The sequence below is a fragment of the Marinomonas sp. SBI8L genome, from assembly GCF_001624705.1.
Taxonomy (GTDB): domain Bacteria; phylum Pseudomonadota; class Gammaproteobacteria; order Pseudomonadales; family Marinomonadaceae; genus Marinomonas.
The window spans coordinates 57,672-115,342 of the sequence record NZ_JSEO01000017.1 but is presented as its reverse complement, the minus strand read 5'-3'; the positions used below and the strand labels follow the sequence as shown (position 1 = coordinate 115,342).

48 protein-coding genes and 13 tRNA genes (1 of these 61 only partly in view) are annotated in these 57,671 nt (G+C 39.7%); 25 read left to right on the top strand and 36 right to left on the bottom strand.

The annotated features are described in order from the left end of the window. The first annotated feature begins 384 nt into the window (after positions 1 to 384). Positions 385 to 972: an RNA polymerase sigma factor gene (locus tag OA91_RS24110; protein WP_082828060.1), complete on the top strand. Its 588-nt coding sequence runs from the start codon at positions 385 to 387 to the stop codon at positions 970 to 972. A 239-nt stretch (positions 973 to 1,211) separates the two neighbouring features. On the opposite strand, the gene OA91_RS21220 is transcribed toward OA91_RS24110, so the two are convergent. The 12 genes from OA91_RS21220 to OA91_RS21160 form a co-directional block, all read right to left on the bottom strand. After that, complete coding sequence (locus OA91_RS21220; protein ID WP_063339752.1) at positions 1,212 to 2,339, bottom strand: hypothetical protein; 1,128 nt, start codon at positions 2,337 to 2,339, stop codon at positions 1,212 to 1,214. A gap of 229 nt (positions 2,340 to 2,568) precedes the next feature. After that, positions 2,569 to 4,554, bottom strand: coding sequence for a type III secretion system outer membrane ring subunit SctC (sctC, locus tag OA91_RS21210; RefSeq protein WP_063339750.1), 1,986 nt, complete (start codon positions 4,552 to 4,554; stop codon positions 2,569 to 2,571). A 38-nt stretch (positions 4,555 to 4,592) separates the two neighbouring features. After that, positions 4,593 to 4,820 (bottom strand): hypothetical protein, encoded by a 228-nt coding sequence (locus OA91_RS21205; protein WP_063339749.1) that lies wholly within the window; start codon positions 4,818 to 4,820, stop codon positions 4,593 to 4,595. A gap of 131 nt (positions 4,821 to 4,951) precedes the next feature. Next, entirely contained in the window at positions 4,952 to 6,055 is a 1,104-nt protein-coding gene (gene sctU / locus OA91_RS21200; protein ID WP_063339748.1) for a type III secretion system export apparatus subunit SctU, read from the bottom strand. Continuing rightward, positions 6,052 to 6,870, bottom strand: a complete 819-nt coding sequence (gene sctT / locus OA91_RS21195; protein WP_063339747.1) for a type III secretion system export apparatus subunit SctT — start codon at positions 6,868 to 6,870, stop codon at positions 6,052 to 6,054. The genes sctU and sctT overlap by 4 nt, the downstream gene beginning before the upstream one ends. A gap of 2 nt (positions 6,871 to 6,872) precedes the next feature. Beyond that, positions 6,873 to 7,127 (bottom strand): type III secretion system export apparatus subunit SctS, encoded by a 255-nt coding sequence (gene sctS / locus OA91_RS21190; protein ID WP_063339746.1) that lies wholly within the window; start codon positions 7,125 to 7,127, stop codon positions 6,873 to 6,875. Between the two features lie 2 nt (positions 7,128 to 7,129). Continuing rightward, positions 7,130 to 7,783, bottom strand: a complete 654-nt coding sequence (sctR, locus tag OA91_RS21185; RefSeq protein ID WP_063339745.1) for a type III secretion system export apparatus subunit SctR — start codon at positions 7,781 to 7,783, stop codon at positions 7,130 to 7,132. A gap of 2 nt (positions 7,784 to 7,785) precedes the next feature. After that, on the bottom strand, positions 7,786 to 9,207 hold the full coding sequence (locus OA91_RS21180) for a FliM/FliN family flagellar motor C-terminal domain-containing protein (protein ID WP_063339744.1): 1,422 nt from the start codon (positions 9,205 to 9,207) through the stop codon (positions 7,786 to 7,788). Further along, positions 9,197 to 9,604: a hypothetical protein gene (locus tag OA91_RS21175; RefSeq protein ID WP_063339743.1), complete on the bottom strand. Its 408-nt coding sequence runs from the start codon at positions 9,602 to 9,604 to the stop codon at positions 9,197 to 9,199. The genes OA91_RS21180 and OA91_RS21175 overlap by 11 nt, the downstream gene beginning before the upstream one ends. Positions 9,605 to 9,611: 7 nt before the next feature. Continuing rightward, entirely contained in the window at positions 9,612 to 10,052 is a 441-nt protein-coding gene (locus OA91_RS21170; protein WP_063339742.1) for a hypothetical protein, read from the bottom strand. Then, positions 10,036 to 11,385, bottom strand: coding sequence for a FliI/YscN family ATPase (locus OA91_RS21165; RefSeq protein ID WP_063339741.1), 1,350 nt, complete (start codon positions 11,383 to 11,385; stop codon positions 10,036 to 10,038). Before OA91_RS21165 ends, OA91_RS21170 begins: the two co-directional genes overlap by 17 nt. Further along, positions 11,385 to 12,347, bottom strand: a complete 963-nt coding sequence (locus OA91_RS21160) for a hypothetical protein (RefSeq protein ID WP_063339740.1) — start codon at positions 12,345 to 12,347, stop codon at positions 11,385 to 11,387. The genes OA91_RS21165 and OA91_RS21160 overlap by 1 nt, the downstream gene beginning before the upstream one ends. A 224-nt stretch (positions 12,348 to 12,571) precedes the next feature. On the opposite strand from OA91_RS21160, the gene OA91_RS21155 reads away from it, so the two are divergent. From OA91_RS21155 to OA91_RS21130, 6 genes are all read left to right on the top strand, one after another. Beyond that, complete coding sequence (locus OA91_RS21155) at positions 12,572 to 12,775, top strand: hypothetical protein (protein WP_063339739.1); 204 nt, start codon at positions 12,572 to 12,574, stop codon at positions 12,773 to 12,775. Between the two features lie 79 nt (positions 12,776 to 12,854). Continuing rightward, positions 12,855 to 13,217, top strand: a complete 363-nt coding sequence (locus tag OA91_RS21150) for a hypothetical protein (RefSeq protein WP_063339738.1) — start codon at positions 12,855 to 12,857, stop codon at positions 13,215 to 13,217. Between the two features lie 68 nt (positions 13,218 to 13,285). Further along, a complete protein-coding gene (gene sctI, locus OA91_RS21145) occupies positions 13,286 to 13,654 on the top strand; it encodes a type III secretion system inner rod subunit SctI (protein ID WP_063339737.1) in 369 nt (122 codons plus the stop codon). A 74-nt stretch (positions 13,655 to 13,728) separates the two neighbouring features. Beyond that, on the top strand, positions 13,729 to 14,574 hold the full coding sequence (gene sctJ / locus OA91_RS21140) for a type III secretion system inner membrane ring lipoprotein SctJ (protein ID WP_063339736.1): 846 nt from the start codon (positions 13,729 to 13,731) through the stop codon (positions 14,572 to 14,574). Continuing rightward, complete coding sequence (locus tag OA91_RS21135) at positions 14,571 to 15,284, top strand: hypothetical protein (RefSeq protein ID WP_063339735.1); 714 nt, start codon at positions 14,571 to 14,573, stop codon at positions 15,282 to 15,284. The genes sctJ and OA91_RS21135 overlap by 4 nt, the downstream gene beginning before the upstream one ends. Beyond that, on the top strand, positions 15,277 to 15,867 hold the full coding sequence (locus OA91_RS21130) for a hypothetical protein (RefSeq protein WP_063339734.1): 591 nt from the start codon (positions 15,277 to 15,279) through the stop codon (positions 15,865 to 15,867). Before OA91_RS21135 ends, OA91_RS21130 begins: the two co-directional genes overlap by 8 nt. Positions 15,868 to 15,906: 39 nt before the next feature. On the opposite strand, the gene sctV is transcribed toward OA91_RS21130, so the two are convergent. Continuing rightward, complete coding sequence (gene sctV / locus OA91_RS21125; protein WP_231870428.1) at positions 15,907 to 18,012, bottom strand: type III secretion system export apparatus subunit SctV; 2,106 nt, start codon at positions 18,010 to 18,012, stop codon at positions 15,907 to 15,909. Between the two features lie 261 nt (positions 18,013 to 18,273). Here sctV and OA91_RS21120 point away from each other — a divergent pair, with 261 nt between their 5' ends. Next, positions 18,274 to 18,897 carry a hypothetical protein gene (locus OA91_RS21120; protein ID WP_063339733.1) on the top strand — a complete coding sequence of 208 codons (624 nt, stop codon included), beginning with the start codon at positions 18,274 to 18,276 and terminating at the stop codon, positions 18,895 to 18,897. Positions 18,898 to 19,228: 331 nt separating this feature from the next. Further along, the gene (locus OA91_RS21115; protein WP_063339732.1) at positions 19,229 to 24,169 is read left to right on the top strand and encodes a hypothetical protein; all 4,941 of its coding nucleotides are present in this window, start codon (positions 19,229 to 19,231) and stop codon (positions 24,167 to 24,169) included. Between the two features lie 354 nt (positions 24,170 to 24,523). Here OA91_RS21115 and OA91_RS21110 read toward each other — a convergent pair whose 3' ends face one another. Both OA91_RS21110 and OA91_RS21105 read right to left on the bottom strand, forming a co-directional pair. Next, entirely contained in the window at positions 24,524 to 24,760 is a 237-nt protein-coding gene (locus OA91_RS21110) for a hypothetical protein (protein ID WP_063339731.1), read from the bottom strand. A gap of 129 nt (positions 24,761 to 24,889) precedes the next feature. Then, positions 24,890 to 26,020, bottom strand: a complete 1,131-nt coding sequence (locus OA91_RS21105; RefSeq protein ID WP_063339760.1) for an NAD(P)/FAD-dependent oxidoreductase — start codon at positions 26,018 to 26,020, stop codon at positions 24,890 to 24,892. A gap of 666 nt (positions 26,021 to 26,686) precedes the next feature. On the opposite strand from OA91_RS21105, the gene OA91_RS21100 reads away from it, so the two are divergent. From OA91_RS21100 to OA91_RS21035, 14 genes are all read left to right on the top strand, one after another. Beyond that, a complete protein-coding gene (locus OA91_RS21100) occupies positions 26,687 to 27,274 on the top strand; it encodes a hypothetical protein (protein ID WP_046019179.1) in 588 nt (195 codons plus the stop codon). Positions 27,275 to 27,389: 115 nt separating this feature from the next. Further along, entirely contained in the window at positions 27,390 to 28,673 is a 1,284-nt protein-coding gene (locus tag OA91_RS21095; RefSeq protein WP_046019180.1) for an imelysin family protein, read from the top strand. Between the two features lie 85 nt (positions 28,674 to 28,758). Continuing rightward, on the top strand, positions 28,759 to 30,168 hold the full coding sequence (locus OA91_RS21090; RefSeq protein ID WP_063339730.1) for a di-heme oxidoreductase family protein: 1,410 nt from the start codon (positions 28,759 to 28,761) through the stop codon (positions 30,166 to 30,168). After that, the gene (locus tag OA91_RS21085) at positions 30,169 to 31,242 is read left to right on the top strand and encodes an imelysin family protein (protein ID WP_063339729.1); all 1,074 of its coding nucleotides are present in this window, start codon (positions 30,169 to 30,171) and stop codon (positions 31,240 to 31,242) included. Between the two features lies 1 nt (position 31,243). Then, on the top strand, positions 31,244 to 32,353 hold the full coding sequence (locus OA91_RS21080) for a DUF1513 domain-containing protein (RefSeq protein ID WP_063339728.1): 1,110 nt from the start codon (positions 31,244 to 31,246) through the stop codon (positions 32,351 to 32,353). A gap of 194 nt (positions 32,354 to 32,547) precedes the next feature. Continuing rightward, entirely contained in the window at positions 32,548 to 34,833 is a 2,286-nt protein-coding gene (locus tag OA91_RS21075) for a bifunctional diguanylate cyclase/phosphodiesterase (protein ID WP_063339727.1), read from the top strand. 736 nt (positions 34,834 to 35,569) lie between these two features. Beyond that, positions 35,570 to 37,951, top strand: coding sequence for a hypothetical protein (locus tag OA91_RS21070; protein ID WP_063339726.1), 2,382 nt, complete (start codon positions 35,570 to 35,572; stop codon positions 37,949 to 37,951). Between the two features lie 32 nt (positions 37,952 to 37,983). Then, positions 37,984 to 39,300, top strand: a complete 1,317-nt coding sequence (locus OA91_RS21065; RefSeq protein WP_063339725.1) for an OmpP1/FadL family transporter — start codon at positions 37,984 to 37,986, stop codon at positions 39,298 to 39,300. 447 nt (positions 39,301 to 39,747) lie between these two features. Continuing rightward, positions 39,748 to 41,031: an OmpP1/FadL family transporter gene (locus OA91_RS21060; protein WP_063339724.1), complete on the top strand. Its 1,284-nt coding sequence runs from the start codon at positions 39,748 to 39,750 to the stop codon at positions 41,029 to 41,031. Between the two features lie 266 nt (positions 41,032 to 41,297). Next, the gene (locus OA91_RS21055) at positions 41,298 to 42,383 is read left to right on the top strand and encodes a TRAP transporter substrate-binding protein (RefSeq protein WP_063339723.1); all 1,086 of its coding nucleotides are present in this window, start codon (positions 41,298 to 41,300) and stop codon (positions 42,381 to 42,383) included. A gap of 84 nt (positions 42,384 to 42,467) precedes the next feature. Beyond that, positions 42,468 to 43,007, top strand: a complete 540-nt coding sequence (locus OA91_RS21050; protein ID WP_063339722.1) for a TRAP transporter small permease subunit — start codon at positions 42,468 to 42,470, stop codon at positions 43,005 to 43,007. 80 nt (positions 43,008 to 43,087) lie between these two features. Next, on the top strand, positions 43,088 to 44,377 hold the full coding sequence (locus OA91_RS21045) for a TRAP transporter large permease (RefSeq protein ID WP_063339721.1): 1,290 nt from the start codon (positions 43,088 to 43,090) through the stop codon (positions 44,375 to 44,377). Positions 44,378 to 44,474: 97 nt separating this feature from the next. Further along, positions 44,475 to 45,848 (top strand): cache domain-containing protein, encoded by a 1,374-nt coding sequence (locus tag OA91_RS21040; RefSeq protein ID WP_063339720.1) that lies wholly within the window; start codon positions 44,475 to 44,477, stop codon positions 45,846 to 45,848. Between the two features lie 33 nt (positions 45,849 to 45,881). After that, the gene (locus OA91_RS21035) at positions 45,882 to 46,502 is read left to right on the top strand and encodes a response regulator transcription factor (protein ID WP_046019190.1); all 621 of its coding nucleotides are present in this window, start codon (positions 45,882 to 45,884) and stop codon (positions 46,500 to 46,502) included. A 195-nt stretch (positions 46,503 to 46,697) separates the two neighbouring features. Here OA91_RS21035 and OA91_RS21030 read toward each other — a convergent pair. From OA91_RS21030 to thrS, 20 genes are all read right to left on the bottom strand, one after another. Beyond that, positions 46,698 to 46,774: transfer RNA gene (locus OA91_RS21030), tRNA-Asp, on the bottom strand. Positions 46,775 to 46,817: 43 nt separating this feature from the next. Further along, positions 46,818 to 46,893, bottom strand: a tRNA-Val gene (locus OA91_RS21025). A gap of 61 nt (positions 46,894 to 46,954) precedes the next feature. Beyond that, a tRNA-Asp gene (locus tag OA91_RS21020) sits at positions 46,955 to 47,031 on the bottom strand. 32 nt (positions 47,032 to 47,063) lie between these two features. Continuing rightward, positions 47,064 to 47,139 (bottom strand) — tRNA-Val (locus tag OA91_RS21015). A 61-nt stretch (positions 47,140 to 47,200) separates the two neighbouring features. Beyond that, positions 47,201 to 47,277 (bottom strand) — tRNA-Asp (locus tag OA91_RS21010). A 32-nt stretch (positions 47,278 to 47,309) separates the two neighbouring features. Then, positions 47,310 to 47,385 (bottom strand) — tRNA-Val (locus tag OA91_RS21005). A 61-nt stretch (positions 47,386 to 47,446) separates the two neighbouring features. Continuing rightward, positions 47,447 to 47,523: transfer RNA gene (locus OA91_RS21000), tRNA-Asp, on the bottom strand. A gap of 32 nt (positions 47,524 to 47,555) precedes the next feature. After that, positions 47,556 to 47,631: transfer RNA gene (locus tag OA91_RS20995), tRNA-Val, on the bottom strand. A gap of 26 nt (positions 47,632 to 47,657) precedes the next feature. Then, positions 47,658 to 47,733 (bottom strand) — tRNA-Thr (locus OA91_RS20990). 27 nt (positions 47,734 to 47,760) lie between these two features. Beyond that, positions 47,761 to 47,836 (bottom strand) — tRNA-Thr (locus OA91_RS20985). 33 nt (positions 47,837 to 47,869) lie between these two features. Continuing rightward, positions 47,870 to 47,945: transfer RNA gene (locus OA91_RS20980), tRNA-Thr, on the bottom strand. 52 nt (positions 47,946 to 47,997) lie between these two features. Next, positions 47,998 to 48,073, bottom strand: a tRNA-Thr gene (locus tag OA91_RS20975). 12 nt (positions 48,074 to 48,085) lie between these two features. Beyond that, positions 48,086 to 48,162 (bottom strand) — tRNA-Pro (locus OA91_RS20970). Between the two features lie 176 nt (positions 48,163 to 48,338). Next, positions 48,339 to 48,635 (bottom strand): integration host factor subunit alpha, encoded by a 297-nt coding sequence (locus tag OA91_RS20965; RefSeq protein WP_046019823.1) that lies wholly within the window; start codon positions 48,633 to 48,635, stop codon positions 48,339 to 48,341. 4 nt (positions 48,636 to 48,639) lie between these two features. Then, entirely contained in the window at positions 48,640 to 51,024 is a 2,385-nt protein-coding gene (gene pheT / locus OA91_RS20960) for a phenylalanine--tRNA ligase subunit beta (protein WP_063339719.1), read from the bottom strand. 22 nt (positions 51,025 to 51,046) lie between these two features. Next, complete coding sequence (pheS, locus tag OA91_RS20955) at positions 51,047 to 52,042, bottom strand: phenylalanine--tRNA ligase subunit alpha (RefSeq protein ID WP_046019825.1); 996 nt, start codon at positions 52,040 to 52,042, stop codon at positions 51,047 to 51,049. Positions 52,043 to 52,199: 157 nt separating this feature from the next. Then, on the bottom strand, positions 52,200 to 52,556 hold the full coding sequence (gene rplT, locus OA91_RS20950; protein ID WP_009836158.1) for a 50S ribosomal protein L20: 357 nt from the start codon (positions 52,554 to 52,556) through the stop codon (positions 52,200 to 52,202). Between the two features lie 42 nt (positions 52,557 to 52,598). Beyond that, the gene (rpmI, locus tag OA91_RS20945) at positions 52,599 to 52,793 is read right to left on the bottom strand and encodes a 50S ribosomal protein L35 (protein ID WP_009836159.1); all 195 of its coding nucleotides are present in this window, start codon (positions 52,791 to 52,793) and stop codon (positions 52,599 to 52,601) included. A gap of 69 nt (positions 52,794 to 52,862) precedes the next feature. Further along, positions 52,863 to 53,396: a translation initiation factor IF-3 gene (gene infC / locus OA91_RS20940; protein WP_009836160.1), complete on the bottom strand. Its 534-nt coding sequence runs from the start codon at positions 53,394 to 53,396 to the stop codon at positions 52,863 to 52,865. A 26-nt stretch (positions 53,397 to 53,422) separates the two neighbouring features. Beyond that, on the bottom strand, positions 53,423 to 55,342 hold the full coding sequence (thrS, locus tag OA91_RS20935) for a threonine--tRNA ligase (RefSeq protein ID WP_063339718.1): 1,920 nt from the start codon (positions 55,340 to 55,342) through the stop codon (positions 53,423 to 53,425). 247 nt (positions 55,343 to 55,589) lie between these two features. Between thrS and OA91_RS20930 the strand changes: the two genes are divergently transcribed. Next, positions 55,590 to 56,222: an O-methyltransferase gene (locus tag OA91_RS20930; RefSeq protein WP_063339759.1), complete on the top strand. Its 633-nt coding sequence runs from the start codon at positions 55,590 to 55,592 to the stop codon at positions 56,220 to 56,222. A 103-nt stretch (positions 56,223 to 56,325) separates the two neighbouring features. Beyond that, on the top strand, positions 56,326 to 57,048 hold the full coding sequence (locus OA91_RS20925; protein ID WP_063339717.1) for a GIY-YIG nuclease family protein: 723 nt from the start codon (positions 56,326 to 56,328) through the stop codon (positions 57,046 to 57,048). Positions 57,049 to 57,147: 99 nt separating this feature from the next. Here OA91_RS20925 and OA91_RS20920 read toward each other — a convergent pair whose 3' ends face one another. Further along, a protein-coding gene (locus tag OA91_RS20920; RefSeq protein ID WP_063339716.1) for a class II 3-deoxy-7-phosphoheptulonate synthase crosses the window boundary here: on the bottom strand, positions 57,148 to 57,671 show its final stretch. Its footprint extends 823 nt past the window's final position; the window shows 524 of its 1,347 coding nt (coding positions 824–1,347); its start codon lies beyond the right edge, outside the window; the stop codon is at positions 57,148 to 57,150.

The window sequence follows — 57,671 nt, the reverse complement described above, 5'->3', positions numbered from 1 at the left end:
TTAACAACAAAACGAATAAATATGTATTTTATAATCGCTTCGAAATTTGATTTACACCATAGATACATCCCCCCAAATATATTTTATTTCACATCACACAGGGCAACTAAGAGTCTCTGACAGTACTTTATTTAAAAACAATTCATTTACTATTCATATTTAATGAAAATATATTAAATTTATTTAAATTTATTTTAAAGAATTATTTAATAAATCTTATATTTTATATTTTATACGTCTAATATATTAAAATTCTTAATAGAAAAAATTTAATTGATTAAATAAATCCTGTTTTTATAATTTTATTAGCGTTTATAAAAACGCTAGGCCGTAGGAATTTAATTCTTACGATTTTATAAATTAAAGGAGTATTTATGTTTCTATATACTGAGAAACCAAAAAAAAAATCTATTACAGAAAAAATCAATTACCGAAAATTCCATTGATAAACCGACTTTTCAAGAACTCATTTTTCAGCATGGAAAACTGTTAAAAGCGTTTGTTAATAAAAATGTCTGGGATGAAAATGATGTTGAGGATATTTATCAAATTACATTATTTGAAGCCTTCAAATCTTATAAAAACTTTCGCTATGAATCACAGCCAAAGACTTGGCTATGTGGCGTTGCTTCCAAAGTAATTAGCAACTATGTGAGGAAAAAGCTAAAGAGCAGGCTTGAGTTTACCGCGGATATGATTCCTTTATTAGAGTCAGAAATCACCGTCAATTTAGATGGCGAGTCTATCTCTTACCGTGACCCTGAGGCTTCCTATGAATATATGCAACTGGCTAAAAGTTTGAATCGCTCATATGAAAAACTACCAAAAGAAATAAGAGATGTATTCAATTCAGCAATAGAAATTGGTAACAGTTATCAAAAAACATCTGAGCTGTATAACATCCCTATTGGAACCGTTCGATCAAGGATTTCAAGAGCAAGAGAGATAATGAGAGATTCGTATTTCAAATAAAAATAACTAACACAATAAAAATTAAAATAAAATACACATAAATCTTCAAAAACATATAATTTAAAGCTTCACATTAAATTTTAAGACTATATAAAATAAAGGATGAGAATTGATGGCTTTAAAGCTGTCAATTCTCTATTATGAATTTTTTATTACAATTGAAAGCCGCACTCACCCTATCGATAAAATGTCAATACTGTAATATTAATATTTTATTACAGAAAACAAATCAAACTTCATTAAATTATATTTTCAAGTGTTTTGTTTAATCGAGAAAAACCACCTAAAATAGCGGATGAATTGTGCGATGAGTACTTAACTAACTCATCGATTGATTTATTACGAAGTTCATTATCACCTTCCCATATTTGTATTGGAAGCTGGTTCACCATATCCAATACTCTGTTAACAAAAAACACCTTTTTGTCCTGACCAACTCCCATAAACTCTGTTGCTATTTTATTAATACTCTCTTGATTCGAGTTTTGAACATAATCTAAAACAGCGCTTCCTAATCTAGCAGGTGAGTCAATTAGAGAGTCATGCTTAGCGATAGTTCTATCCATTGTTTGGCGAGACATTGTTAATACACTCATGGTGGCAGAAACTTCACTAAGGCGACTGAATTTATCAATGAGATAATCAACATTGGTAGAAGGTATAGGCAGGTCTTGGCTAAAGTCTTTTGCTAATGAATCGACATACGCATTTAAAAACTTATCATAATTTTGCTCTTCGCCCGATTCCATTAATGTTGCTAAAATCTGAGCCGTATTTAACTTTTCATAATTACTCCGACCAACTAAGACTCGAAACTGTGAGGCTAGCTCTTCTTCTGGAAAATAATGGGACGTAACCTCAGCAATATTGAAAGATGCTTTGATTGAAGTAACGTATTGCTCTTCACTGGTAAACTCGTCGGTTAGTCTATTAATTAGATCATGTTGTTCTTCCGAGAGGTTGCTGTCTTGATTGAGCTTTTGTAACGATAAGAAAATGATGGCTGGCTCTTCACCCTTTGATAATGAGTTAGCAACAAGCATTGGCAAAGCTTGTTCAGCGTTGTTTTTAAGCGCGTTCCTTAAGTGTTGAGACAAGACTTTTTCTTTGTCTTGAGCGTTGAGCTTGTCTAACCATTCATTGACTTGCTCGACTGTTTCAACGCGTTTAGTCAAACTCGCAGAGCTAGCAGGCATCTTATTGTCTTGTGATTTTTTTTCATCACCCATTTTTGTTGCTACCGCCATTAGCAGCTCTTCTTTCGAATCACTTGCGATCTGCTCTTTAGCAATAGGTTTTGCAGGTTGCGTCTGGGTTGGTTGGTTATGTGAGGTTTGAATGTTGGAGTTTACGGAGCCGATATTCATGATACTGCCTCCTACTCTTTTTGTTTCGCTATTGGGCTCAAAAGCTCTAATGTGGTACTAGAGATATAAACAAGTCTGCCAGAAAATTTATTATCAGGAGCGTAATCAGGTGTCACCCAAACCCGGTAATCATGGCCATTAATTTCCTGCTTTATGCTCGCTTTACTACAAGCACTGAGTAAAACGAAAGAAAGCAGACATACAAAAAACTTAGAAAGATACACTATGATTACCTCACACCGAGTTTTGAGATTGGATTAAGTTTCGCCGTTTCGATGGCAACTAATACGCGGCTCTGATCCCCTTCTTGATGAAGAACTCTATCGCCATCCATAAATGATACTCCGATGAGCCCACGACCAAAGCAGGCTTTCTCATGAACTGTTTGTGGACGCTTGCTGGTTTTAGTCACTTTACCAACAAAAATATCAATGCCTTCACCAGAAAACTGTTCTAGGCCTTCGAATTCAAACTCCACACCTTGTGCTTTACATTCGAAAGGCACCTTAGAGATCGTCGAAGCGGCGAAGTCATTAATGGTTTGATACTTAAGGTATTGCTGCACTTGCTCTACAAACAGATCAACGTAATTTTGATTCGCTCTATACCAAAGCTGTTTTATTTTCTGTACATTTTCGGCAATCAATTTACTTTGGCCAAAATACGAGTAACTTTCTGCTCGATGTTGGGCTCTCGATTCTCTCGGCGTTAAAATAAAAATGCGTTCACGCTGTACATGTTTTTCACTACGTAAAGAAAATAAATGGCCTAGTAATGGAATATCGCCGAAGAAAGGAATTTTATTCAGGTTCTCAGCTCTTTCCTCCACATGATAGCCGCCAATGACTAAAGCTTGATTCTGGCTAATTACTGCTGTTGTGTTGATATTCGATTTCACAATTCTAGGTAATGTACTGCCCCCTTCGAATTTGCCATCCTCTATCTCGACCACTAATTTAATTCGGTCACCCTGAGCTGTTGAAATATGCTGTGGCACAACATTGAGCAAGGTTCCTGTGGTGAGCTGTTCGAGGTTAGCCACTCGCTCTCCAACTGTTTGAATAAATTGCGTTTCACTCAAATCAATAACCGCTGTCAGGTTTTCCATTGTCAGGATTGACGTATTGGCAATGATAGATGCGTCCCCATGCCCTTCCAGTAACTTTAAATTGGCAATAAATTCTGCGGGATTAGTTAATAAGAATGTCGATTCACTCCCGCTGATAGATTGGGCTTGCGGTAATTCAAAACTAAAGTCGAGCTCTGAATTATTCGTTTTAAAACTTTTAACTCCAATTTCGGATAATTTCTCTTTATTAACATCGACGATGATAGCGTCAATTTCTATCATTTTTTGTTCACGATCTAGCTGTTTTACCAACTTTTCAAAAAACTCCCTGTTAAATTTTTTACCCGTAGATTTAATAACCAATGAATTAGTACGGATATCTGCCTGAACTGAAATGGCTTTATTTTTCGAGTCTTTGAGCAGCTTTGACGCTTTTTTGTTTACCAGAGGCGTGTCTTTAGAGATAGAGTCATCTGATGTATCTAGGTCTTCCAGAACCTTGCTTAAGATAGTTGCAATTCCTGGTACAGTGACATCGTTTCCTCTTACCTTAGTGGTGTGGTCATACACAGAAGAATGGATAACAGGAATTACATAAATATTCTCGATTGTTTCTTTTGCTTCATCTTGCTCATCTTTGGTTTTATTCAGCAACTGCTTAATTAACTTGAGGTAAGATGGTGGACCTGAAATCAGAGCGACATCCAGCAGCTCAATGTCACCCCAACCAAATTTTTCCTGGTATAAGCCCAAATCACGTAAGGCAATTTTTAAATTCGGGTCCACTTTTAAACGAAGCGTCTCATTATCAGAAATAGAGCTGATGTAGAGCGTCTGACGAAAGACGAACCACTCAAACTGATACTTATAAGATAAAGAGTCCAAAAAGAAGACGGCATTTTCAGCTCTTACCCAACCTTGACATAAACCACCTACGTTTTTATCCATTTTTAGTAATAAGCCAAAGCTGGTAGCAAAGTCCTGCATTACTTCAGCCAAACTGTCATTTTTGCATTCGTTCGCATAGGCGCTTCTATCCCAGTAATCAGGGTAATTAGCGACAGCGCTGCCACTAAAGATTACCCCCTTAAATAAAGCAACCAAAAACCATGCACGAAAACGGTGTAATATCACTGCGTTTGCCATAATTTGCTTAGTCTAACTTGAGTAGAAAAACGATCGATTTACAGACTATCAATAATTTTTTTCTGGGCTTCGTGATTGGCACTGAGTTCTTGCGATACAGCCCAGTTTCGGGTGGATTTCATAGTAGTAAGCTGGAGGAATTCTTGTGCATCGGAAAATGAGAAGTCACCTGCCATATTTAAATTAGTCAGGCTCTGATTCCATTTGTCTTGAGTACGTTCGTAGTTCTTATCAAGTTGCGATTGTAATTCACTAATTTTTGCCATAACACCTTTCCCCATAAATAAGTTTTAATGACGCTGACCTGCCAATTCAGTGTCATTAACTCTGTGGTTAGCAAATAAGAAAAGTTCGTTAAGAAAAGCGATTATTTATATGCCAATCAGTTTTACACATGCTATTCATCCGTTAAATCATGGAAATCTTCAAGTTCAACACCTTGCTCCTTCGCTTCCATGATGACTCTAAATACCATAGCCATAGCTTGTAAGCTGGGACGAGGAATGTATTTATGCTCTTGCCCCACCCGAAATAAATAGCGGGCTAAGGTGATATAACGAATCACTGGCGTGTTAGTTTCCTGGGCATAGGCAATGATATCTTTGGCGCGATCATCCACACCTTTAACACGTATAATGGGCAAAGGTGTTTCACCAGGTTTGTATTCAATTGCGACTGCAAAATGAGTAGGATTTACTACGACAACATCGGATTTTTCAACTTCTTTTTTGACGGTACCGCCACCTGAACTGGCTAGCTCCCGGCCAAGTGCTCTACGCATCCCTTTGGTCATAGGGTCCCCTTCAGATTGCTTGTACTCACGGAAAACCTCATCCTTTGTCATCATCATAGACTTAATAAAAATGCTTTTTTGCAGTTTGTAATCGATCACCGAGACAATAAAGAAAAATCCGAGAGACAAGCGTGCTGCTTGAGAAAAGATATCGATGCTAAATTGAATAGAAGACTCCAACCCAGTATTCGGCAAAAGCAAAACATAAGGTAATGCTGAGCGAATCACATGAGAGAAAATCAGCGTCAGGATGATAGCTTTCATGATGTTACTGGCCAATTCAACCAGCTTTTTTTTACTGAATAAGTTTTTCGCATTACTCACGGGAGAAAACTTTTTTACATCCATTTTTAATGATTCTGGCGCGATCAAAAAACCGAACTGTACAAACCCAGCACAAAATCGTGCGAGCACAATGGCCAACAGCAAAACAATGATAAAGCCAAGCCAAACGTCCAAACACTCAGCCACGAGAATACTAAGTGCATCTGTAAAGTTTTCATGTTGCAGTAGCTTAAAAGCTAAATCGAACAAACGCTTTATATCGGCCAATAAGTTCGCATGCATTGAAATAAAAAGCTCGATACCGACCAAGGTAACAAACAGTTTATTCACATCTTGGCTTTGAGCCACCTGGCCCTTCTGACGTGAATCCTGAATTTTTTTGGGTGTAGGTTGTTCCGTTTTTTCGCCTGATGACTCGCTCATAACGGCCTATAAATATCGGTAGAAGGTTGAAATATTCGTTCGAAAAGGGCAACCAAATCAAAGTAATAGCCGGCTTCTATCTCCATTGCCTGTAACAAGTAAGGCAGATACAAGACGACTATAAATAACGCCATCAGACTTTTAGCTGGCATCGCCATAAAGTACACCTGTAGTTGAGGGCTATAGGCTCCGAGAATGGCAAAAGCAGCTTCTACAAGTAATAGAATAAGTACAACTGGCCCTGCGTAGAGAACAAATTGTTTTATGAGTAAATTAAATAAACTCACGATTTCATACCAAGCCATATTTTGAAACGCTGGCATCTTGTCTAACGCTGGCCATAGCTCGTGACTTAAATAAATAAAGGTAAACAACTCTGGCAAGATACCCGCATACAGCATGGCTAATACCACCAGCTTTTGAAACAAGTCCCCTAGCATGGAAGCATCTGGTCCAGAAGCAGGGTTATGGTAACCTGCTGACAAAGCCCCTCTTTGGTTATCTATTAAGGCTCCTGTGGAACGAAAAATCCAAAACGGAATAGCAACCACATAACCAATCACTAAACCGATTGCGACTTCTTTTAAAATCATTAATGACAAAAAGGTTGAGGGCAGCTCTCTGTTATACAACTGCTCTATGATAGATGCATAAACAGGTAAACCTATCCCAAAGGAAATGGCGACTTTAATCAAAACGGCTTTGACTTGTTTAAACTCAAACAAAGGCACAAATAAGAGTATGACTAATATGCGCACAACACTGAGTACGAAACCAACGATCCAATCACCTATCTCATTAATAAAGAAGTTCATGCTTACAAATTAGGAATGCCATTGAAAATTAGCTCGGTAAGCTCAAGCATGGAAGACACCATCCAACCGCCTGATGCCATCATCATGCTGGCTACCGCTAAAAGCTTTACCGTAAAAGGTAAAGTCTGATCTTGGATAGAGAAAAGGGTTTGTATTAGAGACACGAGCACACCAGCGACAATCGCGGCGATTAAAGGAAGTGCAGATAACTGCACAACCATAAACAAACTGGTTTTAGTAAGATGAAACAGATCCATAATTATAAATACCCCATAACAAGACTACTCAGCAGCTTTTCCCAGCCATCGACCACAATGAACAACAAGATCTTAAGCGGGAGCGAAATGGTCATTGGCGATACCATTTGCATCCCCAGAGCCAACAGTAAATTGGACACTAATAGGTCTATGACAATGAGTGGAAGGTAGATAAGAAAGCCAATAATAAAACCAGATTTCACCTCCGAAACAATAAAACTTGGGGCAATTACTAGCATATTGTCTCGACTGACTTCCCCTTCGTATTTATCGGGCCAAACCTGTCGAGCAGAATCCACAAAACTGGTAATCACATTTGGGTCTGAATGCTTGATCATGAAAGCTTTAAGGGGTTCAGATGCGTCTTTAACATTCTGAATCAAGACACTACGATCCGCATAAGACTCACTAGAAAAGTCGGCTATTTGTGCCATTTCATCAAACACTGGGTACATGATAAAAACACTTAATACCAGCGCGGTAGCATGCATGGCCATTGTTGGCGGGACTTGTTGCACACCTAACGCATTTCGTACCATAAGCATTACGACTGCAATTTTTAGGAAGCTTGTCGTTACCATTAATAAAAGTGGCAGCAAAGCAAAGCCAACAAACACCATGATCATAGTGACTGGATCAAAGCCGATCGTTTGCATGCCTATCTCCAGAGCTTACGAATTTGTAATGCTAACTGACCATTAACGGCGACTATGTTTGCAGTGCCAATTTCGACCCCTTGGTTCCGTAATGAGATAGTGCCGTCATAATTTGGGTCTAAAGCAATAATATCTTCCACCTGCAAGCCACTGACCTGAGTAAAGTCGATTGAGAAAGAACCTATGCAGGCATCAATAGCCACTTTGGCACAGCTGATATGCTCAGTATGAGAACTTTGCTCTGCCTCTTGTGGCATATTTTTAGGATGACTTTCACCATATTCATTTTCAAAAGACATATCTTGTTCAGTATTTTCTTCCATATCTTTCTCCAAAGAATTGATGCGATGAGAGAGTACTCCGGCATAATGCAAGGTGTGTGATGACGGTTCTGGTATAGCGATCTCTGTGATTTCTTGTATTTGCAGTGAATAAGGAGATGTTTCGGATAGAAGCTGTATCTTGAGTTGTTTGTCGAAGAGTAATAGCTGACCTTCACCAGAGAATGAAATAAACAAATGCTCTGCCAAAAGTACGTCATTAATTTGTAGCTGCTGAAAATCACGGAAACTCAGCCGAGTTTGAAACAAATTAATATTTACTTTAAATAATTGCGGTGACGCATTTTGTGCTTGTGGCCAATAATCAAGGATCGGACAAGCAAACAGTTTTTCCCATGTTTCAACTTGCGCAAAAACCGTTACTGAAACACCTGATAAGCAACTCATACATTCAAGCTGTACTGGCATAGAGTTGTCAGTAAACTCATTCATCAAAGTTGATGACGCCTCTTGATAGGTTATATAGCCCCAAGGTTCGATGAAAGACTGGGGACATTGCAATAAACAAATGCAAAACCACTTATCCAGCCCTAAAGGGAATGTGTCATCAAAGGCAAGCCCTGACAGCCGCTCAAAAAAGGGAATAGGATTAAGGATACAAATAGAACCAAGCCCTGTCTGGAAGTGATACATGGATGCTTTTTCGATTAGCACATTCGCTGTTGTGGACAGTTTTAGTTGATCGCTCTCTGTGACATCTATAGTAAAAGCGCCATTCGCCAGCTTCTTTCTTAAAGCATGTTCATTGGTTTTGATTGGCGTGATCCATGTGGCAGGTAAAACATTGAAGGTTGAATCATTCAGTGCCTCTTCACTTTGGCTGTTAAATTGTAATAGGCTTTCTGGCTCATTGAGCGTATTTATCAAACTCTCGCTGATTAATATGGAAGGACCCTCGTGCACTTGTGTCTCTGCGCTAAAAGCGCTCTGTCTCTCTTCCAACTTATGTGTATTTGCGATAGACAGCGAAGGCTTTTGCTCAATGTTATTAGGCGAAACATTTTCAGTTTGATATTGCGTGATCACTTGCTCGGCAAAAACATCGTCTAAATCTTCAAGGTCTTCCTCTAATTTAAACGACATTAATAAGCACCTGCTTGCCAAAATAAGCGTCTAAGTCACCCTGTGTTTTACGCTTACAATTATTGAGCTGTTTCGATAGTTTCTGAGAGTTACTTTTCATCGTTAACTCTAATCGTTGTGGTGTGTTTTTCGATAAAACTGACACCTTAACGCCATCAGGAAAAAACACATCAAAACGCATATTCTCATTATTGTTAAACGGAGGAATCTGATTGATTAATCGGTTGGTCAGTAGATCACTATTGATTTTTGAAATCGCGCCAATACCTGAAGCAGACTTCCCCATCAAAGCTAAAAAAGACGCCTCTTCTCCCAGAGCGGGCGTTGTAGATACGCCAACTTTATTACGACTGTCTTGCTCTTGAGTCGGTATTACTCTTTCCTGGAATGCAAACATACTAACTTCACCCTAACGTCGAACTGATCAATTGATATTTTTCTAGTTTTCTTAGTGCCTTAGACACATCTTGTCGGCTAGCTTCATAATCCTGCTGGGCTCTATCCCAGGCTTGTTTGTATTGCTTGATTTCTTGTTTATTTGTGGCAATGTGCTGTCGTATTTTGTTTTCCTCAGCAAAGCATCTTGTTAACTCTTCCATGAGAAAACTTCTTTCTTGAATTCTGTCGGAGAGTATTTGTAGCTCAACACGGCCTTCTTGTTCTGCTGCGTCTGCAACCGCTATAGATTGCTCGTAAGCATCTTGCTTACTTTCCATTTGCAGCCGTTTTTTACCCATTTCGACTTCAAATCTCTGTAAGCGGTTATTCCAAACAGAAATACAACTTTTTATTTGCTTTAACTGGTTCATTAATTGAATAGTGGTTTGTCTAACGACAAAGTTCACTCATTCCTTGAATTGTGGTGTTAATATCACTTTGTTCTCTGGTGTCTTGCTGACAAAACGTCTTGATTCCCTCCTGTGTGGTTACTGCTTTATCAGTAAATAAATCAATACCTTGTTTGTACTCACCTAAACGAATCAGTAGTTCCACTTCTTCATATCGATACATCATTGAACGTAATTGCCCAGACAAATAAAGATGTTCTTTGTCGACCACATTTCCCATAATTCGGCTGATGCTGCGTAATACATCAACAGCAGGATAGTGATTACTTTCAGCTAATTTTCTTGATAAGTAGATGTGTCCATCCAGTAAGGATTTTGCTTCTTCTGCAATAGGGTCGGAAGTTGCTTCGCCTTCTACCAAAACGGTATACACTGCGGTAATTGAGCCTCGTGTTGTAATACCCGCCCGCTCTATCAACTTAGGCAACATGGTATACACACTAGGAGGAAAGCCCCCTTTGGCTGGCGGTTCGCCATTAGCTAAGCCAATTTCCCGCTGTGCTCTGGCAAAACGGGTCAGTGAGTCAACTAATAGCAGTACTTTTTGCCCTTTGTCCCGTAAGGATTCTGCGATGGATGTTGCGGTAAAAGCCGCTCTTGAGCGCTCCATAGAACTTCGGTCTGAGGTAGCACACACCATGATAGTGCGGCTTTTTAATTCATCATCTAATTCGTGTTCGAGAAACTCTTTCAGCTCTCGACCTCGCTCACCAATTAAAGCAAAGACGATAGCATCGGCATTACAGCCGCGAGCTAAAGCCAGCAGTAATGTGGTTTTACCACAGCCTGCGCCCGCAAAAAGACCAATTCGCTGCCCTTCACCAATCGTCATGAAACTATCGATAACACGCACACCAGTATAAAGTGGTGCATTAATTCGTACTTTTTCTGTGGCGGGGACGGCTTCACAGATCACTTGACGCTGGTCTTGTGAAAAGGACTGGGCTGAGTCCGCAACAAGCAAACCTCCTTGTCCGGTTGATAAATTTCGACCGACGCCATCAAGCACTAATCCACTCAGCGCTTGATTCGTACTAATACGATGCGGTATTCCCAATGGAATCACCTTTGCCTGGAAACCAATACCATCAGGGTTGGATAAGGTAGATAACAGAGTGATCTCTTTTTCAAAGCCCACTATTTCAGCCAGAATCGAGCCCTCATGGGTTTTAATCATGCACAGTTCGCCAAGCTTAGAGTTAGGTAAAACCACACGTACCTGAATACCAATCACAGATACAACCCAACCGTACACTTGATATTCCAAGCTTTGACTAAGTATGTCGCTAGATTGCTCAACAAAACGCTGTAATCGTAATCCCAGCTCCATCACCAACGCACCGCTACTTTCTTTTCTCCTTGAAATTCGATCACATCACTACGAATAGCGACTAGTCGATAATCCATATAGGTTTGACCTTTGTATAAGCGAGTACCATCCTCAAGCAGCAAATGACCGTATGGTCCAGAAACTACGGCAGCAACCTTGATTGAGAAACTGTCACCATGTTCATTGGTATTGTCTTTCACAATGGGAGCATTGGGATGTTCAAACTCATAACGCATCAACATACGTGCAAGTACCGCTTTATCTCGTTTACTGACACTGCCTTCTAATACAATTTGGTTGTTTTGCTCTGCCAATTTCACCCCATCTAGCTCTCTCTCATCTAACATGTCTTCGATTTGCTTAAGATAATTGAGCTCAACTTGCGCCGAAGAGAGTGCTGGTTTTACTTTGATCGTGGCTTCTTTGTGCTGTATAGGTAATGAGGTTTGACTCGCACTAGATGCATAGAGAGAAGCGTTACTTATTTCGTTGGGAAGGTTGGTATTATCTTGGTTAACATCAGACTGATTGGCATAAGACAGGTTATAGATGCCAAATACTAAAGCACTACAAACACAGCCTATTATGACGGTGGGTGTTTTTTTACGAGTACGAGCCACTTTTACTTTCGGTACTGGCCTAAGAGTTGGTACATCATCAAGCCAAGGCGTTTCTTTATCGGCAATTTGTAACCAGATATCCTTATGGCAAAACAGATCTTGCGGCTCCAGCAAGCAGGTATCTCTCAGTGGTTCACCATTCTTGCTTTTAAAGTCACCACTAGTAAAAAAAACTTCTACTTTCCCATTATCTGTTTCTCTTACGGAAAAAGCTGCACCTAGAAAGCTTCGATCTAACATTAATATGTCATTTTCATCACTACTACCTATATATAGTGGCTCTTCATTTAATGAAAAAGAAATACCATTTTTCAATCCACTTAATATTCGTAGCTCATACATAATAACCACCTACTGTTTATAACAAAATATTCACTAGGATTAGGTGGCGTAGCATTTAATTAAGTTCAGCTTTTATCTCTTAATAATTTGTTTTAATTTATTTTAAAAAACTTCTTTAAAATAAATTATTTTTTCTGAACTATTTTGACTTAGGAAACCACTCTACTAACGAGTTAAATAAATTAGCTCCATAAAACTTTTCTAAATAAATTAAGGAATATAACATGCCAAATGATATTTCAGCTCAATTCAAAAAGCTTAATGATGAGTTAATGCAGTCTTCTTTGGATGCACACAAATTAACAACAGAAGCAAGTAAACAACAGCAAGCGATCCAAGCAGACAGCCAAGCGACTAAATCGCTAGCGACTGCAGTTGCTGACCAAGCAAAGAAAACCAATGATGTAGCAAACGAATTTAAGTTCTAAGTTGACATTAGACCAGATTAGCCTTCGACTTCTGGTCGAAGGCTAATTTATTTCGATCTTCAATGAAGCAGACACCATTATGATTAATGATCCTATTTCTCGATTAGCTTTATTTAATAATACTGGATTAAGTAAAGCAGATGATACAGCTAAAGCTGACGATATCAGCGCATTTAATCAGTTATTGAAAAGTTCCAAAGACGATTCAAGCTCCTCTTCTCGGTCTTTTGGGGCGGGTAATGGCTATGACAATAGCTCACAAAACAATATTGACAGCAAAAGTCTATTAAAAGCCGCACGCGCTGCTGCTGACAAAATGGTTGATGCAGATGCAGCCGCTATCGCACAAAGGGTTGAAAACCATAAGGACTCTGTACGTGCAGAATCAGCCGCCTCTGCTGTGAAAAAAGTAACTGAAGTATTTAAAGAAATTAAGTTCTAGGGACGCGATGAATTCATAGCTCTCGCTTCTACATGATAAGTAACTGTTATTTATAGGTAAGCATAATTATGGCTGTGGAAATGATAACTGATATTGAAATCACCTCTGATCTAGACAGTGATAATAGTTTGGTCAGTACAGATAAAGCCTATAGCGCAAATCAAGACGATGTAAATTTCTTTGAAAGTCAGCTGCAGACAAAACCCGACCCACTCAGTCAAGATATTATTCAAGGTGCAAATTCCCTATCCTCCAATTTAGCGGAAAAAAAGCATGCCTTTGAGAGCGCGTTAGCTAAAGCATCTAATAGTGCAGACCCTACCGATTTACTAGCCGCAGCAAGAAGTTTATCGGAATACTCTATCCAAACGTCGATCGTTGCAAAGGCTGCAGGTAAATCCAGTCAAGCCATTGATAAAATGACTAATTTAAATTGATACACCCCAATAAACGACTCAAGTATAAGTCAGAAAAACGCCTAACACAGCGAAAATAATCACAGAGAGATAGCATGCTTCACCCTCATTTTGTTCGTAATGCTTGGATAGTCGTTTGTGCCCTGCTATTAACTGCCTGTAGTGATAAAAAAATAGAACTGCTAAGTGGCCTAGATGAAAGAAATGCCAATCAGGTTGTGGCTGAATTATTATCTCAAGGATTAAAAGCCGAAAAAGTTAAAGCAGACGATGCCCTATCCGTTTTAATTCCAGAAGCGGATATGGCGGCTTCTGTCGCCTTGATTACCGCCAAAGGACTACCTAATCGTAGCCACCAAAGCCTAGGAGATATCTTTAAAAAAGAAGGCATGATATCGACACCGCTAGAAGAGCACGTTCGCTATATTTATGCTCTATCGCAGGAGCTTGAACACACACTATCAAAAATTGATTATGTCTTACTGTCACGGGTTCATATTGTCTTACCTGAGCAGATTGCCCCAGGCCAACCCATTCAACCAGCATCCGCTGCTGTGTTTATAAAACATAAAAAACAGCTTGATCCGGATACGATTGAAAAGAAAATTCGTCGGATTGTGGCGGCCAGTGTGCCATCTCTTTATAGAAATGCTGAAGACAAAATTACCGTATCCTTTATTGAAGCATCTCAGCCTGAAGTGCAGGTCAAATTACGAGCCTATAAGGACATTATTCTCACCCAAGACACCTTACCCAAATTAGAGAATTATTTTTTAATCGCTTATGGTGTTTTGGCGACGTTACTTTTCATCATGGTCTTTTTGCTTTTTCAGTTGATCAAGCTAAAAAGCTCGAATAGCGCATTAACAGCGACTCTGGCTGAACATAACAAGACAGCGGAAAAGCTCTCTGAACAAAGACAACAGGAAGACAATGAATGATGCAAAAAACATCGCTCCAGGTTATCGAGGAAGAAAAGGCATTTACTTTATTCTGGTGTCGTTTTTATCAATTTGTTGACCCTTCTTGGTATCCTAAAACAGGTTTACCAATAGGTAATCAAACTTGCTTACTAAAAGAACATACCGATAGATTAGGGGTAACCAGCTACCCTTTTTTGTGCCACTCCCTTGGTCTTGATACTGAGCTAGAAAGTTTCTCCGATTTTGTGTCCAAACATACAATTAACTTTTCGTTATTGCTTAATATTTTCACTCGCCCAGACGACTATATTAAAGGGATATCTTGCTGCCTTTTCCCTGAATATTATTTACTGAAACAGCATAAAAAAGCGTTAGAAGATCGGCTTGTATTAGATAAGAAACAGATCGAAAATTTTCATCTGGCACTCTCTCTAAACACCCGACGAGAGCGCCTAATTGAGGAGTGTTCGATTCATTTCCCTATAAATGCTTCAGTTCATTCTCAAGCAGCGACTCATGCTTTACTACTAAGCATTATGACATTACCCCAAACAATTAAGAGTCGTCTCCATTTGGCGTTTCCAAAGCCTGATATTGAGAAAAGTAACACCTTTTTTGATGCTCACCTGCCTCACTCATCTAATCAAACCGCGTCATTAGCCCGTATATTTAGACGAGTACTTACTTTCGTTGATCAACATTTGATAGTGGAAAATCGACATGTATAACACACTGATTACGACAGAATATAACCTGCCTGATGACGTAGATCTTAACCTAAGTGAGTACGGCTTTATTAAAGCTATGTCCCTGCAACAGAGTTTAACGCTTGAAGAGAAGTTACAAGACGCTCAAGTGCAGGCTTTGAATGAGGTAGAAAGGAAAGCACATCTTGCCATAGAGAGTATTACCGAAGAAAAAAATGCCATTATTGCTGCACTAGCACAGCAAATAGAGAGCATCAACGACACCCAACAAGATGCATTACGTAAAGTTGAACAGGCCTGCCACTCTATACTGGCAGAGGTATTTTCTCGCTTTCATGCCAATTTAAGCAGCATGGAAAAACTGCATTTTTCAGTAAGTGAGTTGGTTAAATCCCACCAGCATAAGGATGATGTTTGCTTAGTTGTCCGTCACCTTAAAGATTGGCAGCAATCTCACCTTACTCTGCCAGAAGGCTGGCAAGTAAAAGAAGACCCTACCCTTGAAGTGGATTGTCTACTTGCCATGAATAATGGTGAAGTAGTCTGTGACTTTGATACTGTCTTCCTAAATATCACCCAAGCAATCAGTGCCATTGAATATTAAAGAAACCAAGTCGAAGTATTAGATTGATCTATTCCTTGATCAAATCGATAACCGGTCAATAGGATGTACCACAATCGACTCTGAAATTTCAGGGTAAGACAAAACTGGCAACTCAAACAGTGGGCCTTTTACTAACTCTCTTAAATGAGGGCGTAAATCTTGAGAAACAACCAGTGCTACAGGACTTTCTTTCTGTACAAATTCGATAGTGCTATCGACAATCTTTTGCACCAACTCATTCAAGATCTCAGCATCAAGCGCAAAGTACCCCCCTGTTACTGTTTTATTGAGAGACTCACGTAATAGTTCTTCTGTTTGGCCTTCCAGTAAGCAAATATTGAGAGAATCATCCTTAGTGATATGACTGCATATTTGATCCCTTAAATAAACACGCACTATTTCGGTCAGTACATTTGGATCCCTTTCTACCGAAGCATGGGCCACAATTGTTTCAAAAATCTTATGCAATGACTTTAAGGAAATTGCTTCTGAAGCCAGTTTCTTTAGGACATCCGTTAATTTTGAAAGGGGTAACAAGCGCTCACACTCTTTGGCTAATTCCGGCACGTTATCCAACGCCCAAGACATAATTTTATGTGCCTCTTCTAGACCAATAAACATATGGCTATTTTGCATAAAAGCGCGATTGGTTTTCTCAGTAATGACATCAATTGTGCTTTGATAATCTATGTTATTTTCTTCTAATAACTCCAAATAGTCTGAGTTAACCCAAAGTAAATCCTGCTCTTCACGCTCTTTGCTTCCGAAAGTGTATTCGATAGCAAGCTCATCCAACTGTGCCTGATTAGCGCTCTTTACCCAAGCATAGCTGGATGAATATGTTGCTCTTACAACAGGCACTTCATAGAAACGTAATATGAACTCATCTTCCTCAATGTCATCACTAAAATGAAATTTAAAAACTGGCAACATGTAAGCATAATCTAAGACGATGCGATTTCGGCCTTTTCGGATTGCTCGACGAAAATGTAAAAACCAGTCTGAGTCTTTATGCTTGGTGTTTAGACTGGCTGAGATACGTTCATATACTGAAAAGCTGCGTACATCTTCTTCCTCTGGGGCTGCCACCTCCTGTGACATTTCCTCCTGTGATAGTGCCTCTATCATGGTCTCTTTTTGTTTGCGCAAAAAGATATTAATGCCACCAATACCACTAAAAATAACCGCTAAAAAAACAAACACAATTGTTGGCATACCTGGTACTAACGCAAAACCTATCATAACTAAAGCCGCAATAATCCAAGCTTTTGGTTCACTGGTAAGTTGGCTAGACATTTCATGACCCACATTACCGTCTTCTAAGGTTTCATCTTTTACTCGGGTAATCATTAGACCCGCTGTTAAAGCAATCAATATGGTAGGGATTTGCGCAACCAGACCATCGCCAATGGTTAAAATTGCATAAAGTTCTAACGCTTCTCCCATTGTCATCTGCAGCTGGGTAACACCAATAGAAACGCCACCCAGAATATTCACCAGAACTATAATAATGCCGGCAATAGCATCGCCTTTTACAAACTTCATCGCACCATCCATGGCACCAAATAATTGGCTTTCTTTAGCTAGCTCCTTACGCTTATCCTGCGCTTCTTGGGAACTAAGCAAGCCTGCCCGTAAATCTGAGTCAATCGACATCTGTTTACCTGGCATAGCGTCCAAGGTAAAGCGTGCTGCGACTTCTGCCACTCGTTCAGAACCTTTAGTAATAACCAGAAAGTTTACAATCAATAAAATAAGGAAAATCACTACACCCACAACGAAATTGCCACCAACGACAAAGTTACCAAATGCTTCAACAATGTAACCAGCATCTGCTTGTAGCAAAATCAAACGCGTCGTTGTTATCGATAAAGCCAAACGAAATAAGGTAGTGATGAGGAGAATACCGGGGAAAGTCGAGAAAGCGACTGGCCCAGGTAAATACATAACAGTTACCACTAAGAGTGATGAAATACTGATATTCAACGCAATTAACGCGTCTACAAGTCCTGTTGGTAAAGGCATGATCATCATAAAAACAATACCTATCACCACAAATGCCAAAATCACTTCTGAGCGTTTTGACAGCATATCAGTCACTGCCATTAAAGCAGATACAATTGGATTAGACGTCATCGTTTTCATGAATCACTATTTAGTATTATTGAATTAAAGTTATTTATTTGTGGTGATATAAAACATTAAGTTCAGTCTTTATCTTTAATAGTTTTTTTATATCTTTTGCATTTATCTCTATTTTTTATTTTCTATTTATTCCTCCAATAAAAATATTTTTAGTTTTAAAAATAAAATGAACTTTAATTTTTTAAATCTCACTATTACTGCGAGGGAAATAAATAAACCTCTCATTTCTTAATCAAATGTTAAATGTGATTGGAGTAATATATGAGCCTTGAAGTAAAACTAGATAAAACGATGGAGCGTCTCGAACAGCTAATGGCTGGCGGCGCAAAACAAACTGGCGGTCAAGATGGAGAACTTGGCGATTGGAAAAATATGTCGGATAAGGAAGCGGCTCAGATCATTTCTGATTACCGTAACAAACTCGATACAGCCAAGGAAGCAGGTGTAGGCGCTAATAACCATATTTCGACTGGTAAAAATAGTGATATGAGCACTATTATTGAAGACGAAAATCAACCGATGAAACTACGTCAAGCCTTGATGAAATACGAAAATGATCCTTCATTTGCTCATCAGCTCAATGGCAGCAACAGCAAAGGCGACGCGAAAGGTCTAACTTTTGATGAAATTGACCAAAACATTGGTAAATTCGATAACCAAAACCTAGGTGGAGCAGATGCTACTGGAGGCGCTGGTGCGGCAACGGGTGTAGACAAACCGAAACCTAATAATGCCTATGAGCGCATCAATGAAAACAAGGATGATCAAAGCGGTAAAGCTGAAGGAAAAGAAGGTGAGAAAGGCGGTGGCATCATGGAAAAAATGATGGAAATGTTCATGCAGATGATGCAGGTTATGATGCAAATGATGATGATGAAAAAATAACTTTTTTGTCATAGGCTTAAGGAAGGTGGCACCTAGTTGCTGCCTTCCATCCTGCTTATATCAATACTTTGAAAATGATCTCTCAATTGGTATCTATACCTTTCTAAGAAGATGCTCTCACCTCTACCCTAATCTCTAATTTCACCATGCTTCTACACCAGTTCTCGAGTAAATAGCGTAAGCAGCTTAATCACAATCTACATCGAGCTTTGAGTTTGAAACGAATTAATTATTAATTTTTTGAACTTAACGAGTTCAGGTGTCACTCATTTTTTGTTCGAAGTCGCTTTTATTCAAAAAGACAAAACTGTAATGGAATTAAGGATAATATATGGGTGTCTCTTCTGTTGAAAATCAGGCTAATACTTCTCAGCACACAAACATTGGGTTAGCTGAAACTAATCGTGCACAAGGAACACTTTCACAATCAGTTAACTCTCAAGGCCAGAGTCAAGTTCAAGCAGAAATTGAAGCAGACCCCGCCCAAGAGGCCCAGCGTCACCAACATAAGCTTGCTTCTAGTAAAGATGATTTGGACTTACCTAAAACCACTGGTGCTGCTCTACATACACAAAGTAAAGACGATTCACATATCGCCAGAAACCCAACTATCGGTGCTTTACAGAGTGCTGGTGTTGATATTAAGAATTACACAGATACTTTGTTGGACTCACCGCAACTGTTTGAAGCTTTGAAAGTCAGAGGCTTGCTTTTACTGAATGAGAGCTCAGGTTCAACACAAAAAGAAATCCATGCTAAAAAATCAGAAGTTCAAACTCTAGTCGATGACCTAAATAATAAGCTACAAGAGAATAAACCTCTTGTTCCCAGTACGAACTTAAATAACGCTGCTCAGCTAGCCGTAAAAATGGATAAACTAGGAGAAGTAATCAAAAACCAAGGGCAGCAAAGTATTGGTTCAGAACTACAAGCAGATAGCAAAAAAATTAACCAAACCGATTTAACTGACAAAGAGAAAGTGGCGCAAACTGTTGAGTTGCTCAATAAAAATATTGCACTCTTACAAGACTTACCGAATGCGACTCCCCTCATTCAAAATACGGCTAAAGTACTTGAGTTACTTGTTGGTCACTTAGAGTCAGAACAAGCGCCAATAGAGACTGAAAAAAAACAAGAAAGTGACTTTAATGAATCAACTCGTTTGGTAAGAAGCCAATCACAGGGTGCTAATACTCCCAAAGACGAGCAACCAGAGCTAAGAAAGACGGCTTCCTCCATCGAGTCTAAATACAGTCAAACCAATACCCTAGAAAATACAGGCTCAGAAAGAAATTTATCTAGAAGCCAGTCGCAAGGGGAAAATGTTCCTAAGAATGAGCAAGCTGTACTAAGAAAGACAGCCTCCTCCATAGAAACAAAATACAGTCAAACCAAAGCGACAGAGAAATCAGAACCAGAAGCAAGTTTCGTTAGAAGCCAGTCACAGGGCGCGAATACCCCTAAAAATGAACAAGCTTCTTTACGAAAAGCAGCCTCGGAAGGTGGACAAGCGCCTACTGCCAATAACAAAGAAAATATAGCATCAGAAACCGTAAGTGCTCCCCAAGCAAAAGAAACAGAAGCGGTGAGAACTAAAGCAGCCATATCACCCACCAAGAGTCTGGATGATTCAAACTTACCTAATAAAGCCGATGACGTCGTTAAACAGGTCAACACCAAAGCATTAGAAGCAGCTGGACTGGATCCCAAAAATTACAGCCAAGACTTGCTCGAGTCACCACAGCTTTTTAATGCATTAAAAACCAACGACCTTTTATTTATCGAGGAAGATAAAAAAGCACAAGATAAAGCGAAGAAGGAGCTGGAAGGTAAGCAAGAAAAAGTGGATAGCATGATTGAAAGCTTTGCACTCGCCAAACCAATGTCTTCAAAAGTTAATTTGGATGATGTCCCCAAGTTACAGAAAATGATCCAAGTTATTGGTAAAGAATTACAAAACAGAGGCGCTAATAATCTAGGTACTCAATTAGCTGAAAAAAGTGCAGCGGTTACTGCTAATAAATCGATTAATTATGAAACCAAAGTAAAGCAATTAGCTGAATTGCTGAACGAAACAGCTGAGCAACTAAAGACGCAAAATTTACCAACGGGTCTCAAGGCCAAAGGGTTAGCTGATGGCGTGAAGAATTTAGCTGAGCTCTTAAGCCTACAACAAGAATCTGATCAAGCAAAAGAAGCGATTGATACGAAGAAGCAACAAGCTAAAAACTTAGTCAACGACCTTAATAAAAAAGCCGTTCAAGGTGAAGCGCTTGTGCCCAATGCGGACATGAATAATATTTCGCAACTCAAGGAAAAAATGGGACGACTTGCTGATGTTATCGAGCAGCGAGGCGCACAAAATATTGCTGAGAACTTACGCCAGAAAACCAGTGATATTACGAATGACGCATCATTAAAAGACAAAGAAAAAACGTCGAAAATCGGAGATTTAGTAAAAGAAACTGCAACTAAACTTCAAAGCACACCTGCTCGTGATATCGCTACAACTATCCAGCAGTTTGCTGATCAGATAAAGGGTGCTGATACACAAGATACAGTGAAAGATAAAAAAAATATCGTGGATGAAGACCTCGCTTTTTTAGATCCTGCGGGCTCAAAACGGTCTCAAAAGAAAACCCTAGCGGGCATTTTCAAACAAAAGGAGACGCTTGCGGCCGTGAGAGTAACAGCAGAACGAGGCAATGAAGTGGCAAGAAAAGGTGATGGTAAAGTCGATATGGCCAGCCAGACAGGGGCTGGCATTGGCGGTTTTTTTGGTATTAAAGGCGATTCACTAACGGGGAAGAAAGATACAACCGTTGCAGGTGTTGAAGTCGGTGGTGCTTACAATAGAAAACACACCCGTAGTTATAAAAATAATGATGAAGTATTACAACAGATTGCAGAGAATCCAAAGCAAGCAAAGAAAAATATCGCATCAGGCATCGTCAATCGAGCGCAATCCATACTCTCACGTACCAAAAATGATATGGACGGTGGTATCCGCACCCACATGAATGACTTACATCAAGCTGCAAATAAGCAAAACACAGTTCGAAATAGAACGGAACAGCTTAGCAATGACTTACAAAGATTAGGTGTTTTGAATGAGGGAGAAACGCTTCGATTACCTGATGGACAAAGTGCAGATCTAACTAAAGAAAAATTTTCTCATACTGGCGCGTTAAAAGGCAGTGCGGCCATGGGACGTAATTTTATTCCTGGAATGGGAGCTAGTGGCTCTGTCGCTGGTGAAGTAAAAGTTGATATTAGTAAGTCTTATGAGCCCAAAGTAGAACATTTATTAAAGAACGATGAAGCACGAGAAAAAGCCATAGAGAAGTATAAATTAGATGACATTGCCACTTTAAACAAAGAGCTTGAGGGACTTTCCCTGAATAACGCGGATAATTTGAATCGAAAAGCGCAAATCTTAGAAGAGGTAAAAGAGAAAATTATCGCCAATCTATCTGTTATGGATGATTATGAAACTGCCATTCGTGCAAAAGATACACAAGGCAAAGGTTCTTTACAGCAGAGGTTAATGGATCGACTTTCTACCTCAGATAAACCTCAAACTGCTCATCAACAAATAGAACAGCAGCAAGGTACAAAGGGACGTTCACAAACGCTAGATAAGTTACAAGTTCAGCATGCTGCATTAGTTAAAATATACAATGACCTAACTGAGGCAGCAGAATTAACACAAGTTAATGGAAAGGATAACTCTGAAAGCAAAAACAAAGTGCGTTTACCAGGGCTAACCTCAGACACACTTGATTCAGCTGATAACAAAAGGCGCCTTGATCAACTTGGTATCGATACCAGTAAGAATAAAGAACGTTTAGAAACACGTGAAAAAGAAGCCTTTGACACCATGTTAGAGCAAGTCAATAAAGATATACATAAACCTAATATCACGCTATCCGATAAAGCTAAAAAAGCGTTACATGTAGCGAAACAAGATCATACTCAGGATTTAACAGGAAAATTCAGTGCGAGCACCAATTTTGGAGGCTCGGGCGTTTCTATTGAGGGCTCCTATACTAAGCCTATTTTTGCGAAACCAGGTGAAACCGAATCAAGTATGGCATTTACACTGGCTGGTGAAGGCGTATTTGGAGCACCTTTGGCACGAGGTGTGCGCGATCGGATCGCGGAGGACTCAGGACAAGATATTTCAGATGAGACTTGGCATGAACTGACTGATATTTTAGCAGCTTCCGACATTAAACGGGCCTCTTTGGCAAGCGGTACTGGAGCGAAAGCATCTGCCAGTGTCAATGTTGAAATTAAGGATGGCCGCATTTCAACGATTAAACTGAATACGCAAACAACCCAGTCTGCTGGTGTGAGAATCCCGATTGGTCTTCCTCGGCTTGATTTTGGTGCTGTTGAACTGGGCGCTGAACAATCACAAACTACCCCTCAAAAAGTCATCATGGGATCAAACTCATTAGCAAATGTTAAAGAGCGCTTCAGTGAAATGAACAATAATAACAAGGGACATATCGACATTGACTCAGTTAAGAAAGGTGAGACAAGTAAGAAGGACGATTGGAATGTGATGGTTGAGGAGAATAAAACTCAACTTATGAAGATTGCCCAGCGATTCGCAGACCCTGATAGTGGACCAATTAAAGATTTAAATAAAGTCATTGATGAGCTTCATTTTCCGGCTTTACATGACGTTAATGCTACCGAGACGGATAAAAAGCAAACTTACTATGATGCTTATGGTACCGATGGCCCTGATGTATCAATTGACAATGGATCTGAAATTGCTGAACAAGCAGGTATAGAGTTAGAAAATAAGCTGGATCAACGTATTAAAGAAATTATGATTGCGATAAAAGAGTTTGCTAACCTTACCCCTGAAAAAACCGTCAATATGGATAAGCAGCTTGAGAATGTAAAAACAGAATTATCGATCTTTGATAAAGTAGAAAATAAATCACCAGAACTTGAAACTGCTCTCAAAAAGGTGAATAGCAATCTTGATGATTTGAGCAAAACGTCTGATTCTGAAGAGGTAAGTAAGAAACTAGGAGAGATTCAGGACACCCTAGACTCTTTAAAAGATATCTTCAGTGCAAAAAAACAACTGACAGCCAAGCGCGATGCGTTAGTTGAGAAAAGTAAAGAGCTTAATGCCTTAACAAGTCCTCAAGAAAGAGACGCTAAATTTACAGAAATTATGGACGAACTAAAAGCTTTCTATGTCCTTGAAAAAGACAAAGTAAGTAAACCAAGTTTAGACAGTCTATAACCTTACCTTTATTAGCCTCTATAACTTGCCACGCCCTGTGTTTCGACTATTCACTGGGCGTGATAAGCACCCACTTTTATCCACTAGGCACATCATCACAATTAATTTATAGCTAAATTACACTAAAAACCTCGATAACATGCTCTATCTATAGATGTTAATTAATTTATAAATTGATAATTACGATGTGTAGTTTTTAGAGTTGAATATTTTTTGAATGGGGAAGTACTAAGTTCGTAACGTTTAAAGGGGAAAGAAACCACAGGGCTGAAGCAAGCTCCGATACCCTGCAGTTTATCATTTATGGCCGAAGTAGCCAGTGACTCATAAATTTGTAGTCAAAGTGCTATTTGCTTAGAAAGAGAGGATATTTTTATCCAGCGCCTCTAAAGTTGACTCTGTTGCTGCTTCAGTAGCACCTGTAGTTGCGCCTGCAGCAGCACCCGCAGCGGCTCCTGCTGGGCCACCAGTTAAAAGCCCAGTGACAGCACCTTCAACTGCTCCTTCTACAGCACCACCAATGGTATCTTTAGCAATACCAACACCAGTCTCTACTACATTCTTTCCTATATCAATTGGGTTTAAATTCATTTTTATTTCCTTTGGTATATTAAATGAAGCTATAAAAACTATAGCGCTCTTTAATACGTAGTAATCATGCCCAATTAGTTCAAAATTTCTCGTACTCAAAGCTGAGTTCTATATTATCTCTGTTTGTTGTTAAACATATTGCGCAGCACAATAACCACTCGCCCAAGCCCATTGGAAGTTATATCCACCTAACCAACCTGTGACATCGAGGACTTCACCAATAAAAAATAAGCCTTTAACGTCTTTTGCTTCGAAGGTTTTTGAAGATACATAGTTTGTATCTACTCCACCTAATGTCACCTCAGCTGTGCGGTAGCCTTCTGTGCCGTTGGGCTTAATGACCCAGTTATGCAGTGTTTCGGCGATTTCTTCGAATGCTTGATTACCATATTCAGCCAAAACACCTTGCCACTTATGATCTTCAATTAGCATACTGGCCAAGCGTTTTGGTAATAGCTGGGATAGCACTTTATCAATTTGGCTTTTCGGGTTCTTTTCTCTCGCTTTTACCAATAATGAGTAGATAGACTCGGCAGGGTAAAGGTCGATTTTAAGTTCATCGCCCGGTAGCCAATGGTTAGATATCTGTAAAATGGCAGGGCCACTTAAACCTCTATGGGTAAATAGCATGGGTTCTGTGAAGCTTGTTTTATTGGCTGTTACAGACACATCACAGCTTACACCTGCTAAGGGTTCGAATTTCGCTTTCAAATCTGGTTGCAAGGTGACCGGCACTAAGCCTGCTCTTGTGGGCAACACTTCAAGACCAAACTGTTCTGCAATTTGATAGCCAAACCCAGTCGCTCCTTTAGAAGGGATTGAAAGCCCTCCTGTTGCGATCACTAAGGATTCGCAAATAAAGGTACCTTGGTTTGTTTCTACTTCTTTGCATTCACCCAAGTCTGTCACTTTAACAACCTTGGTGTTTAAAGAGATATTTACGCCTGCCCATTCGCATTCAGTCAACAAAATAGACAGTAGGTCTTTTGCGCTCTTTTGACAAAATAGCTGACCAGGTGCTTTTTCAACATACTCTAAGCCATGTCTATCCATTAGCTCTACAAAATTACTTGGCACATAGCGTTTTAAAGCCGATATAACAAAGTGAGGGTTCTGAGATAAGAAATGTTTAGGAGAAGCATCCATATTCGTAAAGTTACAGCGGCCTCCTCCTGACATGATAATTTTTTTACCTGCCATATTTGCATGGTCTATCAGTGTGACTGACCTACCACGATAAGCTGCATTTGCTGCACACATTAAACCTGATGCGCCTGCACCTATTATCAAAACATCTACTTTATTCAATTGCTGATCACCTAAATACTGAGGCAGGCATTATAGAGATTCGCTCATTTCAATGCAGCCCCACGCTATAAACAAATTAAATTTTTATTACAAAAAAGTTATCCACAGGCAAATTAAAAACAGAACTCAATCTCAAAATACAGATAAAACCCGTGCTGCAAGGTAAGTAAGGAAAGATTTGCTAACTTGGCTTAGCAGGATTTAGCATGAAATTATGCTCAAAAAAATTGCTTTCAATTCATGGAGTCACTTGACAATAATTCTGTCCACAAAATCCGTGAAAAAATCTGTGGGAATTACATTTTTTTCCTTATAAAACAAAATCTTAATAATTAATCGTGGTTAAAAAGGGTTTTCTTAAATTCAACTGTCAATATTTTTTAAGAAAAAAATTTTGCTCTTTTTGTGCTGTTTTTTTTCCGAATCTGTTTATTTAAACAGTAGTTTTTTTTCTTCAAATACCCATAGGTCAAGCTGTCACCTCATTTGCAAAATTAAATTTAAAAAAATTATATTTTTATTACAGAGTGTGTGGATATCTATAAAAATTGAGTCTTGACGAATAACCTGTTTATTTATACAGTACTGTACAAATAAACAGCTATCGAGATTGCAGATATGAAAAACTCATTATTAAAGCTAGGTCTATTCAATAATATCTACCTTATTCTTGTTCTCTTTTTATTAGCCGCCTATTCCCCTGTAAAAGATATGCTTAGTTGGACAGCTAAGCAGTTTGCAAATGAGAGCATCCAACTGGTAGACATCTCTTTTGGTAATCGCTTACCTTGGCAAGCCGAGAATAATAATTACACCTATGTAAATACCTCTAATAACCAACCAAGTTATACAGCTCAAGTCATACATACACGTATCAAGTTAAGTAACCCAAGTAACGAAAGTAAGTCCTTTAAAAAGATTTGGTTAACCTTTGAGCATGCCAATGGGGCAACCGAATATACAACTGACTACAGCTTATACAATATCGAGACACGCCAAAAATTAGTTGGAAGTACGGTTAAGTTAGCACCGAATACAGAATTAGAGTTGTTAGCCTCTTATCGATTTATCCCTAGCTATCCAACAAGTAAGCCTCAAAACTTAAAAGTTTCTTGGGAAAATGAATCGCATTTAAGAGAAAAAGGCTGTCTTTTAAACTTTGATGATTTGGCAATTAATGACTTTGGTCAATCTTGTTATAGATAAGCAAGCAATTGTTCTAAAAAACGAATTTAGTTCAATAATGCACTTGATAATGATTTTCATTTTAACTACGATACCTATTAAGTTAACTAAAATATTACTTAATTGGAGTTTTTAAATGAAACGTTTTGTTACACCGATTGCGGCATGTGTTGCTGCAACTTTACTTACTGCTTGTGGATCACAGGGCGTTCAGCCTAACAAAACAATCACAGCAAATGATGTTGTAATTAATTACTCTGATATTGCGCAAGCAATTTACACTGACTCTTTAACAACAGCTCAAACACTGAAAGTTGCTATTGATCAGTTTGTTGCAAACCCAACAGAAGCTAACTTGGCGAAAGCTCGTCAAGCTTGGATTGATTCACGTGTACCTTATCAGCAAAGTGAAGTTTACCGTTTCGGTAATGCTGTTGTTGATGATTGGGAAGGTAAAGTTAACGCTTGGCCTCTTGATGAAGGTCTGATTGACTATGTTGCAACTGATTATGGTACTGATTCAGATGTAAACCCTCTTTATACTGCAAACGTTGTTGCTTCTACCTCTTTGACAATTGCCGGCAAACAAGTAGATACAAGCGACATTACACCAGCTCTTCTACAAGAACTTCACGAAGCTGATGAAGTTGAAGCCAATGTTGCAACTGGTTACCACGCAATCGAATTCCTATTATGGGGACAAGATTTGAACGGTACCAACCCTGGTGCGGGTGAGCGCCCTGCTACTGATTACGATGTAAACAACTGTACTGGTGGTAATTGTGACCGACGTGCAGCTTACCTTGTTGCGGCAACTGATTTGCTAATCACAGATCTTGAAGAAATGGCTGCTAACTGGGGTGCTAACGGTGAAGCTCGTCAAGCAATCCTAGACCAAGGTGACAAGCAAGGCTTGGCAACAATCCTAACAGGTATGGGTAGCTTGGCTTACGGTGAACTTGGTGGTGAACGTACTAAGTTAGGCCTAATGCTACACGATCCAGAAGAAGAGCATGATTGCTTCTCTGACAACACTCACTACTCACACTTCTACGATGCAAAAGGCATTCAGAATGTTTACCTAGGTGAGTACCAACGTGTTGATGGTTCTTGGGTTAAAGGTGCTTCTCTATCCGCATTAGTTAGCGCGCAAGACTCTATTCTAGATGCTGAAATGAAAGGTAAACTAGAAAACACCCAAACTGCTGGTCAGGCTATGGTTGACGCTGCACAAGTAGGTCAAACATTTGACGTTCTAATCGGCATGGGTAACCAAGCTGGTAACCAGTTGGTACAAGATTTCGTTGACTCTCTAGTTGCTGAAACAAGAACAACTGAAGAAATCATTCGTCTATTAGATCTTGAAGATATTACTCTTGAAGGATCAGACAGTTTGGATAACCCAAGCGCTGTATTCTAAAAAGACTGAAAAAGAGGCAGCAATTTTTGCTGTCTCTTTTTACATATATAAAGATACGATACGATTTTAGTTACCTCATGAATTAATGCAGAGCCTAACATTGAACGCTTTATTCCATAATGCTGGAGCAAGTTTACTTGTTGCCAGTTTTTTTGCATTTTCGACTAGCTCAAATGCTGCCACCAGCAAAATTGATGCAAACGCATTCCAACAACCTTTTACAAGCCTTTCCGCTGAAGAGAAATTTAACCATAGCATTGGTAGATCACTATTCGAAAAGTTTTGGGTTGCATCACCCTCTTCAACCACTGCAAGTGATGGTTTAGGCCCTTTATACAATGCTCGCTCTTGTCACAGCTGCCATTTAAATAATGCCAAAGGTCATGCTCCAGCAAATCTACAAAGTGCGATAACAACGCCTTCATTCTTTGTCAGGCTCAAACGTTGGCCACGCCCTACTGGATTTGATCCCAAAACCGCGGTAACAGGAGACACTCGTTACGGTACTCAACTCCAAACATTATCAACCACTGAGCTGCCACCAGAAGCTGAGCTAATTGTTGAATATGAATATTCCACCCTTAATTTTAGCGATAACACGCCCATTGAGTTAAGGAAACCAAACTACTCTCTAAATAAATTAGGGTACGGCGAGTTTAATAAAGACACATCTTTATCTGGAAGGGTTTCTCCTGCTTTAACGGGTGTAGGTTTAATTGACGCTCTTGATGAAGAAACAATACTGGCTAATGAAGATATCCATGACGAAGATGGTGATGGCATTAGTGGTAGAGCAAATCGAGTTTGGGATAAGATCAACCAGACTTGGGCTGTAGGTAAGTTTGGCTGGAAAGCCACAGTCGCCACTTTATCTGAACAAAATCAAAGTGCTTTTAATGGTGATCTTGGGTTATCTACACCACTTGTTACTTCTCCTTATGGTGATTGTACGCAAGCCCAAACAGCCTGTTTGAATCTAGCTAACGGTAATAGCGAACATTTGGATAATCTTGAAGTAAGTAACCAAATAATGCTCTTAGTAAATAAGTTTTCTGCTCTTTCTGCCCCAAGCAAAATTAGAAACCTTTCTGACAAAAAATTCATGCAAGGTAAGTTAGTCTTTGACCAACTTAATTGTGCTGGTTGCCATACACCAAAAATGACAACAAGCAGTGAGACTGAATATAAGGTGCTTGCCAGCAAGACTTTTTATCCGTTTAGCGACTTCCTCTTACATGAAATGGGGCCAGACCTTGCAGATACAGGTAATGAGTTTAATGCCAATGGACAAGAATGGCGTACACCCCCTTTATGGGGAAATGCGCTTAATAAAATAACTTCAGGTAGAGAAAGTTATTTACATGATGGTCGAGCACGAAATTTAGTCGAAGCAATTGCTTGGCATGGCGGTGAAGCAAAGCAAAGCCAATTAGGCTTTTTACAATTAAATAAAACACAAAGAAACGACTTAATTTATTTTTTGGAATCCCTATAGATGAAAACATTGTTAAAGCTTCCTATTACACTCCTCTCTTTAAGTCTTCCTTTCGCTGTGAGCGCAGCGGATATGGAAAAACAAAGCCCTTGGCTAGATACCTTTAATGGTATTAACAAAGAGCTTATTTCACCAAATTATCTTGATTTCTCTCAATCTGCTGCGAAATTAAGTCGCAGTATCGAAGCATTTTGCCAACAACCAAATGCAGAGAAACTCTCTCATACTCAAACTGCCTTTGCAGATAACTTACAAGATTGGCAACAAGTACAATGGCTTAACTTTGGGCCTGTGACATTATTTATGCGCTATTATTCATTCGAATATTGGCCAGACAAAAAAGGCTTAACGCAAAGACAACTTACAAGCTTGATCAAAAATGATGTTGATACCTCAGATGAAAAGTTTTGGCGTTCTGCCAGTATTGCTGTTCGAGGTTTAACGGCCATAGAATCATTATTGTATCGCTCTCAATTTGACCCTATGAACAAACCTGAATATTGCCAATTACTTGTTCAAGTTGGCCAACACCATGAACAAAGTACCGACAGAATTTATCAAGAATGGCAAACAGGTCAATTGGCCGATTGGACTTTCTTTGATGAAGATGAAGTAGGTGATATTGTTTCACTTAGCCTTGAAAAAATGATTCAACAATGGCTTGAACACATGTCTATGGTGAAAGAGAGTAAAATTGAAACTCCTATAGGTTGGCGTGGTAAAGCCAATCTTAAATTAGCTGAGTTTTATCGCAGTGAGCAATCTCTTAATGCGATTAAGCAAAACATCACCTTATATAATGCCTTATATCACGCAGGAGAAAACTCTCTCTACCAAAAAGCATTAGCAACTGAACCTAAGCTTGCGAAGCAACTAGATGAGTCATTTAAACAAGCTCTAGTAGAGGCCAGTAAATTACCTGATGACTTTTATTCAGACTCCTTGGCTAAAAACACTAGAGTTGAGCTAGCTAAACCCGTCGTTTCTGCACTCTCTAAAGCTCAAAATGAATTGCTAAGTCTTGTTACTAAGCTTGGATTCCAGATTGGCTTTAATAGCCGCGACGGAGATTAAGGTGTTAACTAGACGTCAAGTATTAACACGAGGAGCAGCCCTTTCTGGGCTCTCTTCATGGAAAGTATTAGCAGGTAATGACTCAAGTAAGAAAATGTTATTTGCTTCTGCTTTTAGTCTTAATCAAGATCAGCACTTTTTTTCAGTCTTCGACCAAGAAGGAAAGATAAAGTGGCAGCAAGCGCTACCAGAAAGAGCTCACGCTCCAATTGTTCATCCAAATAAATCTATCATTGCGGTTGTCGCACGACGACCTGGTTTTTATATCGATCTATACGATGTTGATAGCGGTAAACGTTTAAGTAGAATTACACCTGAGACGGATCACCATTTTTATGGGCATGGTTTATTCTCTCCAGATGGCCTGTTTCTTATTACCCAAGAAAATCACTACCCAAGTGGTCAGGGAAAAATATTTATTAGGTCAGTTGCGACGGGTGAAATCGTTAATCAGTTTTCAAGTTATGGTATTGGACCACATGAATCATGCCTGCTTGATAGTGATACGCTTGTTGTTGCTAACGGTGGATTACAAACCCACCCAGATAACGACAGAAGAATCCTCAATTTAGAGACAATGCAAGCAAGCCTATGTTTTATCTCATTGAAAACTGGAAACTTGATAAACAAGCTGACTTTAAATGAGGAGCTTCATCAACTAAGCATTCGTCACCTAGATATAAATAAAGAAGGAAGCGTTGCGGTAGGTTTCCAATATCAAGGTGATAAATGGGATGATGTCCCTTTAGTTGCAGTCGCTGATATTAACTCTGATCAGTTTCAATTCTTGCCTCTCCCTCAAGATATAAACCGCCGCCTTAAACATTATTGCGGTAGTGTAGCCTATGACGCCTCTGGTGAAACTTTGGCTATCTCCTCACCAAGGGGCGATCTAGTCGTCTATTGGCAAGCAAGCTCTTGGAAGTATCTTACATATCATAATTTTCAAGATGTGTGCGGACTTTCCCCTAGCCAGAACCCAAATGAGTTTTTAATTACCACAGGTAAAGGAAAACGCATTTTTGTGAATCCCATTACAAATGACAAGCTAGCGCTGGCTCGTATGCCGAAATGGAAATGGGATAATCACCTACATAAACTTAGGGTCTAATGATATAAGTGGTGAACAGATGTTCAAAAAACATTCAACTTTTACATAAAATTTGTTCTTCTCTCTTTTTAAGCATCTGATTTTTAGATATTTTTGCAAAATACAAGCAGACCTGTAATATTAAGGTTTGCTATATCTATGTTTCAAAGTTAAGGTTTTTATACCTGTTCCACGCTGTACCTAAAAGTTGATTGATGTTGATAAGTTTTTTAAAAGATTTTTTTTTAATTAAAGAAGAGCAGCTTGCTCTGCATGATAAGGATACTTTTCGTAAAAGTGCGTTACGTATTCTTCTCGTCGCAGCCTTGAGCTTTGCCTCTTGCATTACGCTCTTTTCGGGGATAGAAACTTGGCATAATGAGGGTCCATTACTCGTTATTTTGAATATCAGTTTTATTCTACTCACTCTCTACCTCCTCAAAGCCAGCAAACATTATTCAAGTAAACTTTCAGCTACCTTTATCATTTCTCTTCTTACCTTTTCACTACTGACTATTCCTTTTATTAAAGACGATCAAACGCTCACCTATGGCCTTATGTTTTTGTACAGCATTCCCATACTTGCTCGTTTATTTTTTGGTGTTAAAGCGTCTTTACTTGCCATGGCATTCAACTTTATTACTTATGCCTATATAGTGACTGACTTTGGAGCAAAGCTACCTTTCGCTGGAGAAAATGTTTTAGTCTTTAACTCCCATATTCATTTTCACACTGCTGTATTTATCTTTATTAATATTGCTATACCACTCGCCATCTCTCGTATTTTTTACACTTTAGAAGCGAATGCAAAGCAAATGGAAAAGCTAAATCATAAGATTTTCCGTAACAATGAACTCTACGAAGAAATTTTTGAGCATACAGGTACTGCAACCTTATTATGCAATCGAAATGGACAAATATTAAAAGCTAACCAAAAAGCAACCAGCTTGCTTGGCTTTGAAGATAGCAACCAACTCGAAGAAACCTTTATAAATCGTTGGTTATCACCAATAGGTAAGTCGAGTGAAAAATATTTTTGGCAATCAAACGCCAGCAATTGCCAGTTAAGGTCTGATGAAAGCATTCACTTCGAGCTCCATAGATCAAACCTGACAACCCATGGCTATTACGTCATGCACCTACAGAATGTGACTCATCTCAAAGCAATGCGAAAGGTTCTGAACCATACGCAAGAGAAGAACTCTCGTTTAGCTAAATATGACGCTCTAACGCAACTTCCTAATCATGCTAATTTTTGCCAACTAGTAAATGAGAAAATAACAAAAGGCCAGGAGCATAAAACAGGGGCAATGTTTATTATCCGCATTAGCCAGTTCAAGCTGTTAAATAAACAGTTTGGACAACAAAGAGCCAACCAAGTCATTGTTAGCTTTGCCCGAAAATTACAAGAAAATCTCTCAGATAAGACAATTACAGGCCGATTAAGAGGCGTGAAATTTGCCTGCTTTATCCCTATTGGGCACACCTATTTAATACAACGAAATTTATCTGCCCTTGTTCAATCTGTTTTACCAACTCAATTAAAGTTAAACGGTGAAGCTATCAATTTGGAATACCATGTTGGTATTAGCTATACACCTGCTGACGGCAAAAGTGCACAAGAGTTAATAGAGCATTGTGAGATGGCATTAGAAAATGCCACCAGTGCAGACAGGCTCGCATATTATAATCACACTCGAGAGTCTAATCTGATTGAAGAGTACCAACTTGGTACTTTATTAAGTGAAGCGATTAAACGTAACGATATACATTTGTGGCTACAGCCACAGGTTTCAGCAGACGGCACCATAGTTTCTTTTGAAGCTCTTGCAAGATGGCAATTGGAAAATGGTAAACACATATCACCTATGGTGTTTATCCGTATTGCAGAGAATTTAGGACTACTGCCTAAGCTTGCTGAAAACTTGCTGAGGGAACTTGTTTCTTTATTAGCTTCTTGGCATCAAGAACATATCAAGACTCCTGTAGCCATTAACCTTGCAGGCCAAGAGTTAATGGATGACACCTTCTTTGCCTTACTTATGTCTTTAAGTGCTGATTATGCTTGGTTAAGCGAAATGCTTGAGCTTGAGATTACAGAAACCAGTAGTGTGATGACAAACCAACTTATTCATAAGCGCCTAAGGACTTTATCTCAATATGGTTTCTCAATTGCCATAGATGACTTTGGTACAGGCCAGGCCTCTTTAGGCCAATTGATTGACATTCCTGCCAACATTTTGAAAATTGACCGTCGCTTTGTTGCCCCTCTTCCTTCTGATCAAAGACACCTTGATATTGTCAAATCAACAATAGAAATGGCCAAGTCTCTTAATATGAAAGTCGTAGCTGAAGGCATAGAAACGAAAGAGCAAGCAACCCTGCTTGGTTCACTTGGCTGTAACACTCTTCAAGGCTATTACTTTGGAAAACCGACACCAATGCAAGAATGGACTAACAATGATAACGAAAAAGCGAAGCAGCTTCGTATGGTGTTTTAAGGATTAAAGACACTTACTAAGCCCTTACTCATCTTAAAGCATCAACTAAATTTGGATAGCTAAAAAACAATTATTGATTCCTCTCATTTATCGAAGAATTCTTCCTACTGTTTCTATATAGCAAGCATAAAACAAATCCTTTTTAGATTTTTATATCTAGTAATTTATCAATTCACCAGCTTATTCAAGCAGGGCTAAATAGAAGCTTTTTTAAACAAATTTCCAGCTAATTTATCTATAGTCGCATCAAAGTTACGATGGCATTTAAACCTAAAATTGATTTTTACGTACAACTAATACATCTACCATCCTAAATATTATAAAGTCGAATATACCTTCCCTGATTGTAAAAGAAGCCATTTCACTACTTACTTACTTCATTCGGTCAAAATTTTAATGGCATTTTTCCTTTAATTAAATGTACGTTCAATTAAGTCTTGTTACACGCCTTCTAAATGTATCTTTATGTTAAAAACCTATAAAAAATTCTTATATTTCAGTAATAAAATAATTTTAGTAAATTCTAATTTAGATTAACACATTGATTACATTAGCTTTAATTTTCATAAGGCAATAAATTTTAAAATTTTGAAATATGGATTTTTCTGCATTTTTTTATTTACCAACATACCTAAAAAGACATATCTTGATCGATAACAAATAACTAAACCAAATATCAAATAGATGTTAAAACGTTATTTCACTCAGCCATAACAATAAAAATGTGAGATCAGATATGAACAAAGCCCTCTTCGCCACTCTTCTCAGCAGTAGTGTATTCATTGCTGGTTGTAATGAGTCAATCGATTCAACCGACAGCAGTGATGTTGCTAGCCCTATCGTTAGTTTTGCTCCTTTAGCAACTACCGCAGTCTTATCAACCCCAAACGACTTATTATTAGACACTAACTCAGCAAGCAGTACATTTGGTCGCTTAAACAATATAACGGGACAAAATACAGCAGATGTATACGCAGCAACTGCGCAGTTAGACGGTTGGGGGCTAGGTACACCTTTTACTATCCAGATTGAATTACCTGATAGTGCAATTCATCAAACCACACTTGATAGTGCTTCAGTCAAACAAGCTGGCGCTGTTTATATTTTTAAGTGTAAAAGTGCGACATCAGTAATTTTAGGAACCTGTGACGATAGCTTGACTGATATCACCCAGCTAACTTATGGAACTGATTATTCCTTAAGCACCAGTGATGACGGTATAGTTGTTACGCCTCTCAAACCATTTGAAGCTAATACTGGTTACTTTCTGGGAGTAAGTGCACTTGTTAAAGACAGCTTTGGGCAAACTGTTACCCGGTCATCTACATTTAACACCTATAGTGAAGGAACGGGCGCAGCTAGCGCAACAGAAATATCATTAAACACTTTACTAGCTGGTACTAATACACTCATTGCGGGGTTCACAACACTTAATGCATCTGATGTGATGTATTCGGCAACTTGGACAACACAAGATGTTGAGTCAACAGCACAAGCTGTAATGGATAAAATAGTCACAGATGCAGGGACAATTACAGGCCTAACAAATACAGGCTTTACAGTCAGAGACATTTTAGCTGCTAACTATGGCACAACCTTTGATGACGCTTCTCAAGCTGCTTTCATCACTCAAAACACCTTGTATTATAAAGGCACTTTAGATATCCCTTATTACCTGCCTTATCCTGGTTATCCGACAATAAATACATCTTTAACCTGCAGTTTCAGCACCTTATGCGGTAATTGGAAAAACGCTTCTGGTCAGTCACCTTGGAAAGGTTCAACTGCTTTTGCGACACCTGTAGAAACGGTCGACAATACAAGCGCAGCGTATGACGCAACAACTGCAGCACTATCTCCAAACAGCATTAGTGTTCAGCTCCTTGTGCCTAATACAACTTTAATGAATGCCCTCAATTTAACTGAAGTTAAAGTTGCTCAGTACATACATGGAATTACTGCCGTTAAAGAAAATGCATTTCTCTTATCACCTTCAATGGCTGCGGTTGGATTTGCACTCATATCAATAGATCACCCTTTACATGGCAGTCGCTCATTAGATACCACGGGAGATGGCGTTTATGAGTTTACCGCGACTTCAACCAGCTATGGCGCTAAATATGCAAACGGTAATTCGGCTGTTTTTGCAAACCTATCTAGTCTTTTAACTGCTCGCGATAATTTAAGACAGGCCGCAAGTGATCAGTTAGCCTTACGCTGGGCAATTAGCAATACAGATTTAACCTCTACTAATGCTGCTATCAACACCTCAGAAGTTAGCCTAGTGGGAATCTCACTTGGCTCCATGATTGGTACTGTGGCACAAGCTATGTCAGAAATTCGTGATGATGCTGATAATGCATTTAACTTCAGCGCTTCAGCGTTGACTGTTGGTGGAACTCAAGTTGGCCCTATTATGGGCTACTCTAAGTCGTTTGGCCCTATTGTAAAAGAAGCACTCGTTTCAACAACTTCATTTTCTGGTGGTGTTGCCGAAGCACTAGGTTATACAACCAACGAAGCTTTAATCCTACAAGCAGCCTCTGGCGACACCTATGGTAGTGCCGCTCAAACAGCCATTGGCATGACGGCTGCTCAAGCACAAGCGTCTTTAGGGGCAACAGAAGCACAAGCTTCTGCTGAATTTAAAGCTATGATAGATCTTGGCTACCCAGGCTTCTTAAGTGCCTTCATTAATGGAGCACAAGTGGTTGTTGATTCAGGCGATGCCCTAATCTGGTCGACAAAAACAACCACAACCCCTACGCTAGCGACCCAAGTTATTGGTAATGGGAGTACCAATTTAAGTGACCAAACAGTACCCAATGATGTTATTAGTGATGGCTTTCCAATTGCAGGAACACTGGGTTGGTTAAACACCCTTAATTTGACTAAACAATCCACCAGCACCACAGGCACTGGTTTACGCCTTTATACTAACTTCCTCGTCGGCAAACATACCTCTGCTGTAGATCCAAACCATGAAGCAGGAGTAACTGAAAGCGCAACTGCCGCAGCCGCTGCCACAACAGAAATGCAAGCAGAAATTGCAAGCTTCCTATCCAGTAAAGGTGCGACTCTCACCATATCCGATGCCACAGGCACAGTGATTGAATAATGGCCAACTATAAAAATAATAAGGATTCTACTATGTTCAAATACACCAAATTAGTTGCCAGTATGACGATTGCTAGCGCAACAATCTTAGCGCAAAACCTTCAAGCAGCAGGCTTTTCACTCAATGACCAAAGTGCGACCGCATCAGGTAACGCCCTTGCTGGAGCAGCTGCAAGTAATGCTGATATTTCATATAGTTATTGGAACCCAGCGCTTTTAACCAATGCAACTGAGACAAGTTTATATATTTCAGGTGCGTTAATCGTGCCAACTATGGATGTCACGGTTAACTCTGCCCAAGATCCAAACAATAACGACATGACTGCCACTGCAACAGATACTGGTGATGTTGTGGATACCACACTTGTCCCTTCTATTTATCTAGCGGTACCAGTAAGCGATAAAACGGTGTTAGGTGTATCGCTTAATGTGCCTTTTGGATTATCTGGTGATTACGATGATGGATGGGCTGGTCGATACCACTCTGCAGAGTCATCTATCCAAGATATTTCACTTGCTTTTAGTGCTGCACATAAATTTTCAGACTGGTTCTCTCTTGGTGCAAGCTTTCAAGTGCACAGCGCTGAAGTTCAATTAGATGCAGAAACAACGGACTTCGCAGCCGGAGGAAGCGTTAATGGTGACGGTTATGGGTCACTTAAAGGAGATGACATTGCCTATGCATACTCTGTAGGCTTTACCTTGAATCCGACTGATAGTACTCGTATTGGTGTAGGGTATCGAAGTGAAGTAGAGCTAGTAGCAGATGGAGAAGCTAAATATACTAATATAGGAAACACCTTAAAAGCACTAGGTGTTGATAATGCAGGATTACAATCCGAAAACACTTTACCTTCTGTTTTATCTTTTGGTCTAGAACAAGATTTAACAGATAAGCTTACATTCGGAGCTTCTGCAATCTTAACTGGTTGGTCCTCTATGCAAGAGCTACGCATCGAATTTGAACCGGGTGCAGATAATAATACTCAACCAGATTCAGTCTTAACTTTTGGATTTGAGGATCAATGGTTTTACTCTGTAGGCCTAACTTATGATTACTCAGATAATCTCGTTTTAAGAACAGGTTATGCCATAGACTATTCTCCAGTAACAGATCAATATCGCTCTGCAAGAACACCAGACGGAGATCGCCAGTGGCTGGCATTTGGTGGGACGTACCAATACTCTGACACAACGCAAATTATTGCTTCTTATAGCTATATCCTAATTGATGACGTCACTGTGAATAGAGATGGAAACTTAGCGGAAGATGCTTCAAGAGGCTCTTTCAATGCTGATTATGAATCAAATGCACATGTGGTTTCTATTGCCCTAAACACATCTTTTTAACAGCTTTAGTAAAATTATAACCTGCTTTTATCTAGTTGGATAAGAGATGTAGATTAAACATTATTACTTTCATCCCCGCTATGTGCGGGGATTTTTTTTAGCTTTCACATCGTGAAATCAATTGATGAATTTTAGCATGATTTATAATTAAAAACGCCGATTTCATATTTATTTTAATGCCTCAAAAGAATAAAGTATCACCCTCTGAATAGCTTACAGTAATATCTTGAACAAGTTTTGAACGTTTTTGTTGGTCTTTTTGACCTTTTATGACGTTGTTATGGGTTTCTTAATACTAAATACTGAGTCTGCCTTGATTCTTATCCATTTAGTCTTTTATGAGTAACTTCATAGTTTTCATGAGATTTATGTAAGCGTAATAAGGAAAGGATTGCTGAATTACCGCAGAGTAATCGCAAGCATAAAAATAATAATGAGGAATTTACTATGTTCAAGAAAACCAAACTTGTTGCTGGAATAACCCTTGCAACAGCGACTTTAATCTCTCAACAAATCTCTGCAGCTGGCTTTGCGGTAAACGAACAAAGTGCAACAGCATCAGGTACAGCGCTCGCTGGTAATGCTGCAAGTGATACGGATATCTCATTCAGTTATTGGAACCCTGCTTTGTTTGCCAATGCAACTGAAACGACCTTATATATTAATGGGTCTTATGTTTCGCCAAGTGCAGATATCACTAATGTATCTGGTAATGGCTTTACTGCTGCTGCTGATAACATCAACAGCTCAGAACCTGTTGATGACGCGATTATTCCATCGATATATTTAGCTATTCCAGTTAGTGAAAAGACCGTATTAGGTGTATCTCTTAACGTACCATATGCTCTTAAAAGCGAATATGATGAAGATTGGTCTGGTAGATACCACGCAACCAATACTGAACTACAAGATATATCTCTTTCCTTTAGTGCAGCACATAGAGTTAATGACTGGGTAGATATTGGTGCAAGTATTCAACTACACAGCACATCTATGACTCTTGATGCAGCTGTATCAGATTTTAATGGAACCTCAGGAGATGGACAAGGCAACTTGGAAGTGGATGATAGCTTATCTTATGGCTATTCTTTGGGCGTTGCCCTAGAACCACAAAAGGGCACAAGAGTAGGCATTGGGTATCGTAGCGAAGTCGATGTAAATCAAACAGGTAATGCTACCTATACAGATTTAAGTGCCAACGCTACTGGTGCAGGTATTGTTGATACAACTATTTCTGCGAACAACACATTACCTTCATTATTAACATTTAGTGTTGAACAAGATTTAACTGAAGACCTTACATTAGGTTTAACAGCTATGCGTACTGGCTGGAGTTCGATACAAGAACTTAGAATTGACTTTGACAGTACTCAATCTGATTCGGTATTAACTCTTAACTACGACGATGTTTGGTTTTATTCTGTTGGCTTAACCTATGATTATTCTGAAGATCTTGTTCTAAGAACAGGTTACGCTATCGACAACTCGCCTTCTGATTCCGAGAATTTATCTCCTAGAGCGCCAGGCAGTGATAGACAGTGGATATCTTTTGGTGGAACTTATGATGTAACTGAAGAAACACAAATTATGTTCTCATACATTCGCCTAACATCTGATGAAGTAACTGTTTCTAAAGAAGCTACTGGTGAAAACCAATATAGAGGTTCTTTTTCAGGAGATTACGACATTAGTGCTAACATCTTTGCATTGGCGGTTAACACCACTTTCTAACGAAAGCGCCTTACAAAGAATACTATTTAAAACCCAGCTTCGGCTGGGTTTTTGCTTTTAAGGAACAAAGTTAAAATTCATTCATCACTTTAAACTCTTCAGCTTTTAAAACACAAAAACTACGTATTAATACTGAGTTTAATCTCAGTAATCTCCCTCTCAAGTTACGTATTCTTGCCAATTTATTTTGATCACTCCCTAAGCGATAGTGTTATTGCTTTTGTAATACCAGCAAACAATAAACATATTGCAGGACAATAAAAATAATGAAAAATTTCAAATATAAAACCCTCATTGCAACAACCGCAGTACTTGCGAGTGCTTTCACAATGCCAAGCTTTGCAGCTGATAGAGTTTACAAACTTAAGCTAGCTGAAACTTGGTCTGCAAACTTCCCTATCTTCGGGGACGCACCAAGAAACATGGCTCGTATCGCTGAAGAGATGTCAGGTGGCCGTTTAAAAATCACTATAGACTCTTCAAACAAACACAAAGCAGCCTTTGGTATTTTTGACATGGTTCGTTCTGGTCAATACGACATGGGACACTCTGCGTCTTACTACTGGAAAGGGAAGGTACCTAACACACTTTATTTCACAACCATGCCATTCGGTATGATCACTCCTGAGCAATATGGTTGGTTCTACTACGGTGGTGGTATGAGCTTAATGCAAGATGTTTATAAGCCATTTGGCTTACTATCATTCCCAGGTGGTAACACTGGTAACCAAATGGGTGGTTGGTTCCAAAAGGAAATCAATTCTGTTGAAGACTTAAAAGGTCTTAAAATGCGTATTCCAGGCTTTGCTGGTGAAGTCATGGCTAAATTGGGCGCTAAACCAACTAACATAGCATCTGGCGAGCTTTACACTGCACTAGAACGTCGTACTATCGATGCGCTTGAGTGGGTAGGTCCATCTCTAGATCTACGCATGGGTTTCCACAAAATTGCACCTTATTACTATACAGGTTGGCATGAGCCAAGTACTGAACTTCAATTCTTAGTGAATCAGCGTACTTGGAAAAAGTTGCCTGACGACCTAAGAGAAATTCTACGTACCGCAATGAAAGTATCTGCCTATGACATGTACATTCAGTCATACCATGAAAGTGGTGAAAACTGGGCAACAATGAAAACCGAATATCCAAATGTAGAAGTGAAAACCTTCCCGAAAGATGTTCTCAATGCTATGCGTAAAGCAAACCAAGAATTACTTGATGAGAAAGCAGCAGCTGACCCATTAGCAAAAGAAATTCTTGAATCTCAAGCGGCATATCTGAAAAAAGCACGTGTTTGGACCAATATTTCCGACCGCGCATATCTTGATGGCTTAGACGACACAGCCAACTAGAATCAACCGCTTTAAGGACTAGAATAAAGAAGTTTTATTCTAGTCCTCTCTCCTTTTAGCATTAACCTAAATCCAGGTGCATCTATGTTTTTACTTAATCTTGAACGAGTGATATCTCGTTATAGCATATTACTTGGCAAGCTCTCTGCCCTGCTATTCATCTTATTGCTACTAAACGTATTTTACGATGTGTTAATGCGCTACGTTTTTAATGACGTATCGATTGGCATGCAAGAGTTAGAATGGCACTTGTACGCTGCTATTTTTCTTTTAGGTATCCCCTATGGCCTCGCAACGGGCGGCCATGTAAGAGTCGACTTATTTTACGAGCGCTTATCAATTAAAGGTAAAGCTTGGATAGATCTTTTCGGCTGCCTTTTTTTACTTATCCCTTTCGCCACACTCGTCGCTTATTACGGTGTTGGTTTTGCAACAGAAGCCTTTAAATTAGGTGAAACAAGTGGAGATCCAGGCGGCCTACCTTATCGCTGGATAATCAAAGCTGTTATTCCTTTCGCTTTCTTTTCTATTGCCATCAGCGGTATTGGCATGTTGCTAAGGTGCATTAATGCAATTCGAGGCTTGAGTAAAACAGGGTTTGACCACGATCCAATCCAGCACTAACAACAAAGCTCATTTCTGCATTACTGCATTACTGCATTACAGATAAATATAGATAATAAGCAAAAGATTAGGTAAGAAGTATGATAGGTATAATAATGTTTTTCGTAGCATTGGTAATGCTACTCTTTGGATTTCCGGTTGCCTTTACTTTTGGCGGCATAGCTTTAATTTTTGGTGTTTTTGCTGAAGGTTTTGATATGTTCGCCTTCATGCCTTTCCGTATACAAAGCTATATGGAAAACACTGTTATGATGGCAGTACCTCTTTTTGTCTTCATGGGGATAGTGCTACAAAAAACCCAGCTTGCTGAGCAGCTATTAGAAGCAATGGGTAAATTATTTGGTGGTGTACGTGGCGGTTTAGCAATTTCAACCATCTTAGTAGGCGCTTTACTTGCTGCATCAACAGGCGTAGTAGGAGCCAGTGTTGTTGCAATGGGATTAATTTCCCTACCAGTAATGCTTAAATATAAATATAACAAGTCTTTAGCATGCGGCACTATCTGTGCGTCAGGCACACTAGGTCAAATCATCCCTCCTTCGATTATTTTAATCATTTTAGGTGATGTCCTGGGTATTCCTGTGGGTGACTTATTCCAGGCTGCAATTGCACCAGGCATGATCTTAATTGGTTGCTACATTGTTTATATTTTAGTTACTACCTTTTTAAACCCTGAATCAGCACCTGCAATTCCTTATAACGAAGAAGATGGTACGCGTAGCCAACAGATTGTTGCTGCTTTAAAAGCAATTGTACCGCCTCTGACACTTGTACTTGTTGTATTAGGCTCAATTTTCACGGGTATTGCAACACCAACTGAGTCCTCTGCTTTAGGCGGAGTTGGCGCATTGATCCTAGCTATCCTATATAGGAAGTTCAATCTTAAAATGCTGTTTGACTCAAGCTTAGAAACAGTAAAAGTGACAGCTATGGTATTCGCTATATTAATGGGCGCCACAGCCTTTTCTATGGCATTTAGCTACACTGGTGGTGACTATATTGTTGAAGAAGCATTACTATCTTTACCTGGTGAAAAGTGGGGCTTCATTATCCTTTCTATGGTCGCGATTTTGATTCTTGGCTTCTTCATCGACTTCGTAGAAATCGCCTTTATCATAGTGCCAATTTTAGCACCTGTTGCTGAAACACTAGGCATCAATATGATTTGGTTTGCGGTATTAATCGCAATGAACTTACAAACTTCTTTCTTAACACCACCCTTTGGTTTTAGTCTCTTCTATCTAAAAGGTGTTGCACCCAAATCAATTACAACCATGGATATATATAAGGGCGTACTACCCTTCATAGCAATTCAGGTATTAGTACTCATTAGCATCATTCTATTCCCTGACTTTTATGGCATGGGATAGCTAAATGATTTAAGATCAAAACAAGGCTGCCCATTTAATGGGCGGCCTTTTCAAGTTGGAGGGATCCAAAATAAAAATAATAAATAAGGCAAAGTTCGTGAACTTAAAAGTTAAGATTTTATTTTTGACTGTGGTCCCCCTATTGTGTGCAACCGCAATTATTACCTACCTTGGCCTCACATCAGCCAAAGAACTTGCACGCGAAGAACTCAGAATTTATGAAAACAACCTCATTAAGGTAAAAAAAGAAGCCTTAAAAGACCAGGTTGACCTCGCTTTCTCGGCCATTCAAAGCACGTTAGAAAATCCAAATTTGGATGAAGAAAGCGCTAAAGAACAAGTTAAACAAATTCTTGATAAATTAACCTATGGTGATGAAGGGTACTTTTTTGCCTACACCCAAGATGGAACTAACCTGGTCCACCCTATTCAACCAAATTTTGTTGGCCAAAACCTTTGGAGTTTTGAAGATTCATCCGGTAATTTATTAATCCAGCATTTACTCAAAGCTGCAGCCAAAGATGGCGGTGGATTTCATCGTTATATCTGGGAAAAGCCAAGCAGCATGCGTCAAGAGGAGAAACTAAGCTATGTATCTCAAATTGAGCGCTGGAATTGGATGTTTGGCACTGGCCTCTATTTAGATGACATTTATGCTGAACTAGCTAAAGCGGATGCCACAATTAATGAAAATATTAGAGAAAGTTTTTTCACTGTCCTAGCCATCATTGCGGCAACCATTATTTTAGTTATTCTACTAAGCTTGGCCATCAATTTGCACGAGCACAAATTAGCAGATGATCGCCTTAAAGCCTTAGTAAAACGCTTTGTCAGACTACAAGTGAGTGAAAGACGAAAATTCTCACGAGATTTACACGACGGCATCAATCAATTATTAGTTTCTTGTAAATTTCGTATTGAGTTAGCGAAAAATACTCTAATCAAGGCTCACGATACAAATAAAGTTGAGGCTCATTTAGATACAGCTGAAGAAGTAATCACTCAAAGCATCCAAGAAATAAGACAAATAAGCCATAACCTACGTCCAACAGCACTAGATGATCTAGGTTTAAAAACCGCTCTCAACTCACTTCTTGATCAGTTTGAAGAAAGAACCAACATTAAAGTTAAGAAATTTATTCAGTTTGATGAAAACAGTGTATCTGACGAAGCCGAAATAACACTTTATCGCCTCGCTCAAGAATGCCTCTCTAATATCGAAAAACATGCGCAAGCTAACAAAGTATCCTTTCACCTTTCTCTCTTTAATCAAAGAATAGAGTTTGAATGTATCGATAACGGCATTGGTTTTAACCAAAACAAACAAGCGATTAAAACAAGACGACAAGGCATTGGCCTTATCAATATGAAAGAGCGCATTGAACTGATTGGGGGGGACTATAATTGCAGATCTCAACCTAAACGCGGCACTAAAATTACAGCAACTCTTGAAAGTAATATCTTAAAATAAAAACAAAAAACTAAATTCTGAGGGATACACAGCATGTCTTCGATAAATGTACTTCTCGTTGATGACCACATACTCGTTTTAGACGGCCTTAGAGCAAGATTAGAGCTAGAAAACAACATTAAGGTACTTGGAACTGCTAATAATGGGTTAGAAGCCCTAGAGCAGTCTAAAAAGCTAAAACCTGATGTTGTATTAATGGATGTTTCTATGCCTGTACTTAATGGAATAGAAGCAGCAAAACGGTTTCAGTCAGAGCAGCCTGATATAAAGATCCTTATGTTAAGCATGCATCAGGACAAAGAATACATTTTATCGCTCATTCAAGCAGGCGCAAGCGGCTATGTATTAAAAGATGTACCTGCAGCTGAGCTTGTTCTTGCTATTGAAACTGTCATGAGAGGCGGCAGTTATTTTAGCTCTGGTGCATCTCAAGCTCTTTTTCATGGCCAAGAAGATACAAAAGAAGAACTAACAAAGCGTGAACTTGCTGTGTTGAAAGAGTTAGCGATAGGTGCTGCCAATAAAACAATCGCGAAAAATTTAAACATAAGTGTAAGAACGGTAGAGACACACAGACAAAATCTAAAAAATAAATTAGGCATTCACTCAGCAGCAGGCCTCACAAAATATGCTATTGAAAACAAATTAATCTAACGAAGCTGTAAAAGCTAAACTTTCAATTATTAATCCGCACTCTTTAGCTGCTAGATTTTTACCATTAAAACGGCAGCTCTTCTCTAGAAACGTAAATAGCATGAAAAAATAAAAAATATTTTTTCGAAGAAAAATAATATCTATAAATGGTATTTGATGAGATTAAATTAGAAGAACCTTAGGAAGGAATGATAATGGCGGAACAGACGAGACTCGAACTCGCGACCCCCTGCGTGACAGGCAGGTATTCTAACCAACTGAACTACTGCTCCGTTATCATTTTTACTGTTTAACCACTGTATTTCCAAAAGGAAGTGGTGGGTGTGGAGAGGTTCGAACTCCCGACATTCGCCTTGTAAGGGCGACGCTCTCCCAACTGAGCTACACACCCGTGCTTTTTAAATCTTACGATTTAAAGGGTATTCATCTATCTTCTACTAGGTAGAGGAAAGTGGCGGAACAGACGAGACTCGAACTCGCGACCCCCTGCGTGACAGGCAGGTATTCTAACCAACTGAACTACTGCTCCATTTTTCATGTTCTTTAACCACTTCATGTAAGTGGTGGGTGTGGAGAGGTTCGAACTCCCGACATTCGCCTTGTAAGGGCGACGCTCTCCCAACTGAGCTACACACCCGTGCTTTTTAAATCTTACGATTTAAAGGGTATTCATCTATCTTCTACTAGGTAGAGGAAAGTGGCGGAACAGACGAGACTCGAACTCGCGACCCCCTGCGTGACAGGCAGGTATTCTAACCAACTGAACTACTGCTCCATTTTTCATGTTCTTTAACCACTTCATGTAAGTGGTGGGTGTGGAGAGGTTCGAACTCCCGACATTCGCCTTGTAAGGGCGACGCTCTCCCAACTGAGCTACACACCCGTGCTTTTTAAATCTTACGATTTAAAGGGTATTCATCTATCTTCTACTAGGTAGAGGAAAGTGGCGGAACAGACGAGACTCGAACTCGCGACCCCCTGCGTGACAGGCAGGTATTCTAACCAACTGAACTACTGCTCCATTTTTCATGTTCTTTAACCACTTCATGTAAGTGGTGGGTGTGGAGAGGTTCGAACTCCCGACATTCGCCTTGTAAGGGCGACGCTCTCCCAACTGAGCTACACACCCGTCATCAAAGATGATGGTAATAATTATGGTGCCGGCACCAAGAGTCGAACTCGGGACCCCCTGATTACAAGTCAGGTGCTCTACCAACTGAGCTATACCGGCATAACAATTATTAAATTCGTTTATTTATGGTGCCGGCACCAAGAGTCGAACTCGGGACCCCCTGATTACAAGTCAGGTGCTCTACCAACTGAGCTATACCGGCATTACCAATATTACTTTTCACAACCACTTTAAATGGTGCCGGCACCAAGAGTCGAACTCGGGACCCCCTGATTACAAGTCAGGTGCTCTACCAACTGAGCTATACCGGCATTGCTAAAGTAACTAAACTAATAAGCTTTCACTTATTACCTACCAAAAATATGGTGCCGGCACCAAGAGTCGAACTCGGGACCCCCTGATTACAAGTCAGGTGCTCTACCAACTGAGCTATACCGGCTTTTCATTTTTCTGGTCGGGACGGCAGGATTTGAACCTGCGACCACTAACACCCCATGCTAGTGCGCTACCAGGCTGCGCTACGCCCCGTTAACCACTTACAACACAGAACCTCAGTGAGATGCCCTGTCGTTGTGAGCGGGGCGTATATTACTATAAGGAATTAAAAAGGGAAGGCTTTTTTTCATTTTTTTGAAATTAATATTAATATTGATTATAAAAACAACAAAACCAGCATATGCTGGCTTTGTTATTGATATAAAAGACTATTCTTGCATGTAATTCTCAACTTTGGACTTTAATTTCTGTCCTGGTCGAAAGGTCACTACCGTCCTAGCTGTAATCGGTATTTCTTCACCTGTCTTAGGGTTTCGCCCAGGGCGTTGACTCTTTTCCCTCACTTCGAAGTTTCCGAAGCCAGAAAGTTTCACTTGCTCACCCTGTATAAGCGTTTCTCTAACAACATCAAAAAAACTTTCAACCAAGTCTTTCGAATCTTTCTTAGATAGCCCTACTTCATCTACTAAGTTTTCTGCAATATCCGCTTTTGTCAACGCACCCATAGAATTACCCCCTAACAACAACTCCAAGCTGACTTTCTAAAGCCACTAAGATTTGCTCAACAGATTTGTTTATTTCTTCATCACTAAGAGTGTGCGAAGGATGTTGCCACGTCAAGCCTAATGCGACACTTTTTTTCGTATCATCAATACCTTGGCCTTGGTAAACATCAAAAACAGAGACCTCTTTGAAAGCCTCTCCACCCTCTTCCATGATAATTTTTTGCAAACTTGCGACAGGTGTTTCTCTATCCGCAAGCAAGGCAAAATCACGACGCACTTCAGGGAATTTAGAGATCACCTTGTAAACAGGTAACTTGCCCGTTAACACGGCATCTAAGTTCAGATCAAAAAGGTAAACAGTTTGATTACAACCTAACGACTTAGCAAATTGCGGATGCAACTCACCAAACACACCCACCTCTTCACCTGCTATGATAACTTTAGCTGATCTACCTGGATGTAAATAGACGACATCAGCTCGCTCGTAAGACGGCATATCACCATCATTTAAAGCAAACAATGCCTCTATATGTGACTTCACATCATAGAAGTCAACCTTATCACTATTGTGGTACCAAGCTTCTGGCTCACGAGAACCAGCAATCAAGCCTGCTAAGCGCTCTTGTTGATCAAGCTGCTCTAAAGCATCAACACTCCCAATAAAGCGACGACCTGTCTCAAACATACGGACACGGCTTTGCTGGCGGTTTTGATTGTGCAAATAAGCTTTCATCAAACCTGGAATTAAACTTGGACGCATAACCCCCATTTCAGCAGAAATTGGATTCTCTAACGGTACAGGCTCAACATCAGGTACAAACTTTAAGCTAGATTCCTTATCAATGAAGCTATAAGTAATCGCTTCTTGGTAGCCTTGAGCAACCAAGGTCGCTCGCATTGTTTGAATGCTCGTTTGCGCTTCTGCAGCTGGAGTAAAGTTTACAGCTGCTGTCGGCATATTTGCTGGAATATTTTCATACCCATAAATACGCGCAACCTCTTCGATCAAATCAGCTTCAATCGCTATATCAAATCGATGGCTAGGCGCACGAGTTACCCAACGCTCATCGGTCACTTCAACCATATCCAAATCAAGTCGTGTCAAAATATCAGTTACTTGATCTTTTGCGATAGTTACAGCTAAATATTGATCTAACTTAGCACGACGAAGCGTTACTTCATTTGCTCTAGGCAAATCATCTTGGCTTACTTGCTCAGTCACTGGTGCAACCTGACCGCCAGCAATCTCAACAATCAAAGATGTCGCACGTTCAATTGCTTTATTTTGAAGCTGAGCATCCACACCACGCTCAAAACGATGCGAGCTATCCGTATGAAGACCGTAAGAGCGCGCTTTACCAGCCAATGAAATAGGCGCAAAGAATGCAGACTCCAAAAAGATGTCTTTAGTCTCTTCACTGACACCAGAGCCTTCACCCCCCATGATACCAGCCATTGCTAATGGTTTGGACTTATCTGCAATAACCAAAGTATCAGCTCTTAAGCTAATTTCTTGACCATCTAACAAAGTAAGTTTTTCACCTTCGTCCGCCATACGAACAATGATGGACTCAGAAAGCTGACTCAAATCAAATGCATGCATCGGCTGCCCCAATTCCAACATTACGTAGTTAGTAATATCGACAATTGGATCTATTGAGCGAACACCACTACGACGTAACTTTTCAGTTAACCAAAGAGGAGATTCCGCCTTAACATTAACGCCTTTAATAACGCGCCCAAGATAGCGAGGACAAGCTTGTGGTGCCTGCACATCAACTGCAAAAGTATCTTTAATTTGTACTTCTGCCGGCACAATTTCAACCGGCGTTAAATCTACTTGGTTTAGTACACCAACCTCACGCGCTAAACCATGAATACTCAAACAGTCACTACGGTTTGGCGTCAAATCAACATCAACAATAGCATCGTTTAAGTCTAGGTATTCACGGAAATCACTTCCTACTGGTGCAGACTCTGCTAACTCCAACAAACCATCAGAATCATCACTCAAACCCAACTCAGATGCTGCACATAGCATTCCGAAAGATTCTACTTGACGTAATTTTGCTTTTTTGATTTTAAAGTCTGGCCCAAGTACCGCTCCAACCTTCGCAAAAGGAATCTTTATCCCTTCACGTGCATTTGGTGCACCACAGACAACTTGAAAGGTTTCTGTACCATCAGTCACTTGACACACTTTCAATTTATCAGCGTTTGGATGTTTCTCGGCAGACAAAATTTGCCCAACAACAACACCTGTAAATTCTTCTGCTACTGCACAAACTTCATCTACTTCCAAACCAGCCATAGTAATTTGACTAACCAGTTCATCCGTTCCGATAGCAGGATTGACCCATTCTCTTAGCCAATTTTCACTAAATTTCATATCTTTTATCCTGAGTCTTTAATTATTTGAACTGTTTAAGGAAGCGCAAATCGTTTTCAAAGAACATACGTAAATCATCAACACGGTATCTCAGCATAGCAAATCGCTCTACGCCCATACCGAATGCAAAGCCAGTATATTTCTCAGAATCTATTCCAGACATTTCCAATACTTTAGGATGCACCATTCCACACCCAAGCACCTCTAGCCAAGACCCTTCACCTTTACTATTAATGCGCCAGATATCCACTTCAATAGATGGCTCAGTGAAAGGAAAATAACTAGGTCGGAAACGCGTTTTAACATCATCTTCAAAGAAGACATTTAAGAACTGCTGCAATACACCTTTCAAATCGGCGAAAGAAATATTTTCATCTATCAACAAACCTTCTACCTGATGAAACATAGGTGTATGTGTTTGGTCAGAGTCACAACGATACACACGACCAGGACAGACAATGCGAATAGGTGGCTGAGTTTGTTCCATAGTACGAACTTGCACTGGCGATGTATGCGTACGTAATACAGTGTTAGCATTAAAGTAGAAAGTATCCTGCATAGCACGCGCTGGATGGTGCTCTGGAATATTTAATGCTTCAAAGTTGTGGTAATCATCTTCAATCTCAGGACCAGCTGCGACATCAAAACCAATACCACGAAAAAAGTTCTCAATGCGCTCTTGCGTACGTGTAACAGGATGCAGACCACCCACTTCTTGACCTTTACCAGACAAGGTAATATCAATCGTTTCGGTTGCTAATTTTGCATTTAAAGCTTCTGTCGCTAAGATTTCTTTACGCTTAGCAATTTCAACCTGAACCTGACCTTTGGCCTCATTTACAAGCTGACCGAATTTTGGACGGTCTTCAGCGGATACATTCGCAAGCTGTTTAAGTAAAGCGGTTAATGCGCCCTTTTTCCCTAAATAACGTACACGAATCTCATCCAGTGCAGATTCGCTATCAGATGCGCTGACTGCGGCAAGAGCATCAGCCAGTATCTGCTTAAGGTTTTCCATTTTTTAACTCCCAAAAATAAAATAGGGGAAGAGCATAGCTCTTCCCCTATCAAAGACTGCATTGAGATAACCTTAAATTCTGCGTCACCCTTCTAACAATATAACTTGTTAAATATGACACCGACAAAAGATCACCTCTAAAGTGCTACGTCTAAAATTAAGCCAAGCTAGCTTTCGCTTTTTCAACGATAGCCGCAAAAACTTCTTTTTCGTACACAGCAAGATCAGCCAATACTTTACGGTCGATTTCAATTGCAGCTTTTTTCAAGCCAGCAATGAAACGGCTGTAAGACATGCCATTGATACGTGCAGCAGCATTAATACGAGCAATCCATAGAGCACGGAATTGACGCTTACGCTGACGACGGTCACGGTACGCATATTGACCTGCTTTGATAACCGCTTGTTTCGCTACGCGAAACACACGACTACGTGCACCATAGTAACCTTTTGCTTGCTTTAAAATCTTCTTATGACGGCGACGAGCCTGAACACCACGTTTTACGCGAGGCATAATATAAACCTTTTACTAATTAAAATTGATTAAAAAAAACTATTAAATGTAAGGACACATACGAGTGATCAATGGAGCATCACTTGCAGCCACTTGGTTCAAAGAACGCAGGTGACGTTTACGTTTAGTAGACTTCTTAGTCAAAATATGACTAGTATGAGACTGCTTATGTTTAAAGCCGTTCGCTGTACGTTGGAAGCGCTTAGACGCGCCACTGTGTGATTTAATTTTTGGCATGATAACACCACTCTCGCATTCGTTAATGTTAATGTAATTATTGGCCCCTTATTACTAAGAGGCGTTTAATTACTTCTTCTTTTTAGGGGCCAGCACCATAGTCAATTGACGACCTTCCATTTTCGCAGCTTGTTCAACTACACCATATTCACCTAAGTCTTCAGCGACACGGTGCATAAGTTGCATGCCAAGCTCCTGATGGGCCATTTCACGGCCACGATATCTTAGAGATACCTTAGCCTTATCCCCTCCTTCAAGGAAACGTATCAGGTTGCGGAGTTTTACCTGATAATCCCCTTCCTCCGTCCCTGGACGGAATTTAATTTCTTTTACTTGGATCTGCTTTGCATTTTTCTTTTGAGCAGCTTTCGCTTTCTTTTGCTCAAAAATATGCTTTCCGTAGTCCATAACTTTACAAACAACTGGATCAGAGTCAGCAATTTGCACTAGGTCAAGCTTCTCTGCTTCCGCTGCTGCTAGCGCTTCTGCAATCGAAACGACACCAACTTGATCACCATTAGAAGCGATCAAACGCACTTCAGTTGCTTGAATATTCTCGTTGATTTCTGGACGCTGCTTACTCGCTTGACGTCCACGATTCATATTACCTTTTATAGCTCTATCTCCAATTATTGTTTACGACTACGGCGGGCAACTTCAGCATGAAGCATTTCCTCAAAATCCGTAATACTCATGACACCGAGATCATCACCAGTACGGGTACGAACAGCAACTTGTTGTTGTTCGACTTCTTTATCCCCTACTACGATCAGATACGGCACTCGTTGTAGAGTGTGCTCGCGAATTTTAAACCCGATCTTCTCGTTTCTCAAGTCAGTTTTAGCTCTTAAGCCATTAGAATTAAATCTTTTTACCAAATCTTCGCAATATTCCGACTGTCGGTCGGTAATATTCATCACCACAACCTGTTCTGGTGATAACCATGCAGGCAGAGACCCTTCGGTTTCTTCAATCAAAATACCGATAAAACGCTCCAACGAACCTAAAATAGCTCGGTGCAACATTACTGGCGTTTGACGTGTTCCATCTTCAGAAACAAACTGAGCGCTCAATCGTGACGGCATAGAGAAATCACATTGGATAGTACCACACTGCCAAACACGACCAATGGCATCTTTTAGAGAGAACTCAATTTTTGGCCCGTAGAAAGCACCCTCACCTGGTAACTCTTCCCAATCAAGATCGGCTGCATTTAGAGCTTCTGCTAAAGCTTTTTCTGATTTATCCCAGACCTCGTCAGAACCCACTCTCTGCTCTGGTCGAGTCGAAAGGCGATATATAATATCAGTAAAGCCAAAGTCATCATAGATTTCATGCAAAAGCCCAATAAAAGCGGACACTTCTTCTTGAATCTGATCTTCCATTACGAAAATATGACCATCATCTTGAACAAAGTTACGTACACGCATAATGCCATGCAATGATCCTGATGGTTCATTCCTATGACAAGAGCCAAACTCAGCCAAGCGTAGTGGTAAATCACGGTAACTTTTCAGCCCTTGATTATACACCTGAACATGACAAGGACAGTTCATTGGTTTAATCGCATAATCACGGTTTTCTGCATGAGTAGTGAACATGCCACTACTAAACTTACCCCAGTGACCAGACTTCTCCCACAATACTCTATCTACAATTTGTGGCGTCTTAATTTCTTGATAACCATTTTCGCGTTGTTTATCACGAATATACTGCTCAATAGCTTGATATAAACTCCAGCCTTTATGATGCCAGAACACCATACCAGGTGCTTCTTCTTGCATATGGAAAAGATCTAACTTTTTACCTAGCTTACGGTGATCACGTTTTTCGGCTTCTTCTAAACGATGCAAATGCCCTTTAAGCTCTTTTTTATCATTCCAAGCAGTACCGTATATACGTTGAAGCATTGCATTATTTGAATCGCCGCGCCAATAAGCGCCAGCAAGCTTCATTAATTTAAAGTGACGTAATACGCGGGTATTCGGTACGTGTGGTCCACGACACATATCTGTGTATTCTTCATGATGATAAAGACCGACTTCAGAAATAGATTCATCAAGCCCATCAATCAATTCAACCTTATAATCTTCTTCACGTTCAACAAACAAAGCTCTTGCTTCTGCAACAGGTGTCATACGTTTATTAACGTCATAATCTGTTTTAATCAGTTCGCCGATACGTTTTTCAACTGCTGCCATATCTTCAAGCGTCAAAGAACGCTCGTAATCAATGTCATAGTAAAAACCATTTTCAATGGTTGGTCCTATTGCCATTTTAGCAGTTGGAAAAAGTTGTTTGACTGCGTGTCCAACAAGGTGAGCAAAAGAGTGACGAATAATCTCAAGACCATCCTCATCTTTCCCTGTCACTATACTTAAATTTGCATCTTGATTAATTAGCTCGCATGCATCAACTAGCTCACCATTGATTCGCCCTGCTACGGTCGCTTTCGCTAAACCAGGACCAATATCTTGAGCTACTTGCATTACAGTGACTGAATCTTCGAAAACGCGTTGACTACCGTCAGGTAAAGTTATTACTGGCATTTTATTCCCCTATCGAGGTCAGTGGTGCTCGATACCAAAGAGCACATGGAAATTGAGCCAAGTAACCTAACATTTTCAAGCTAAAGATGCGACTCAATTATGTGAATCATTTTGTGTTTTTCAAGACTTTTAAAATTAGTCTTAAATCATTCTGTTTTTATCTTGTTTGAGCATGGACTTTATTTTTTTCCAAGGTAAAATTGCGCTCCGTTTCACAACAATCTCTAACAAATTCCTTAAAGGCACTATGGAACTTAATTTACTTGAAAATTACTGCATTGAGACAACTCAAGCAGAACCTGACTTATTGCTTGAGCTCATCGAGAAAACTTATTCAGACATGGGCTACCCAAATAAGTTATCAGGTAAAACCATAGGCCGTACTCTCAAACTTCTAACCAGTTTGATGAAACCAAAGAAAGCGCTAGAGATTGGTATGTTTACTGGCTATTCTGCACTATCAATAGCTGAAGGCATGCCTGAAGATGGAAAGCTTGTTTGTTGTGAGACCAATCCCAGAGCAATTGACTTTGCTCAATCCTTTTTTGATCGCAGTCCACATGGACACAAGATCACTCCTATTTTTGGACCAGCTCTAGATACCATTGCATCATTTGAAGCTGAAGCTAATTACGATTTTGTCTTTATCGACGCTGACAAACGTAATTACCTTAACTACTATGAATCGGTGGTGCCATTAGTTAGGTCTGGCGGACTTATTGTAATCGATAACTCAGTTTGGCAAGGACGAGTACTTCAACCTGAGGAAAACAGCGATCACGCTGTCGTTGCAATGAACCAACGCATACTTGAAGATGAACGGGTAGAAAACGTTCACTTGAATATCCGAGATGGGTTAAATCTCGTTTTAAAAAAATAACCCCTACTTAATTTAAAGTCCACACACCTGCCACCGCCATTAGCTTGGCAGGTGATGTTGTATTTTATGCTATTCAAAAGATAAATCGAAAGAGGCAGCGATTTTGGTCGTTTTTAAAATTACGAATAACGAAACAAACAAAAACTATATAGGGACGTCATTCAATGATGCCTTTCAACGCTTTGAGCAGTATGTTGATGCGGCTGGCGAAGGCTTAGACTTCCCTTTGTATGAAGATATTCGTACCTATGGTGCAGACTCTTTTTCTGTAGAAGAGCTTTACGAAACAAATGATAAAGAAGAGCTTTACGAACTTGAGCAAGATTATGTTGCTATATACAGTGGTGTAAGCTTACGTGGTTACAAAATTGGTCAATCAACTGCTAAACCCGTTTTCACAGGTTTTGGTAGCAAAGCTAAATTTGATGCTAACGGTGTATCTACGGCTGAAGTACCTAAGAAGACGACACGTAAAACAGCAAAAAAAGCTGAACCAAAAGCGGCAGCACCTACTATTGCTAAGAAACCAAGCTCACTATTCGGTGAGTTAATTGGTGAAGATCGACTAGACAGCCCTTCTTCAGCAACATTTGAAGATGTGAAAAAGCCTTCAACTATCAGTCGCCCTAGCACAAAGAGCAAAGCACCTAGCAAAGCCAGCATCCAAAAGATGCTACGTGAAGCAGAAAAAAGCGCTAAGCAAGAGCGTGAAGAAAAGCTAAAATCTGCTCAACAAGATCAAGCAGAAGAAATGGCTTTAATCATGGCTAAAATCGATATGACTTCTAAGTCTGCTACATCTGCATTTCGTCGTAGAAAAAGCTAAATATTCGCTTTTCTAAGCCAAATAAAAAGCCCAATCTACTAAATTAGATTGGGCTTTTTTAATGCTCATCAACTGGCGATTAAAGCTTAAACCATAAGATCAGGCGCGTGCTTTTTTCAGAGTATCCGAAATTAAGAAAGCAAGCTCTAAAGATTGATCAGCATTTAAACGTGGATCACAATGAGTATGATAACGATCTGCAAGATCAGCTTCTGTTACTTGAAAAGCACCACCAACACATTCAGTCACATTTTGGCCCGTCATTTCAAAGTGAACACCACCGGCATAGCTACCTTCAGCTTTGTGTACTTCAAAGAACTGCTGAACTTCACGTAAAATACTATCAACGGCACGTGTTTTATAGCCATTTGATGCTTTTACAGTATTGCCATGCATAGGATCACTACTCCAAACAACCTGTTTACCTTCACGTTCAACAGCTTGAATGAGTTTTGGCATACCCTCTGCAACTTTATCAGCTCCCATACGCACTATGATATTTAAACGACCCGCCTCATTTTCAGGGTTTAATGTATCTATCAAGCGAATTAGGTCTTCAGGATCCATTGTTGGCCCAGCTTTTACACCGATAGGATTTTTCACACCGCGCAAGAATTCAACAT

What these genes read in the sequence shown, in the direction of transcription:
- OA91_RS21130 (WP_063339734.1), top strand. Translation starts at nt 15,277, where the DNA reads ATGTATAACACACTGATTACGACAGAATATAACCTGCCTGATGACGTA.
- infC (WP_009836160.1), bottom strand. Translation starts at nt 53,396, where the DNA reads ATGAATCGTGGACGTCAAGCGAGTAAGCAGCGTCCAGAAATCAACGAG.
- OA91_RS21155 (WP_063339739.1), top strand. Translation starts at nt 12,572, where the DNA reads ATGCCAAATGATATTTCAGCTCAATTCAAAAAGCTTAATGATGAGTTA.
- OA91_RS21050 (WP_063339722.1), top strand. Translation starts at nt 42,468, where the DNA reads ATGTTTTTACTTAATCTTGAACGAGTGATATCTCGTTATAGCATATTA.
- OA91_RS21095 (WP_046019180.1), top strand. Translation starts at nt 27,390, where the DNA reads ATGAAACGTTTTGTTACACCGATTGCGGCATGTGTTGCTGCAACTTTA.
- sctT (WP_063339747.1), bottom strand. Translation starts at nt 6,870, where the DNA reads ATGAACTTCTTTATTAATGAGATAGGTGATTGGATCGTTGGTTTCGTA.
- OA91_RS21160 (WP_063339740.1), bottom strand. Translation starts at nt 12,347, where the DNA reads ATGTATGAGCTACGAATATTAAGTGGATTGAAAAATGGTATTTCTTTT.
- sctJ (WP_063339736.1), top strand. Translation starts at nt 13,729, where the DNA reads ATGCTTCACCCTCATTTTGTTCGTAATGCTTGGATAGTCGTTTGTGCC.
- OA91_RS21105 (WP_063339760.1), bottom strand. Translation starts at nt 26,020, where the DNA reads ATGTGTGCAGCAAATGCAGCTTATCGTGGTAGGTCAGTCACACTGATA.
- pheT (WP_063339719.1), bottom strand. Translation starts at nt 51,024, where the DNA reads ATGAAATTTAGTGAAAATTGGCTAAGAGAATGGGTCAATCCTGCTATC.
- sctU (WP_063339748.1), bottom strand. Translation starts at nt 6,055, where the DNA reads ATGAGCGAGTCATCAGGCGAAAAAACGGAACAACCTACACCCAAAAAA.
- sctV (WP_231870428.1), bottom strand. Translation starts at nt 18,012, where the DNA reads ATGAAAACGATGACGTCTAATCCAATTGTATCTGCTTTAATGGCAGTG.
- sctR (WP_063339745.1), bottom strand. Translation starts at nt 7,783, where the DNA reads ATGCAAACGATCGGCTTTGATCCAGTCACTATGATCATGGTGTTTGTT.
- sctC (WP_063339750.1), bottom strand. Translation starts at nt 4,554, where the DNA reads ATGGCAAACGCAGTGATATTACACCGTTTTCGTGCATGGTTTTTGGTT.
- OA91_RS20965 (WP_046019823.1), bottom strand. Translation starts at nt 48,635, where the DNA reads ATGGGTGCGTTGACAAAAGCGGATATTGCAGAAAACTTAGTAGATGAA.
- OA91_RS21220 (WP_063339752.1), bottom strand. Translation starts at nt 2,339, where the DNA reads ATGAATATCGGCTCCGTAAACTCCAACATTCAAACCTCACATAACCAA.
- OA91_RS21165 (WP_063339741.1), bottom strand. Translation starts at nt 11,385, where the DNA reads ATGGAGCTGGGATTACGATTACAGCGTTTTGTTGAGCAATCTAGCGAC.
- OA91_RS21180 (WP_063339744.1), bottom strand. Translation starts at nt 9,207, where the DNA reads ATGTCGTTTAAATTAGAGGAAGACCTTGAAGATTTAGACGATGTTTTT.
- OA91_RS21060 (WP_063339724.1), top strand. Translation starts at nt 39,748, where the DNA reads ATGTTCAAGAAAACCAAACTTGTTGCTGGAATAACCCTTGCAACAGCG.
- OA91_RS21090 (WP_063339730.1), top strand. Translation starts at nt 28,759, where the DNA reads ATGCAGAGCCTAACATTGAACGCTTTATTCCATAATGCTGGAGCAAGT.
- OA91_RS21205 (WP_063339749.1), bottom strand. Translation starts at nt 4,820, where the DNA reads ATGGCAAAAATTAGTGAATTACAATCGCAACTTGATAAGAACTACGAA.
- OA91_RS21070 (WP_063339726.1), top strand. Translation starts at nt 35,570, where the DNA reads ATGAACAAAGCCCTCTTCGCCACTCTTCTCAGCAGTAGTGTATTCATT.
- OA91_RS21035 (WP_046019190.1), top strand. Translation starts at nt 45,882, where the DNA reads ATGTCTTCGATAAATGTACTTCTCGTTGATGACCACATACTCGTTTTA.
- OA91_RS21115 (WP_063339732.1), top strand. Translation starts at nt 19,229, where the DNA reads ATGGGTGTCTCTTCTGTTGAAAATCAGGCTAATACTTCTCAGCACACA.
- rpmI (WP_009836159.1), bottom strand. Translation starts at nt 52,793, where the DNA reads ATGCCAAAAATTAAATCACACAGTGGCGCGTCTAAGCGCTTCCAACGT.
- OA91_RS21045 (WP_063339721.1), top strand. Translation starts at nt 43,088, where the DNA reads ATGATAGGTATAATAATGTTTTTCGTAGCATTGGTAATGCTACTCTTT.
- OA91_RS21085 (WP_063339729.1), top strand. Translation starts at nt 30,169, where the DNA reads ATGAAAACATTGTTAAAGCTTCCTATTACACTCCTCTCTTTAAGTCTT.
- rplT (WP_009836158.1), bottom strand. Translation starts at nt 52,556, where the DNA reads ATGCCTCGCGTAAAACGTGGTGTTCAGGCTCGTCGCCGTCATAAGAAG.
- OA91_RS21075 (WP_063339727.1), top strand. Translation starts at nt 32,548, where the DNA reads ATGTTGATAAGTTTTTTAAAAGATTTTTTTTTAATTAAAGAAGAGCAG.
- OA91_RS21175 (WP_063339743.1), bottom strand. Translation starts at nt 9,604, where the DNA reads ATGTTTGCATTCCAGGAAAGAGTAATACCGACTCAAGAGCAAGACAGT.
- OA91_RS21100 (WP_046019179.1), top strand. Translation starts at nt 26,687, where the DNA reads ATGAAAAACTCATTATTAAAGCTAGGTCTATTCAATAATATCTACCTT.
- OA91_RS21135 (WP_063339735.1), top strand. Translation starts at nt 14,571, where the DNA reads ATGATGCAAAAAACATCGCTCCAGGTTATCGAGGAAGAAAAGGCATTT.
- OA91_RS21120 (WP_063339733.1), top strand. Translation starts at nt 18,274, where the DNA reads ATGAGCCTTGAAGTAAAACTAGATAAAACGATGGAGCGTCTCGAACAG.
- OA91_RS21150 (WP_063339738.1), top strand. Translation starts at nt 12,855, where the DNA reads ATGATTAATGATCCTATTTCTCGATTAGCTTTATTTAATAATACTGGA.
- thrS (WP_063339718.1), bottom strand. Translation starts at nt 55,342, where the DNA reads ATGCCAGTAATAACTTTACCTGACGGTAGTCAACGCGTTTTCGAAGAT.
- OA91_RS21055 (WP_063339723.1), top strand. Translation starts at nt 41,298, where the DNA reads ATGAAAAATTTCAAATATAAAACCCTCATTGCAACAACCGCAGTACTT.
- sctS (WP_063339746.1), bottom strand. Translation starts at nt 7,127, where the DNA reads ATGGATCTGTTTCATCTTACTAAAACCAGTTTGTTTATGGTTGTGCAG.
- sctI (WP_063339737.1), top strand. Translation starts at nt 13,286, where the DNA reads ATGGCTGTGGAAATGATAACTGATATTGAAATCACCTCTGATCTAGAC.
- OA91_RS20930 (WP_063339759.1), top strand. Translation starts at nt 55,590, where the DNA reads ATGGAACTTAATTTACTTGAAAATTACTGCATTGAGACAACTCAAGCA.
- OA91_RS21065 (WP_063339725.1), top strand. Translation starts at nt 37,984, where the DNA reads ATGTTCAAATACACCAAATTAGTTGCCAGTATGACGATTGCTAGCGCA.
- pheS (WP_046019825.1), bottom strand. Translation starts at nt 52,042, where the DNA reads ATGGAAAACCTTAAGCAGATACTGGCTGATGCTCTTGCCGCAGTCAGC.
- OA91_RS21110 (WP_063339731.1), bottom strand. Translation starts at nt 24,760, where the DNA reads ATGAATTTAAACCCAATTGATATAGGAAAGAATGTAGTAGAGACTGGT.